The organism is Chryseobacterium sp. UF-81, from assembly GCF_058245105.1.
Genome location: NZ_JBSIBX010000015.1, coordinates 1 through 57671 on the forward strand (window position 1 = coordinate 1; position 57671 = coordinate 57671).

The following is a 57671-nucleotide window of genomic DNA, read 5'->3' on the forward strand; positions in this document are numbered from 1 at the left end:
TTAGTAGCGGGAACCGGACTCGAACCGATGACCTTCGGGTTATGAGCCCGACGAGCTACCTACTGCTCCATCCCGCGATATTGTGAGTGCAAAGATACGGCAATTTTTTGAAAATCCTAATTTTTCTTTTAAATAAAGGACTTTTATGAAAACTATTTTATTATTTGTATCTTTGTTTTATGGCAAAAATACTGAAAATTTACCCTGATAACCCTCAGGAAAATCTTGTGAATGAGGTTATTAAAACCTTACAAAACGGCGGGCTTATTATCTATCCTTCTGACACGATCTATGCTCTGGGATGTAATATTTTTGATATAAAAGCCATGGAAAAGCTGGCCCAGCTTAAAAAAGTTAAGCTGGAAAAGTCACAGTTTTCCATTATTTGTAATGATCTGAGCCATCTTTCAGATTTTACAAGACCTATTGACACTTCAGTATTTAGATTTCTGAAAAGCCACCTTCCCGGACCATTTACTTTTATCCTGGATGCCAACAAGAGCCTTCCTTTGGCCTATAAAAATCATAAAACCATTGGTATCCGTGTTCCCGATCATCCGATTCCGCAGCTTATTGTGGAAAAATTAGGCCACCCAATAGCTTCAACCTCCATCAAGGATGATGACGAGATCATTGAATATTCTACAGATCCTGAACTGATCGCAGAAAAGTATGATCATCTGGTGGATATTGTAATCGATTCCGGATATGGTGATAATATAGCTTCTACCATCGTGGATCTTACTTCGGGAGAACCGGAAATCATCCGTCAGGGAAAGGGAATTATTTAATCAGAAGCAGTCAACCGATCATTTGGATTATGAGTTTGAACGGTAAATACGCACTGGGAATTCTTTTTACCTTTGTGCTTCTTGCTGCAGTAATGCTTTATGCATTTCCGCTTATTTACTTAATTACAGGTACAAAAGGAATTACATCCGTTAATTTTTTTTATACAAGGATTGTTCTTTGGATGGTTCTTTTTTTTGTTTTTCTATATAATTTTCTTGTAGAAAAAAATCCTTTCCTGCTACAGAAAGAAAAGAAATATCCCGTATCATTCTATACCCGGTCAGTAATCCGTTTATATTTTACCTGTCTTATAGGAACTTCCGTTATTGGTATAATTATCCAGCTTTTGACTCAGGAAGGCATAAGCAGCAAAATGGTTCAGATCTCTTCTGCTTTTAAAAATAATTATCTGCTCATGATCTTTATCTGTCTTACTGCCGGAGTGGTAGAAGAACTTCTTATGAGAGGATACATTCAGCCAAGAATTGAAAGGATATACAATAATCAATATTGCGGTATTTTTATTTCCGCCGTATTATTTGGAATTCTGCACAGCACTTATGGAACAATCGGACAGGTAGTCGTACCTTTCTTTATCGGAACCGTTTTTGCTATGTTTTATAAACAATATTCGAACATTAAAATTTTAATCATCTGTCATTTTATGTACGACTTTGTGTCTGTGATGATCATGAATTTAATTGATACTAAACATTTATCTGTACTCTAAACATTATGAAAATTATAACTTCTCCAGCGAAACTGATGAACGTTGAGAATTCAACTGACTTATTAAGATCAACCACACCAAAATTCATCGAAGAAGCTGCATTCATTCAGTCTTATTTGAAGCACAAATCTCCGAAATATCTTTCGGAATTAATGGAAATATCACCTAAGCTGGCCGATGAAAACTGGGAAAGAAACCAGAAATGGAAGGCAAAGCCAACGGCAAAGGAATCTGCTCCTGCCCTATTTGCTTTTACAGGAGAGGTTTACAGGGGACTGGATGCAAAAACCCTGGATAAAAATGCTGTTGATTATTTACAGAAAAATCACAGGATGCTTTCCGGATTGTACGGACTGCTGAAGCCTTCTGATAAAGTAATGCTATACCGGCTGGAAATGGGACGCCATTTTGAATTCGATCAATATAAAAATTTATATGAATTCTGGAGAGAAAAGATCACAGAACAGCTGAACTCCGAGATGAAAAAGGGTGAAATTCTTCTTCATCTGGCCAGCAATGAGTACGGGAAAGTGATTGACAGGAAAAAAATAAATCATAAGGTCATTGATTTTGATTTTTATGAATTAAAAGACGGAAAACTGAAAACTATTGTTGTTTATACCAAGCATGCAAGAGGTCTTATGGTAAGGTTCTGTGCGGAGACTAACGCCAAAACGCTGGATGATGTAAAGGCATTCAACTATGAAGGCTATCTGATCGATGAGGAAAAATCTACAGACACTAAACTGGTTTTCACAAGATAAATGACAATATCAGCATTCAAAAAATATTTTAAAACTGAATTTTCCGAACTTTATAACGATTCGGAAAGTGCTTTTTTATGCAGTGTTTTCATACAGAAAATTACAGGTCTTGACTCGTTTCACCAGAGAAGACTGGCGGATCAGGAACTCCTCATTGATGATGAGAAGCAGCTTATCCAGGCTGTTTCCGACTTAAAAACCGGGAGACCATACCAACAAATCCTTGGAGAAACAGAATTTTACGGAATGGTATTTTTCGTGGATGAAAATGTCCTTATTCCACGTCCCGAAACAGAGGAGCTGCTTGAAATGGCAATTCATACCCTTCAAAATTCAGAATTAAATGTTCAGGGTATAAAGATTCTGGATATCGGCACCGGAAGCGGTATAATTCCATTGGTTTTAAAAAAACATTTTCCCGAAGCGGAAATTTCATCGATTGATTTTTCTGAAAAAGCTTTGGAAACAGCAAAAAGAAATGCCGGATATCATCAGCTGGAAATCAACTTTATTCATGCAGATTATCTGAGCTTTGAATTAAAGGAAAGCTATGATATCATCATTTCCAATCCTCCTTATATCGGGATTGAAGAGGAAACTGAAATCGCTGATTCTGTCAAGGAATTTGAACCTAAAATGGCACTCTTTTCCCCGGTTCAGGATGCTTTGATCTTTTACCGGAAAATTGCAGAAGATTCAAAGCAATACCTAAAAGATAATGGTCTTCTTTTTTTAGAAATCAATCAGAAACTTGGTCCTGAAACACTGGAGTTATACACTGGTTCTTTTTCTGAGGCTCAACTGATCAAAGATTTATCTGGAAATGACCGCTTTATTGCCGGAAAAAAATAAAAAATTGAGTCATGGAAATTATCGCACACTCTGTCAATGAAATTAAAATAGCCGAAATTATTTCTGCTGACATCATTATTCAGTCTGCTCAGGACGGACTGGATCTTCTCGGAAATATTTATTATCAGGGGTTCGATAAGCTGATTATCTATGAGAAAAATCTCACCCCTGAATTCTTTGATCTGAAAACAAAAATAGCAGGAGATATTCTGCAAAAATTCTCTAATTACCGCATGAGCCTTGCTATTGTAGGGGATTTTGAAAAGTATCAAAGTAAAAGCATCAGGGATTTCATTCTCGAAAGCAATAAAACAAAACATATTAATTTCACTGAAACACTTGAAAATGCTCTGGAAAGGCTGGGAAGCTGACAAGTATCTTTGCAATCTGCTAAATCTGTGGGAATATTTTTAATGCAAAGTTTACCTAGTTGTTATTAAAGAAAGCAAAGATGTGATCAACAAGTTGATCTGATGAAGCGGGTGGATAAACAGGATTTATATATTCTAGCTATTTATATCTGTGCGTCAATTTTAGTTACTTCGTTTTTCTTTTTTAAAAAAGCAGACCGCATCTTCAACTGCCTTATCAATAGGCTGATACCTTACTTCCAGCTCTTCTGATGATTTCCGGTTGGAGTAATAATTATTGATCCTCAAAGCTTTCATATTAGGAGAACTCAGGCTGGTCTTTATCTTCAGTTTTCTCAATATGTCTCCTATTATTCCGAGTACGGCAAGCCCTGAGTTTGGTATTGGGATCATAACGGGAGCCTGTCCTGTTATGGTATTTACCTTTCCGAAAAATTCTTTGTAAGTCAGGTTTTCATTGGCCAGCAGGTATTTTTCGCCGTTTTTTCCTTTTTCAACGGCTTTTATAATTCCTTCCGCCACGTCTTCGGCATGCACAAAATTTTTTCCGCCTTTCGGGTAAAATACAAGCTTCTTTTTCCATGCCCAAAAGATAATTTTCCCTGAACTCGGCTTGCGGTCGTAGGCCCCGATCATAAAAGTAGGATTCACAATAATCACTTTTGTTTTCTTGTCCTGCTGTAAGAGGTAATTTTCTGCTTCCAATTTGCTTTGGGCATAATAGGAACGGGTAAAAGGATAGCGCTGCGGGGCCTGTTCATTTCCCAGGGCAGCAGAATTTCCATAGCCTAAAGTATTCGCCGTACTTATGAACAGGAATTTTCCTGCTCCTGCTTCTACAGCCTGAGCAAACAGATGAACCACAGCATTATAATTTATTTTTTTATAATCTTCATAATGCAGCAGTTCCTGACTGGTTTCTGCCGCAATATGGATAACGGCATCCACATCCTGCAGATGCTCTGAAATATCTGAGAACAAACCTCCTTCTATAATCCTGAGATTTTCATTTTCTTCGCCCATCCAGCTGCTTTTTTTACGCACCAGAGCAGTAACAGAATAATCATATTGTAATAATTTAATAATGGTATGGGTACCCAGAAGCCCTGTGGCTCCGGTTACAAAAACTTTCTTCATGCTTCTATTTCTTTTTTAATGGCACTGGTCATCAGAGGCAGTTTAATCCATATCGGCAGGATCTTCATGATCACCCAGCTGATGGGATTGACCATAATAACGGAATCTTTTCTGAAAAGTTGCCTGATGCAGTAAGCTGCTACCTTATTAGGATCCAGAAGGGTAAGTTTTCCTAAAATACCCTGTTTTTCAATTCTTTTACAGACATCAATGTTCGTTTTCATCGCTCCGGGATTCACAACGCTTACAAAAACATTGGTGTCTTTCAGCTCTTCATAGAGTCCTCTGGAAAACGAATGGATAAAGGTTTTGGAAGCAGGATATACCGTTTTAAACCCGATCGGTGAAAACGCAGCCATGCTGGATACATTCAGAATATAAGCTTTGGGCTGTCTTAACAGATTGGGCAGCAGCTGGTGAGTGATGAGTGAGGTTGCCGCTACGTTTACCTGTAAAATGGTATTGATATAAGACGGCGAAGCATCTACAAATTTTTTCGTACCTCCAAGCCCTGCATTATTAATCAGAATATGAATATCGAAAGACTCATTCAGCCATTCGGTAAGCTTCATGACATTTTCATTCACGGAAAGGTCTACTTCATAATAATGAGCTTTGATCTTATAGGTTTCTTCCAACCGCCGGGACAGCTCTTTTAATTGCTGACCGGGAAGGCTTACCAAAATGACATTGATATTCTTACTGGCCAGATTTTCTGCAAACGCTTTTCCCAGTCCCTGGCTTGCTCCCGTTACTACAGCATATGATTCTTTGGTGTCCATAAAACAATTTTATGCTGCAAAGCTATCGTGAAAAGTATCTTTGAATGTTCAGGGTTATCTGAGTGAACCTATTTTATAAAATAAAATCCAAACTTATAATCTATTAAAATACAATCAGTTAAATAAAAAAGAACGTTAACATTTATAAACCCGAACCATTTTTATACTCGGAAGGCGTCTGGTCGGTCAGTTTTTTAAAGGTGGTGTTGAAAGATGTTTTGGAATTGAATCCGGATTCGTAGGCGATCCCTAAAATTGACAGTTTGCTCTGAGGGTCTTTAAGAAGTTTCTTGGCATACTCAATTCTGTATTCATTTACATACTGGAAAAAGTTCTTTTTAAATCCGGTATTGATCACATAAGAGAGATGGTGTGTAGAGATAGACAGAAGTTCGGAAAGGCGGATCAGGTTGAGCTCGCTGTCCAGATAGGGCTTTTGTTTATCCATGATTTCTTCCAGCTGATTTTTGATCTTCATCAGTTCTTCATCGGAGATCAGCTTTTTCTTTACTTCTTCTGTCAGGGGATCTTCATCAATAGAAATCAGTTCATCACGCTGCTTTTCTTCCAGGGGATAAATTTCTTTCTGCTTTAAAGAATAATATCCTACAAAATAAATAACCAGCAGAAAAGCTCCGTTAATAAAAAAATTCAGGGCCGTGGAGTCATAGGATAAATTATAAACTATGTAAGCAATGTTGATAATGAAAATAATGACAGTAATGTATTCCAGCCAGTTCAGGTTGATGCCTTCTGTATTCGCAGAAAACTGCTGGATCCTTTTTTTGTGCTTCCGGATGGTAAAATATGAAAGGCCGGTGTAGAATAAGGCCTGGAAAAGAATTAAGCCTATAAAAACAAAATTAAAAACAGTATGATCATCAAATCCGCCAAAACGCTGTAACAGAATATTGATCCAAAAAATAACAGGCAGAATAAGGTATTTCAGGTCTGAAATTTTAAATTTAAATGCAGGATTGGTATAAAATAACACACTGAAATAGAACATAACGGGTGTCAGAAACTGGATCATCTGAACGGAAATAATGGAATGAACTTCTACCGGAGCATCGTTCACCAAGGTAAGAACCTCATCCAGCCAGAAACTCGACCATAAAAAAAGAAATATCCCAAACCAGAAGTTGGCCTTTCTGTTTACCAGCAACGGATTGGACAGTTTCAGTAAAGAAAGCAGGACCAATGAACCATAGATTAATACAACGATGAAACGGTTTAACTCTGATGTGTTCATTGGTCCTGATATTTTGATTAAAGGTAAATCTTTTATCCTATTCTTTTCCTGACGAATATTTCATAGCCCAGATAGATCAGCGGAAGTGACATGGCTCCTAAATAAAGAATATTACTCATAGCTTGTTGAGGATGCAGTGTAATAGAATAGACAAGTCCAAAGAATGCCCCCCCTAAATGAGCGGCATGCCCTAGATTATCCCATTGTTTAGGATTCAGCATCATATAAACAGAATATCCAAAATACAATGTTCCAAACAGCCATCCTGGTAAAAAGTTAACGCTAATCTCATTAGGAGCCATTGCAATAGAAGCAAAAATGACACCCGAAACAGCCCCTGATGCTCCGATAGCAGAGTACCATGGCTGTTTTTTATAAATCATAAGACTGAATAAATTTCCAAGGATCATTGATCCAAAATAAATAATCACAAAGCCTATATTTCCAAAAAACGACGTCACAACTCCCTGGAAGAAGTATAAAGAAAGCATATTAAAAAATAAATGCATAAAATCGGCATGCAAGAATGCTGAACTGATAAGTCTTATATATTCTTTACGGTTGGCAATTGCCCCTACATTAAATTTATATTTCTCGAATAAAGCCGTGTTATTGAACCCAAAGTAACTGATAATACAGGTTACGGCCATAATCACTAAAACAATTGTACTCATAATTTAAATTCTTAATTTTCTGGTTCACCGTTCTCAAACAGATCCCCGATGACAGTCCGGTCATCATCCACAATACCGTCTCCTGTTTCCGGCTCTTCATATACTTCCGGTTCTTCTTCTGCAGGTTCAGGAATACTGATATTGATTGTTTTTACTTTAAATTTTGTAAACTGGTTTCCAATTGCCTTTATTCCTTTTACAGCAATGAACTCATCAATAGGTATGGTTTCCGGGTCCCGGTCTTTGCCTTTATCTTTAGCAAAAATGATTTCTGCTGAAGCGCCGTCTGCTACAATAACATTTTCAATAAATGATTTCGGGTGTTCAGAAGGCATGAAGGTCTGTATATTGGCTGTATTTTCCAGCAGGAATCTTTTGATAAAATACATTTCCTTTTCTCCGTCGTAGTAAATGCAGGTCACCGGCTGTTGCGGCTTCCATTTTTCCAGCACCAGATATTCATCATCAAAACGGTTCCCCAGATCGAAAGAAACCAGCTTCACCTCGCCATTGGTATTGATCGTCAGAATTTTGTCGTCCCCTTTGAAATTCCCCAAAAGAGTTCCTCTACCATCCGCATTGAGTCTTCTTACCGTATCATCGAACCAGATTTTTCTGGGAGCCAGTGTCGAAACACCTTCTTCCTTCAAATCCACTTTTTTCACAGAATATTTGGTTACCAGATTTCCTTTGGAATCTCTTCCTTTGATGGCAAGTTCAGAGAAATCGATTTCCATTTTATTCTTCCTGATCCTCGGATTCGGTTTTAAAAGGACGGTTACTGTTTCCGCTTCTCCATTAGGGTTCGCTGAAAAATACAGGGTTTCGGAACCTTTTTTATCAGAAGCCAGCGGATAGTCTGTATTTCGGGTCACCGCCGTTACAGAAAAACGTTTCATATAGTATGGCCCGTCTCTGCCTTCACGGTAGATCATATTATAGACAGTTCTTTTATCGTTCTTCTTCCATATGGCAACATGCAGGATATCTTTTCCGACGAATGTTTTGGCGTCCACCTTTACAACCTTCATGGTGCCGTCTTTTCTGAATATGATGATATCATCAATATCCGAACAGTCAAACAGATACTGGTCTTTTTTGAGTGATGTACCAATAAATCCTTCTTCAAAATTGGCATAGAATTTTTCATTGGCCACGGCTACTTTTGTGGCATCAATAGTGTCAAAAATTCTAAGCTCCGTTTTTCTCTGCTTGTCTTTTCCGTATTTTTTCTGAATATTCAAATAATACTCAATAGCATAAGCAATCAGGTTGGCAAGGTGATGTTTTACCTGTTCTATCTTGCCCTCCAGAGCAGCTATATTTTCTTTAAATTTATCTAAATCGAATCTTGAAATCCTCTTGATCCTGATCTCGGTCAGTTTTAAAATATCCTCTTCTGTTACCGCTCTTAAAAGATGCTTGGTGTGAGGTTTTAATCCGGCATCAATAGTTTTAATTACCTCTTCCCAGGTTTTTACTTCTTCAATATCATGATAAATTCTATTCTCGATAAAGATCCTTTCCAGTGAGGAGAAATGCCAGCTTTCCTGAAGCTCATGAAGCTCAATTTCAAGTTCTTTCTTAAGCAATGAAACCGTGTGCTCCGTATTCATTTTCAGAATATCGGAAACATTCATGAACATAGGTTTATCACCTACGATCACACACGCATTCGGAGAGATGGTTACCTGGCAGTCTGTAAATGCATAGAGCGCATCTATGGTTTTGTCCGGCGAAACATCATTATGAAGATGAACAAGGATCTCTACCGTATCAGAGGTATTATCTTCAATCTTTTTGATCTTGATCTTTCCTTTTTCATTGGCCTTCAGAATAGAATCGATCAGGTCACTTGTCGTCTTAGAGAAAGGAAGCTCGGAAATCACCAGTGTATGCTTATCCGTCTGGGTAATCCTGGCTCTGGCCCTTACCTTACCGCCTCTGTGTCCGTCATTGTATTCGGAAACATCAAGATAACCGGCGGTCATAAAGTCAGGAAACAGTTCAAATTTCTTTCCTTTTAAGTGAGCAACAGAAGCATTGATAAGCTCATTGAAATTATGAGGAAGAATTTTCGTAGAAAGCCCTACACCAATCCCTTCTACTCCCTGTGCGAGCAGCAGTGGGAATTTTACAGGAAGATCAATAGGTTCATTATTTCTGCCGTCGTAGGATTTTGCCCATTCCGTAGTTTTAGGGTTAAAGACCACTTCCAGTGCGAAAGGGGTCAGCCTGGCCTCGATATATCTCGCCGCCGCCGCTGAATCTCCGGTATAGATATTCCCCCAGTTTCCCTGGGTATCTATCAGAAGTTCCTTCTGGCCAATCTGTACCATGGCATCCGTAATGGAAGCATCCCCGTGAGGATGGTATTTCATGGTATTTCCTACGATATTGGCTACTTTATTGTAACGGCCGTCCTCCAGTTCCCGCATAGAGTGCATGATTCTTCTCTGAACGGGCTTTAGCCCATCATAGACGGAAGGAATCGCTCTATCCAGAATTACATAGGAAGCATAGTCCAGAAACCAGTCTTTATAAAGTCCTGAGACTTTTTTCAAGCTCTCACCTTCGTGCGAGTTTTCTTCTGTCGTCATCTGTTTTTAATCGTTTTTCTCTTTATTAATTTTTACTACTTTATTCAGAGAGAGTTTTAAATCGTTTACTTCTTTTCCACTCAAATAAGATATTTCATATTTAAGGATGGTAGAACCACTGCTCTTACTTGAGATGGTAACATATAGTCTTTTGACAAAAAAAATACTGACGATCTCATACTTTATCAGTTTATATTTTGGAAATTCATCATGAAGAGGTCTGTCCAAAAAAGGAATGATATTTCTGTTTTTAAAATTCAGTGCTTCTCCATCACTGTCATATTCAAATATTTGTCTGCCGTTCAGGTGAAAAATCACCATTAGTATGACTGGAACAATAAGAAGAATATAACTTTCTTTTCCTACAGCATGAAACCTGTATTCATTCAACAAAAATGCTGCAATTCCAAATATGACCATCATTAACAATAATGTATGTACAAAATTGTAAACCGAAGCTTTATTACGGTTGCTGAGTCTCATTTGTGATATTTGTGTTTATTGGTTAAATTTTTTTTAGCCTGCTACTTCATCCAGGGTTTCTTTTTTATCAATATCCGGATCTTCCACCACAAGATTTTCAAGGATAAACACCTGCCTGTCCGGTGTATTTTTACCCATATAAAATTCAAGCAGCTGATCTATTGTCTGATCTTTGCCTATTACTACAGGCTCCAGACGGATATCTTTCCCGATAAAATGTTTGAACTCGTCGGGTGAAATCTCTCCAAGTCCTTTAAATCGGGTGATTTCAGGGTTTTTCCCAAGTTCGTTCAAAGCTTTTATTCTTTCCGTTTCGGTGTAGCAGTATCTTGTCTCTTTTTTATTTCTCACCCTGAATAATGGGGTCTGAAGAATATAAAGATGGCCATTTTTGATCAGATCAGGGAAAAACTGAAGGAAGAATGTAATCATCAACAGACGGATGTGCATACCATCCACATCGGCATCGGTAGAGATAATCACCTGATTGTATCGTAGATCTTCAAGGCTTTCTTCAATATTCAAAGCGGCCTGGAGAAGGTTAAATTCTTCATTTTCGTATACCACCTTTTTAGTCAGCCCGAAGCAGTTCAAAGGTTTCCCTTTCAGCGAGAATACGGCCTGGGTCTCAACGTCTCTTGATTTGGTGATAGATCCGGATGCGGAATCTCCCTCGGTAATGAAGATCTGGGTCTCCCCTTTTCTTTCATTCTTCTGGTCGTTATAATGTTGTCTGCAGTCCCGGAGTTTCTTATTGTGAAGGGATACTTTCTTGGCTCTTTCTCTTGCCAGTTTCTGGATTCCCGAAAGTTCCTTTCTTTCTCTTTCCGAAATAAGGATCTTTCTTTGGATCGCTTCGGCAATTTCAGGGTTTCTATGCAGAAAATTATCGAGTTTGCTCTTCAGAAAATCAATGATAAACGTTCTTACAGTAGGTCCGTTTGGTCCCATATCACTGGATCCCAGCTTTGTTTTGGTCTGGGATTCGAATACAGGTTCTTCTACATTGATAGAAATGGCTGCAATGATAGATTTCCTGATGTCTGAAGCATCAAAGTTTTTATTGAAAAACTCCCGGATCGTCTTTACATAAGCTTCACGGAAGGCATTAAGGTGCGTTCCTCCCTGGGTGGTATTCTGCCCGTTCACGAAAGAAAAATAGGTTTCTGTCTGTGATTTGTCGGAATGTGTAATGGCGAGCTCTATATCAGTATCTTTCAGGTGAATGATGGAGTACAGAATTTCGTTTTCCATTTCCTCTTCCAAAAGATCTTTAAGTCCGTTTTCAGAATAATAAGTTTCTCCGTTGAAAATAATTTTCAGACCGGGATTCAGGTACGCATAGTTGCGCAGCATTTTCTCTATATATTCTTTCCTGTATTTGAAATGAAGGAAGATTTCCCCATCAGGAATGAAGGATATTTCCGTTCCGTTTCGGTCTGAAGTATCTTTTTCCTCATGGTTTTCGGTAATCAGTCCCCTGGAAAATTCCGCCATCTTCATTTTTCCTTCACGGAAAGACCTTACACGGAAATATTCTGAAAGGGCATTAACAGCTTTTGTACCAACCCCATTCAATCCTACGGATTTCTTGAAGGCTTTACTGTCGTACTTACCTCCCGTATTCATTTTGGATACGGCATCTACTACTTTTCCCAGTGGAATTCCACGGCCAAAGTCACGGATGCTGACTTTACCGTCATCCACTTTTATTTCAATTCTTTTCCCTGCTTTCATTCTGAACTCATCAATAGAGTTGTCCAGAATTTCTTTAAGCAGAATGTAAATACCGTCGTCCGCAGAGGAGCCGTCTCCGAGCTTCCCGATGTACATTCCGGGGCGCAGACGGATGTGTTCCTGCCAGTCGAGGGTTCTGATATTATCTTCGGAGTAGATTGGATTTATTTCTTGTGACATATATGATTTCAGCAAACATACAAAAGTACGAAATTGTACAAAATTATCCGAATTTTTCGATTCGTTTTTTTTCAATATCCAACCTTAAATATTGTATTATTATTAATCAAATCATATATTTACCGTATTATTCAATATACAGTGAAAAAAATTATACTTTTTCATCTATTCTCTTTTATATTGTTATCCTCATTATTTTTTGCCCAGATCCCCGGAATGGTCAATTATAATGATGGGGATGGCCTGAATAATTCGTATACCTACTCAATAAGCCAGGATAAAACCGGATTAATATGGATAGGAAGCGATAACGGACTGTTCCGGTTCGACGGAAAGGAGTTTAAACATTTCAACAATAAGCAGGGCTTAAAAAATATTGAAGCTCTGTCCTGTATTCCTTTATCCAACGGAGAAATTTTTATAGCCCCTTTTCTGAATGATTTTGCCTACCTGAAAAACGGCAGGATCATCAATTCAGATTCTAACAGAGAATTGCAAAAAATGCAGTTTACCGTTAATCCCGGTTATTATGTTGACAATGAATCTCTTTACCTGTTTTCCGCTTACAATCCGGATTATATCTATCGGTACCGGAATGAAAAGGTGAGCAGGATTCCTTTAGCAATCAAGAGCAGCCTGGCAGATCCTTGTTATGCTTTCGGCCTGAACACTGTTGATCAGATGCTGTATCTGTTCCATGAAGAAAAGAAGGAAAATATTCAGGCTTATCATATCATCACAAAAAAGAAAACATCCTGCAATATTTCTATTAAGAAAAACACGGCTATATTAAGAAAAGGTGACATCTTTGTTTTCAGAAACAAAAGAACGGTAGAAGTTTATCAGCTTTACAACAAATTTTATTTCAAAAAACTTAAAAGCTATACCGCACAGGAAAATATCCACCGGCTCGTCATCGATAATAACTACCGTCTCTGGTTATGTCCTGAAGAAGGGGGAGCTCTTTATTTTAAACAGCCTTTATCTGATGACAGCAGGCTTTCCGATCCTGTCAGAATAATGGAAAACTACATCCTCAATGATATTTTTGTGGATAAAGACAACAATACATGGTTTTCTACCCGGAATAATGGCATATTTTTCATTGCTGACCAGTTCTTTAAAAATTATGTCCGTTTTCCGATCAAAAATAATTCATCAAACATAAAAGCCATTGCCAAAAGCAGCCATGGTGTTTTCCTTGGTTATAATGAAGCTAAAAGCGGCATCTATCACAAAGGGCAGATAACAGATCTTGTTTTTGAAAAAAATATTAAAATAGAGCACAAATCTATTTTTTCTGAAGGAAACACAGTAATATTCGGGCTTACAAGAAGTCTTTTTCAGTATGATATCATGACGAAAAAAAAATATTTTTTAAAGGATTACCTCTTAAAAAATATTGTGCCCTATGCTCCCGGATCTATCATATTATGCACATCAGACGGGCTTATTGCTTACAACTACAAAACAGGCACTTATACTGAAATACTCAGTAAAGAAAGGATGTACAACGCTCTTCCTTATGCCAGGGACAGCTTGTTTGCCGGGAACTTTAAGGATCTTTATAAAGTGAATACTGTTTCTAAAAAGAAAAAACTGTTTCTGAAGGGATACTATTTTACAGACCTTAAAAAGTCCGGGGACAATCTGTATATCGGGGCTAGCAATGTGAGCGGGATCATTCTTTTTGACAACTCTAAAATTCTCAGGAAAATTTCGGAAAAAAATGGGCTGATTACAGGTCAGATCAAAAAAATTGAGATAGAAAATAAAAATATATTCTGGGCAAGTACAAATTATGGGCTCAGCAGGATCGAGCTTAAGGGATCTGACATCAAAATCAATAATTTCACGCAGACAGACGGCCTGCCATCAAATTCAGTATCCGGATGTGTCATTTCCGGTGATACCATCTATGTAGCCACCTCAAAAGGATTGGGAATTCTTTCTATTAAAAATCTGATGAGCCAGAAGAAGTTCATCAACAAAAAGGTAATCATCAATTCAGTTGACATCGGTGGTAATGAAATTTTTAACATCAGACAGATGTTAACGGGCCAGACTCCGGACAATGACGTTACCTTCAATGTAAGTTTTCCGGATTTCGCTTCCCAGGGAAAGATAAGTTACCGGTACAAAATCGAGGGACTCAGTAATGACTGGCAAACGGGCACTTCCCAGAAAATTATTTTTTCTTCTCTTCCTCCGGGCAACTATACGTTTAAGATTTTCGGGATCGGCTATAATGGAAAACAGTCTTATAGCTCTACGGATATTCCATTTGAGATTCTTCCCAAATTCTGGCAGACGTGGTGGTTCAGGCTGATGATGATCAGCCTGGGGGTTGCTCTCCTGTTTATCTTTATCAACCTTTATTTTCAGAAAAAAAGGAATAAAAAGCTGGAAATGTTATATTATGAAAAAAAGATCGCCGAGCTTGAGCTGCAGGCAATCAAGGCACAGATCAATCCCCATTTCATTTATAACTGCCTCAATTCCATCCAGTTTCTTCTGTATAAAAAAGATTATAAAGAAACAGAGAATTATCTTGAAATATTTGCCCAGATGATCCGGAAAACGCTGCATTATTCTGAGAAAACATTCATGTCTATCAAAGATGAAGCAGATTATCTTTCGTTATATCTGAATATGGAAAAACTCAGGTTAAAAGATCTGTTCGACTATAAAATCAGCTTATCTGAAAATATTAACGAAAACTGGGTGCTCCCTTCCCTGCTGATCCAGCCTTTTGTGGAAAATGCCATAAAACACGGAATTGCAGGTTTAAAGGACAGAAAAGGAAACATACAGGTATCTTTTGAGCATACCGGAACATCAATATGTGTCGTCATAGAAGATAATGGTACAGGCATTAACAGCAAAAGGAAGACAAGCCCTGATTCTTTCGGGGTAAGATTATCCCAGAAAAGAATTGAAACATTCAGGCAGCTTTTTGAGACTCATATCATACTGGAAATTCATGATCTTTCTGAAAAAGAACAAAGACCGGGAACGCAGATTAAACTTTATATAAAACCTTATGAAAACCAAAATACAGGCATGCATCATTGATGATGAACAGGACGGAAGAGATTATATTGCTCTTCTGCTGGAGAATGAATTCCCCGAAATCAACACGGCATTTCAGGCATCAAGCGTAGAGGAAGCTTATATTTATCTTACTAAACATTCACCGGATATTCTTTTTCTGGATGTTCAGCTGAAAGACGGTACTGCCTTTGACCTGCTTTCAAAGTTCAGGGAAATAGATTCCCGGATCATTTTCATTACCGCATTTGAAAATTTTGCCATTCAGGCTATTAAAAACGGTGCGGCAGATTATTTACTTAAACCCATTAAAAAAATAGATTTTATCATTGCTGTCAATAAGGTGCTGGAAACGATTAAAAAAAGTAAAAGTGTTCCGGGCCTCTCTTCCAGCGAGAACAAGATCAGCCTTCCTACCCTTCAGGGTTTCAAATTAACCAACATCAGCGATATCATACGCTGTGAGGCAGATTCCAGCTATACAACCTTTTATCTTGTGGATAAAACAAAGATCATTGTTTCCAAAACGCTGCATGAATTTGAAGAACATCTTACAAAATATAATTTTTTCAGGATTCATCATAAGCATCTGATCAACCTTTTTCACCTTAAAGAATACATAAAAGGTAAAGGCGGGCAGGTAGTGATGGCGGACCATTCTGTACTGGATGTTTCTGTGCGTAAAAAGAATGATTTCCTAAACAAGATTGAAAATTTAGAATAAAAACCAAAGCCGGAACTATATTCTGTTTTGTTATCTGCCTTCCAGTTTTTCAATCATTTTTTTCAGCATTACAGGAACGATCAACTGGTGGAAGGGACGTACAGGAATGAAATACAGCATTCCCATCCGGTTGTGGTATTTCACGGTAGTTGAAATTGTTAAAGAGTTATTTTCAGTACCGCGCTGTGTATCATCATAAAAAAGAGAAACCCTGAAATCAAGGTGCCTGTCATTCTCACCCATAATAATTTCGTGATCCGTTTTATTGAGTATTTTGAAAATTCCTATCTGATCTCCCACTTCAAAATTAAAATCATCCGTTGATAATGGCTTACTGCTGCCCGTTCCGGTTTTCAGTCCGAACATTTTAACAATGCTGTTTCTGAAAGCAAACATTTTCTTTCCCCATTGAGGAGTGCTGGTGAAAAAAGTCCTCCCGATTTCTAACATGGTGATATTTTGTTTTCCATCTAATTCTCCTTTAAAACTGTCTGTATAGTCAAACAGTTTTTTTTCTCCTGATAAAACAGATCTTCGGGGAAATTCAGTTTTTTCGATCTTCATGGCAGTGGCTTTATATATCAGTCTTTATTCTAACAAATATAAGTGGTTTCCCGAAGAAAATAGGTGAGGAATATCAGTTTTCAGGGTAATAAAAACCTGATTATTGTTTTCAGTAGAATGAGAAAAACCAACACTTATCCGGAATTTAATAACACTTACTAGAAAAATACCCACACTTACCAACTCACGCTTATGGGAGTTGATAAAGCGCTTAATTTTATCCAAAATAAAACTATCAGACGAGACTGAATATCCTATCTGACAGTTACAAAAACGAACCAACCATAAAAACTATACGATATGAAACTCAGAAACATTGTCATTGTAGGAATGTCTGCAGGACTTTTCCTTTTATCAGGCTGCCGGGACAACAATGAACCGCTGGAAGAAATAACAGCAGAGAAAACTACTGCTTTAAGCAAATTCGAACCGTCCAATCTTCCTCCTGCTCCACCGGAAATCAGAGAAGAGTTTGCCCAGGACGGCATTGATATCGATAAAGTGCGGGTCGACTATTTCTCCGACGGCCAGCCGGTTGATATGATTGCTGACCTGGAAGATAAATTCCCTGTTGCTTCTCTTGTGAAGAATCCGCTCGATCAATCCGCCGTGATTACTGTAAGAACTTTTTCAACCGAGGAAAAATATCTGCAGTATGGGGATCAGAACGGCCTGAAATTCCGCGAGACCAAAGCTTTTAATGAATCCATACAGAAATATGCTGAGATTAATGGCCTTGTCCAGGTGGCTGAAGCCGGGGAACAGCTACCGGACAGCTATTATACATTTGAAAAGCAGCAGTACCAGACTTTCTTTGGCGCATCCGGTCCGGGATGGCTGCGGGTTTATGATGACATTATCCCATATGGTTCCAATAAATATGTCATGTCTCCGGTCACTCCTACTCTGGGATTCTGGTTTTTTGACAATTGGAATAATAAGATAGGATGTTATAAAAGACAGCACATTTATATGGTGGAGCATCTTTACGACAAAAAGTTTTTCAGAAAGCATTTAGTCTCTCTCTCAGGATGGGGAGGATCTACAGTTATGTTTTGGGGCATCCTGGGTTATGTTAACAATAAAGTAGAATCGATGATACTCTTTTAACAATGCAAAATAAGCAGAAGACCGTTTCACCCGAAACGGTCTTTTTTGTATCCTCATGTTTCATGATTGCAAAAAATAAATTAAATTCGGATCAGCAAAATTGATCTTCATGATACAACTTCCATTATCCAAGCTTTCAGATGTAGGAACCACCATTTTCAGCCAGATGACGCAGCTAGCCAATGAAAATGAGGCTATTAACCTTTCCCAGGGATTTCCTGATTTCATGCCGGATGCTGAACTGCTGGATCATGTCAATCATTTTATCCAAAAAGGATTCAACCAATATGCTCCTCTGGGAGGGATGATGCCTCTTAAAGAAGAGATCGCCAGAAAAATAGAAAACAGCCATAAGGCGGTTTACCACCCTGATTCTGAGATTACGGTCACTGCCGGCGGAACCCAGGCTATTTTTACAGCCATTGCCACTTTTGTTAAAAAAGAGGATGAAGTAATCATTTTTGAGCCTGCTTACGACTGTTATGAGCCTACAGTAGAGCTTTTTGGAGGAGTTGTAAAGCGTTTTGAGATGAAAGCCCCGGATTATGAAATCGACTGGACTACAGTAAGGAATCTGGTAAGTGATAAAACCAAAATGATCATCCTTAATAATCCTAATAATCCTTCCGGGAAGGTTTTAAAGGAAAATGATCTGCAGGAATTGATCAAAATTGTAAAAGACACTTCAATCCTTATCCTGAGTGATGAGGTATACGAAAATATTGTTTTTGACGGAAAGCAGCATCTGAGCATCTGCCAATACCCCGAGCTTAAAGAGAGAAGTCTGCTTGTTGCTTCGTTTGGGAAGCTTTTCCATGTCACAGGCTGGAAAACAGGCTACTGTGCCGCTCCAAAAAACCTTACCGATGAATTCAGAAAAGTGCACCAGTTCAATGTTTTCTGTGTCAATACGCCTATCCAGCTTGCTCTTGCCGAATACATGAAAAATGATGAGCATTACCTTCATCTGAATACCTTTTTTCAGGAAAAGAGAGATTTTCTAAGAAAAGGCCTTGCAGGTACATCCTTCGGAATCCTTGACTGTGAGGGAACTTATTTCCAGGCTCTTACGTATGACAAGATATCCGATAAAAATGATTTTGATTTCGCTTCGGAGCTGACGATCAATCATAAAGTGGCCAGTGTTCCTTTTTCGTCATTCTATAAAAATAAAAGGAATGACCATGTGATCCGCTTATGTTTTGCAAAAAAGCAGGAAACGTTAGAAAAAGCTATAGAAAACCTTTCCAGGCTTTAGATTTTATATAAGCGGAGACAGCAGCCTGGCCAGATGCTCAAAAAACACTTTGGTTTTTGGTCTTTTCCTCCATGATTCAAGAGAAACCTCCTCGCAGTCGTTCATATCTTCATGAAATAGTTCCTGAAGCTTTTCATTGATCTTTTCATTAAAAACCAGTGCATTGACCTCGAAATTCAGTTCCTGGCTTCTTACATCCATATTGGCGGTTCCGACACATGAAAAATTATCATCGATAATCATCGTTTTAGCGTGGATAAAGCCCTTTTTGTAAAAGAAAATCCTCACATTATTTTCGAGGAGCTCTTCATAGTAAGAATATGCTGCAGCATTCACAACCATGGAATCGCCGGATTTAGGAACCATGAGCCTTACATCGACTCCGGAAAGGCCAGCCTGTTTAATGGCATTCAGTACGGTTTCTACCGGGATAAAGTATGGGGTAACAATATATATTCTTTTTCTGGCAGAAAGTACAGCAGATGCTGTACTCAGCATAATGGAAGGCTTGGTATCCGGACCGCTGGCCGCTGTCTGAATAAGCGAATTTCCTTCCTCTTTGTCCTTATAATCAAAATAAAGCTTAGAGATTTCAGGAATTTTTTCTGTTGCGAAGGTCCAGTTACTGAGGAATAAAAACTGAAAGTAGAAAGCAGCCTCGCCTTTTATATAAAGATGAACATCCCTCCAATATTGTATGGGATTAGGATTAATATATTTATCAGAAACATTGATCCCGCCTGTAAAAACCTCTGTGCCATCTACAATAATGATCTTCCTGTGATCTCTGTAATTGACCCGGTTAGCCAGCAGCCTGAACGTAATCTTATTAACAGGAGATACCTGAATGCCTCCTTCTTTTAATCTTTTCAAAAGCTTACGCCCTATTTTCCCGCTCCCCATATCATCATAGAGGAAACGGACAATTACACCTTCTTTTGCCTTTTTGATCAGCAGGTCCGCAAGCCGGTTCCCTATTCTGTCATTATCATAGATATAATATTCCAGATGGATATGATGGACGGCTTTTTCAATAACTTCAAAAACTTTTTCAAATTTACCTTCACCATTGATCAGTATTTCTGCATGATTTCCCGGTGAAAGCGGAGAATAGGAAGCATTATAAAGAAAATTGACTGTCGTTAAAAACTGCTCTATTTCTTCTGTATGATTTTTTAATGTTTTATAATGTGTTTTCCGGATATAAGCACTTACTTCCTGATAGACCTGTTCGTTCCGTGCAATTTTAAAACTATAGAACTTATTTTTCCGGTAATTGACTCCAAATACAAAATAAATGATAATCCCTATAACCGGAAAAAAGATGATCAGCATAAGATAAGCCAGGGTTTTGCCCGTATTCTTGGTATCCATAATGATTTTACCGGCCAGAAAAATAATCCCGATAAGATAAAGAACTTCGAGTCCTACAAGAATATACGGGAATTGATCGAAAAACTCTTTTATCATACTTTGAACTTTGCAGATATTAAAGATAGGCAAAAAGATAAAAGAAACGGGATCGTTAATCTGTGTTTTTTGTTTACAAAAAAACCAGCTCATTTTCAGATCTGGTTTACTTTTTTAATTTAAAAACTATTTTGTATTAATATTTTATAAAAACATTCCGCCGGAAGCTTCTATTCTCTGTCCATTGATCCAGCCTGCATCTTCGGTACACAAGAATGCCACGACCCCTCCGATATCATCAGGAAGTCCGGCTCTACCTAATGCCGTAATATTTGAAATCATTGAATTCACATTCTGGTCGTCTCTTGTTCTTCCCCCTCCAAAATCTGTTTCAATCGCTCCCGGTGCTATAACATTTGCTTTGATCTTACGGGGTCCAAGTTCTTTTGCCATATATTTCGTCAGCATTTCCACTCCGGCTTTCATGGAACCGTAAACAGAAGATCCCGGCAGAGCAAATCTTGCCAGCCCTGATGAAATATTAATAATTCCTCCCCCGTCATTGATGAAAGGAAGCAGTTTCTGGGTCAGAAAGAAAACTCCTTTAAAATGAACATTGACAATATCGTCAAGCTGTTCTTCCGTAGTTTCAGTGATCGGAGAATATAAAGCTGTTCCCGCATTATTGATCAGGAAATCGATGTTTGGGCTGCCTGTTTCAGTTTTCAGATGATCTGTTATATTTTTTACAAATGCATCAAAGCTTTTTACATCTCTTGTATCCAGCTGGTAAGCAGCAGCGTTCTGGCCCATTGCTTTTATTTCGTTGATCACAGCATCGGCTTCTTCACTGCTGTTCTTATAAGTAATAATAACATCTAATCCTTTTTGGGCGATCTTAAGGGCAGCATTTTTTCCCAGCCCGCGGCTTCCACCTGTGATCAATGCGATTTTTGTTTTTGTATTCATCTTTATATTGTTTGATTGATTATTTAATGATACAAAGTTGGAAAATTCTGCACAAGAAACATTTGCCTGAATCAATCTGAAATTTGCAAAATTCAAATCACGAGCGGAATTCCATCGGGGTAAATGAAGTCTTTCTTTTGAAAAAATTGGAAAAATGGGCTATTTCTTCAAAACCCAACGCATAGGAAATCTCAGAAACGTTCCATTTGGTTTGCCTTAAAAGGATTTTAGCTTCCTGAATCATACGGTCGGCAATCAATTCGGTGGTTGTCTTTCCGGTTCTTTCTTTTAATTTTTTATTTAAATAATTCACATGAACCGCTAATCTGTCAGCATAGTCTTTTGCCGTTTTCAGCTGTAATCTCTGGTCTGCAGATTCTATCGGGAACTGTCTTTCCAAAAGCTCTATAAATAATGAAACCACACGTAATGAGGCATCATTTGAAGCGGAAAGTTTTGCGGCTGGCTGCAGCTTCTGTCCGTAATGGATCAATTCCAGCACATAGTTCCTGATTAAATCGTATTTGAAAATATAGTCGGAGGCGATTTCCGTTTTTATCTTCGCAAACAGAATTTGTATTTCGTCCGCCAGCTCATCATCAATCTCAAACAACGGAATATTTCCCGGCTGAAAAATCGGCAGGTCTTCCAATGAAAACCGGGATTGCGCTTTGATGAAGAAATCCTCTGTAAATACACAGAAGCTTCCCGACTGGTCAGGGTCTTCCGGTACCCAGTGATACGGGACTTTTGGGGTAGCAAATAATAAAGCGTTCTTTTTGATGGCTATAATTTTGTCCGCATATTCTGCCCTGTTCCGTCCTCTGATGAGGCTTATTTTGTAATATTTTCTCCTGTTGTAAGGCATTTCTGAAGTGGTCTTCACCCTTTCAATAGTCTGCCTGATATCGAATACGTTAAAATGCCCGATATCTTTGTGAAGTCCTTTCGGAAAAATACTTTCAAGATCTTTTCCCAGCTTGGCGGCCATCTCTTTATAGAAATCTTCAAGGGATGAATGCGTGATCTTTTCCATAACCGACTGTTTGTAAAATTCAAATATACAAACTTAGCGGGATTTGAAAATGAAAAAATATTTTACTTTTTTCTTCATGAAGTGATATACATATACCTATTTTTCTTATCTTAGTTTTCAAACTAACTCACTAAAAATCAAAACAATGAAAAATCAAGATTTACAGAAAGGAAAAAAACTGAACAAAAAGCAGTTAAGAAGTATTACCGGCGGATTAATGGACTGTATTGATCCTATGACCGGAGCCTGCAGTAAAATATCAATAGGCTGTGCACAGCTGCAATGCAGACCTGGAATTGAGCCTTAATCAACAAATTAAAAAGAACCACTCTGCATAAGGGTGGTTTTTTACTATTAACAGAAAATGAAAAAACGCTTCAGAAATGATCTCCGAAGCGTTTTCAATTATAACTAACTTTAATATATTCTTATACGTTGAATCTAAAGTGCATGATGTCACCATCCTGAACGATATATTCTTTACCTTCAACAGAAAGTTTTCCGGCTTCTTTAATTTTTACTTCTGAACCATAAGTGATATAATCATTATACTTGATTACTTCTGCACGGATGAAGCCTTTTTCGAAGTCAGTGTGGATTACTCCGGCAGCCTGTGGAGCTGTCCATCCCTGTCCTATTGTCCATGCTCTTACTTCTTTCACACCTGCGGTAAAATAAGTCTGAAGTTTCAATAAATCGTAAGCTTTTCTGATCAGACGGTTGACTCCCGGTTCTTCAAGCCCTAATTCTTCAAGGAAAATCTCTCTTTCTTCAAATGTTTCCAGTTCGTTGATATCTGCCTCAATCTGTGCTGCCAGAACAACAGTCTCAGCTCCCTCGTTTTTAGCCATCGCATCGATCTTTTCTATCCATTCGTTACCGTTTTTGATAGAATTTTCGTCTACGTTACAAACATATAATACAGGCTTTTTGGTCAAAAGCTGGATATCGTCGATAATGGGCTGTGTTAAATCATTAACCGGAAACTCTCTTGCATTTTTCCCGTCCTCGATGAACTTTTCCAGGTTCTGAAGCGTTTCATATACCAGGATATCATCTTTTTTTCCGGATTTGATGAATTTTTTAGCCTTTTCAACAGCTTTTCCTACTGTTTCAAGATCTTTAAGCTGTAATTCGATATCGATAATTTCTTTATCTCTCATCGGGTCTACAGAACCTTCAACGTGGATAATGTTACCGTTATCAAAACATCTTAAAACATGGATAATGGCTTCACACTCGCGGATATTGGCAAGAAACTGGTTTCCCAGTCCTTCTCCTTTGCTGGCTCCTTTTACAAGCCCTGCAATGTCAACAATTTCAACTACAGCCGGCAATACTCTCTCCGGATTAACTATTTTTTCAAGTTCAAAAAGTCTCTGATCCGGTACAGATACCGTACCGAGATTCGGCTCTATCGTACAGAAAGGATAGTTTGCAGATTGAGCTTTAGCATTGCTTAAGCAGTTAAAGAGAGTTGATTTGCCTACATTCGGAAGGCCTACAATTCCACATTTCATATTGTAAAATTCAAAGTTTAATATTCAATAAGTTCAGGCTGGAAGTCTGATGTTTAAATCCATATTCCGACCACTTAACTTTCAGCCTGCAAAGATAGTGAATTTAAAAGGAGTTTCATAATAAAAAAATCTGCCGGGTTTCAGGCAGATTTTTCAATAATTTTAGTCCATCAATTGGTTTTTTATGGATTGTTTCCTGTGGCTTCCTGGGCCAAAGGCACATCATTCGGTGTTTCCTGCAATGTTTTATCTAAAGTAAATAAAGACTCATCCGTAGCACGGTCACCGCCTGCAATTTTCAATTTATCAATCAGGTTGGCAGCCAATGTTTCTTCTTCTATCTGCTCCTGTACAAACCATTGCATAAAATTCCATGTAGCCCAATCTTTTTCTTCCAACGCAAGATCTACAATTCTGTAAATTGCTGTAGTATTGTCAACTTCATGTTTAAAGACTCCGTCAAAACAGGCTGTTAAAGATTCCGGATCGGCAGGCGGAGCCGGAATGGCATCTACTTTCGGTTTCCCTCCCCTGTTCAGCACATATTCCATAAACTTGATAGAATGATTTCTTTCTTCCTGCGCATGTCTGTAGAGGAAATTGGCAATTCCCTGATATCCTTTATCATCTGCCCAGATCCCGTAAGACAGAAAAACGTGTGATGCATGAATTTCTTTGTTCATCTGATCACTCAATGCTTTTTCAATGGTCGGGGAAAGTCTGTTGGTATTCATAATAATATATTTTTGGTAATTATCATCTAATAATGCAAAAATGGTTCCGATAGGGTTATATTTTAGAGTTATTAATTTAAATCCTGTTTACAATCGCCTGAATGACATTAATTTAAACAAATAATTTATAGTTATTCTAAAATAATTATTAATAAAAAACTACCGGCTTCAGAATTAAGAAAAAAAACAGGCTCATTTTAAATACAATTTTTTAAATAATAAGAGCCCATGTTTATATACCGATACATAATTAAATAATCATAAAATTTGATTTTAATTCTCTGTTTATCGCATATCTTTGCTTATAAGTCAACAATAACAACTCAAAGCACTGTATCGATGAAAAAGCTCTACATAGTAAGAACCAATCTCAAAAACAAGTATAACTTTCATCGGATAAGGAAAAGATTTATTACGTTTCTGTTTTTAATAAGTGCTACCCTTATATTCCCGCAAACACAAAAAGAAATTGAAATTTATAAAAGTAAATTCTTTCTGTATCCCAATATTGGTACAGACAGTGCACTGATTTACACCAACAAAGTCTTTGCTTCAAAAAAAGACATAGATTTAGCATTTTCTTATACGGCAAAAAGACATTTACTGACTATAACAGGTAAAAATAATAATGATGATGAGTATATTTCAAAAATAAATTTCTATTTAAAAAAAGTTCCGGAAATACAGCAAAACTATACTGATCTGTCTAATATCTATAATATTCTGGGAATTACCGCTAAAGCAAATGAACAATATGACAAAGCGCTAAAAGAATTTCTAAAGGCTGATTATTTTGCCCGGAAAAATAATGATATAAAGCAAGCTATAAAAATTAAAGGAAATATTGCCAGCATAAAGCTTGAACTGAAGCAAACCGATGAAGGTATTGCAGATCTGCAAGAAGTTCTTTCCCTGATGGATAAGAATAAAAATTTATATCCAAAAGAGAATTTCGAAATAATATATAACAATAATATTTCCAACCTGGGACATTTGTATTCGGATAAATTTATCTCGGATCATACAAAAAACAAAATTTATTTCGATCGTGCATTAACAGAGTTCAACAGGGTTTTAAAAACATCGAAAAACAAAATATTAATTGCAGAGACTTATCTAAGATTGGGAACATTGTATGTGTATAAAAATAACAGACTTAAGAGTTCGGACTACTATCACGAAAGCTTGAGGATTTTTGACAGCCTGCAACTCAGAAATAAAGCTTTGAATGTCCGGTACAATATTGCTGTTAATGATTATGAATTAAATAAAATCCAGAATTCTAAAAAGCAATTTATAAGACTTTCCAAATTATATGAAAAGGATTCCATAATAAATTCGGATTATATTTTTGTCCAGGATTATTTATCCAAGATTTATCTGAATGAGAAAAATATAGATTCTGCAACCTATTATTCTGATCTTTTTGTCAGTTTATATGAAAGAAACTCTGAAAAAGAGAAACAAAATATAACTCAGCTTTATAAGAATCTCAACAAAAAAGATCTGGAAGCTGAAATAGACAAAATAAAAAAACAAAATAGCGGAACATTAACTACCTGGCTGTTAGTAACTTTTATTTTAGGTTTTATTATTATCGGTGTCATTTCTTATTCTGTTTTTCAGTTCAGAAAAAAGAAAAATCTGGAAAGGCAATTGGATGATCTGGTACAAAAAGTAAAAGCAGATAAAGACCAACCAACCCTTAATGATAAAGAGAAAAATCTTTATACAATAAGTAATGAAAAAGAAGCTGAGATTATTGAAAAACTGCTCTTACTGGAAAAAAAGGAACATTATTTAAAACCTGAATTCAGCCAGGCTTATGTCGCAAAAAAACTGGGTACAAATACGGCTTATCTGTCTCAGGCCATTAATAATTACATGAAGAAAACTTTCAGTGAATATTCTAATGAACTGCGAATACATTATATTTTGAAAGAATTATCCGAAAATAAAAAAATAAGAGGATACACTACTCAGGCATTAGCTGAAATGATAGGCTATAAGAATGGGAATTCTTTCGCAAGATCTTTTAAAGAAAAAACGGGAGTTACCCCGTTTCAGTATATTGATAAATTAAATCAGGAAGAGTAAACTTTAATGACCATATTATACATTAGATAGAACTTTCCGGTCTTATATTTTGTCTACAGTAAACAGCTCCATCTGTAGTATCACAATTATTGGCAATCCATTCAACACAGGTTTCATAATTGTTTAAAGGAGCACCTCCCATACAGTCCCAAGGGCTGTCACTGGCAGTTCCTGAATTATTGCGGGGAGGTTTAGTATCTCCAGCAAATATATTTACTAATTCCTTTCTGGACAGAACCGTACCCTTAAATTTCATTTTTAAATTCATAATCTATATTTTTTGTAAGACAAATTTATTGATATAAAACCGGTTAATACTACCGATTCTGACACTTTGCATCAAAAACCGCTCATTAAGACACAATTTATTAATAATCAATAAATTAAACACGAATAAGGATAGCATATTTTATAAAATATATGGCTATATTTTATAAAATATAGCCTCTTCTTGTTTTTTTTCACATTAATAAAGATAAAATTTGTCAGATATTCCTTGCAAGAAATAGTAAAGACAAAATCTTAATGGTCTATAAATAATTGAGAATTACTATTAACTAAAAAAATCATTAAAATGAAAAATTTAAAAAATGTAAAAGGTCTGAAAGTACTTACACGCAATGATCAAAAATCAATTAGCGGAGGATTACATCGAGCTATAGCCTGTAAATGGGATTATGAATGTGAAAACGGTTGTTATTCATATCAAGGATGTGGGGAACAATGTGCAGTATGTAATGGGCCTATAAATAATGGTCCTGATTACAATCCTCAATAACAATTTTGAGATAATATCTTAAAAAACAGAGAAAATAAAATTTCTCCGTCTTTAATTCTTAACAAAAAAACGGCGGAATCCGAAAAGCTAACAGAGTAGGAAAATACTAAAGTTAATACAATGAAAAATCTAAAAAATATAACAAGTCTGAAAGCACTTACCCGCAATGACCAAAAATCAATTAACGGAGGATTATTTCAGCTGCCAAAATGTTTTCCTGAAGCAAGCTGTCAATATGGATGTTCTTCAACTTCCGGATGTAGTGTTGGCGATTGCTCAAGTTGTAAAAAGTCTTTTAATGACATTTAAAACCCTTTAATATATGATGTAAAGTAAAAGTAAAATTAGAAAGGCAGAGAAACTTTTGTTTCTCTGTTCTTTATTAAACGAAAAAATTTGGGTTTAAACCGTAGTATATAAAATTAGTATATAAATAATAAAATCATTAAAAATGAAAAATTTAAAAAATTTAACAGGTGTTAAAATACTTGCAAAAAATGACCAAAAGTCAATCAGTGGCGGTTACAATAATGGAGTTAAAGGAGCTGCATGTTATTCTGAAGGAGTTGTTTGTCCCGAAACCGATCCAACTCCATGTTGCAGTGGCAATTGCTTAACAAATGCCGGTAATGTTAGATATTGTGGGTAACTACAACTGTAATTAGAAAACCCCACAGTTCTTTAAAACTACAGACAATATCAAAAGCGGAATCCGAAAAGCTGACAGAGTAGGGAAATACCAAAAGTTATTACAATGAAAAATATAAATAAACTTAGCAGAAATCAATTGAAAACTATTAATGGTGGTTTCGCATGTATAATGGGTGATTATTGCCCTGGAACTTCCATATGCTGCAAGTCCATGGGAATATGCAGATCACCACAGCAAATTTGCCTGTAGTATAAATTGATACATCAGTAAAATATAAAAACATAAAAAAATTATACCAATGAAAAATTTAAAAAAATTAAGAAATGTTCAGGTGCTAAACAAAGAAAGCCAACTGAAAGTAACCGGAGGTTGGAATTGCCAGCCGCAAGATAATAGTTATTGCAATACAACGTGTATAGGCAATGGTTTTTTTAGTGTTAAATACTGCCAGTGCATATGTGATGACCTTACTCCGTAACAAAGTAAACAGAAAAATAATAATGTAGCCAATTCCAAAAATCCGGAATTGGTTATTTTCCATCAAGAAAAGAGGATATGATAAAATTAGCAGAAAAATATATACACGATAATAATTATTTTCCAAACCATGAGGAATTTAATGATTATTATCTTTCCCATCCGGACTACCCGAGTTTATATGCAGTAACAGATACTCTGACCTTTTTCGGGATTGAAAATATCGCTGCAAGAGTTCCGATAGATCAATTTGAGCATCTCCCGGATAAATTCCTGACCCTCTTCAATACCGGAAAAACAAATGAGTTTATATATATAACTTCTAAAAACGATGCTTCGGTCTCTTACCTTACCGAAGAAAATAAAGAAACAACAATTACCAAAAACCAGTTTCTTTCTAACTGGAAAGAAATTACTGTAGCTGTTGATGAGAATGAAAATCCGGTTGACAATAGAGTTGCAGGACAAAACAAATTACAGTGGAGTCTTGTCCTTTTTATAGGTTTAGCATTAATTATTTTTTCAAACATTTTCATGGGTTGGCTTTGGGATACTTTGGCATATTCTGTTCTGTCGCTTATTGGCCTGGGATTAAGCATTCTTATTCTCCAGGAAAATTTTGGACTAAGCAATGAAATTACTTCAAAAATATGTGGCGCAACCCAAACGGATAAAGGAGCATGCCAAAGCGTTCTATCATCAGAAGGGGCTAAAATATATAACAGTTATACACTTTCCGATGCCTGCTTCATATTATTCGGAACATTGGTCGTGTTAAACATTTTTAGCAGTGGTAATACATTATATTTTCAGATCATCAGTATTTTCTTTATTCCAGTTATTCTTTACTCCATATGGTATCAAAAGATCCGAGTAAAAAAATGGTGTCCGCTATGTTTGGGAATATCCATTATTTTAACAGGCATCATTATCATTTCACTTGTAAATTATGATCTAAGTAATATTAAAGAAGTATTTATTTCTGTTGTACACTTTATGATATCATTCGGATTAATGGCTGTAGTCTGGATGAATCTGAAACCTATAATCAATGGATATTTTGAGCTAAAAAAAACAGACATAATTCATAAAAGATTCAAACGCAATACAAATGTCTTTAAGGCATTATCAGGTACTACACAAAAATTCTCCCTGAAAACATTACAGCTATTACAAAAAATAGAATTAGGCAACCCCGAAGCAAAGACAGAACTGAGACTGTTTTTAAGTCCGTCCTGCGGACACTGTCATAAAGCTTTTGAAGACAGTTATAACTTATTGCTGACATTTTCTGATAAATTCAAATTATCCATATATTTTAATGTAAATATTGAAAATAGCCGGAACTCTTATTCAAAAATCTGCGAAATCATTGCACAAACGTATCTTTTGGAGGGCGGAGAAAGGGCCATAGAATTACTGAAAGACTGGCATATAAATAAATTGCCTTTAGATAGTTTTGAAAAGAAACATATTGCTGAGATCTCCGAACAGGCAAAAGCAATGATTCTGTCACATTTCAATTGGTGTAAAGAGAATGAATTAAATTATACTCCTGTAAAAATTTTCCAGGAAACATTAATGCCGAATGAATACAGTATAAATGATTTAAAGTATTTTATAAATGAATTGAATGAAAAAAATCTGCATCATTCAATTGCAGATTAGCCTGAGCGGCATAAGAAATGCAAGAGGATAATGGCTTGGAACCTGAAAGAAGAGGCTAGAAATTAAAATTAATCACTTCCCTCTTCCATTCTAGTTCCTTACCCAATTCAGGTTATTTTATCTTTTTAGCCATATAATCACTTTCATTTCCAAGCCTGTCTACCGCTTTTATGGCCACTGCATTCAGTTTTCTGCCGCCTTTCGATTTTGGTATATCTCTGGAAAGAGTATCCAATGTAAGGATTTCTGTTTCCCAAACTCCGTTGTATTGGGTGAAAAGCACCCACTGGAAGACATTTCCGATATTTTTGGCACTCCAGTTCGTTTGTACAAAACTTCCGTTGTCAGTTATGAATAAAGTCGGAGTCTGTAATGGAACTGCTTTTATCCATGGTGTTTTCGGAACTAATGCTTTTTCGCTGTAAGGTCCGTTTTTCAGTGTAGGAAGCATGCCTGCATTTTTTGTTAATCCGGCAATGCTCCAATGTATTTCTCCGGCATCGTTCTTTAGAATCTGTCGTGAGATTTCAATCTGGTTCTTAATTTCTGCAGGGCGGTCTGATACTTTGATCTCAACGGTATTAAGGCCCGGCCAAAGATGGCGGTTCATTGTATTTTCGGATTTCCACCAGTTTAATAATGCTTCAAAGCCCTGACCTTTGGCATCGATCGGCCAATACAGCTGCGGAGAGAAATAATCCACCCAGCCTTTATTCAGCCATAATTTGGCATCAGCATATAGTTCGTCATATTGAGAAGAACCTACAATTCCCGCAGGATATCCGGGTTTCCAGATTCCAAACGGACTGATCCCGAATCTTACATAATCTTTCTCTGCATGAATTTCCTTGTAAATCCTCTCAACAAATTTATTGACATTGTCTCTTCTCCAGTCTGCCCTGGATAAGGTTCCGCCGTTTCTCTGGTATTCATTCCACGATGCATTATCTGGAAAGTCTGCACCCCTGTTGTAGGTGGCGTAAGGATAGAAATAATCATCAAAATGTATAGCATCGATATCATATCTTTTCACAATATCTTTTACAACATTGGAAACATGTCCTTGCGTTTTGGGATTGGCAGGGTCGAACCAGTACATTCCGTTCTTTAGTCTTACCACAATATCGGAAAGCTTGCTTGCCATAGACAGGCTGTTTACAGCACCTCCGTTTGAGTGATGGGCACGGTAAGGGTTCAACCATACATGAAGTTCCAGACCTCTTTTATGGGCTTCTTCAATCCAGAACTGAAGGGGATCATAATTCGGATATGGAGCTGTTCCGGTCTGTCCGGTCAGAAAGTATGACCATGGCTCTATATTACTGGTATACAAAGCATCTGCAGAAGGCCTGATCTGGAAGATTGCTGCATTGAAGTTGTTGTCTTTCAGCATATCAAGCATGCTTATAGCTTCTGCTTTCTGCTGGTCGACCGTTAAATTATTCCTTGAAGGCCAGTTGATATTGGCTACACTTGCGATCCATGCTCCCCGGAATTCTCTTTTAACCTCCGGAAGGACGGTTCTGAAGTTCTCATCAGCCGGAGGTGCTGTTACAGGTTTTACTACCGTAACCGGAGGCTTTGTGGTATTGTTGTTAGGCTTTGCTGTATTTTTTGTTGGTGCTTCTTTTATTGTATTGTTCTGGACGGAGCAGCTGGCATATGACGCAAAAACTCCGGCTAAAACAGTAAGCTTTATGATATTCATTCTCATCGTTTGCAAACTACTTTAAATTTATTTCTTCTAAGAGATTATTATGCCAAAATAAACATTTTAGGACATAGTGTAATAAAAAAGCCCCGAAAAATTCGAGGCTTTTCTAGTATATATAAGAATTTCTTATGCTTTCGCTGATCTGTCCATTCTTTTTCTTTCTTCTTCAGAAAGGATTTTCTTTCTCATTCTGATGAAGTTTGGAGTCACCTCGATTGCTTCATCACCCTGGATGTATTCCATACATTCTTCCAGTGAGAACAGGATTTTCGGTGCAACACCAGTATCTTTATCTTTTCCGGAGGCTCTCATGTTGTTCAGCTGTTTTGCTTCTACAATGTTTACAACCAAATCTCCCGGCTTGTTCTGTTCACCGATGATCATACCTGCGTAGATTTCCTCACCCGGATCCACAAAGAACTTACCTCTGTCCTGTAATTTAGCGATAGAATATTCTGTAGCAGGACCTTGAGTTTTGCTGATCAATACTCCATTGTTTCTTCCAGGAATAGATCCTTTGAAAGGCTTGTATTCTGTGAAACGGTGTGCCATAATAGCTTCACCTGCAGTAGCCGTCAACATCTGAGAACGCAATCCGATCAATCCTCTTGAAGGAATCTCGAATTCCATATGCTGCATTTCTCCTTTAGTTTCCATAATATGAAGGTCACCTTTTCTCTGAGTAGCCAAGTCGATTACTCTTGAAGCAAATTCTTCAGGAACATCAACTACCAAAGATTCGTAAGGCTCACATTTTTCACCGTCAATTTCTCTCAGGATAACCTGTGGCTGACCAATTGTCATTTCGTAACCTTCTCTTCTCATTGTTTCAATTAAAACTGACAAGTGAAGAATACCTCTACCGAAAACAAGGAATGTATTGGCATCATCAGTCTGCTGAACTCTTAATGCCAGGTTTTTCTCTAATTCTTTTGTTAATCTTTCTTTCAGGTGATTTGATGTCACAAATTTACCGTCTTTACCGAAGAAAGGTGAATTGTTGATAGAGAACGTCATGTTCAATGTAGGCTCATCAATGGCAGTTCTTGGCAATGGCTCAGGATTTTCAAGATCTACGAATGAATCACCGATCTGGAAAGCATCAAATCCTACAACAGCACAAATATCCCCTGCTTTTACTTCTGAAACTTTTTTCTTTCCTAAACCTTCGAAAACGTATAATTCTTTTACTTTTCCTTTCAAAATTTTACCGTCTGCCTGAGCAAGACCGATCCACTGAGATTCTTTGATCTCTCCTCTGATCACTTTTCCAATTGCAATTCTTCCTAGGAAAGAAGAAAAGTCAAGAGAAACAATCTGCATCTGCAACGTTCCTTCTTCTACTTTAGGCTCAGGAACATATTGAAGGATACCATCCAATAATGGAAGAATATCTTCAGTCTGCTCTAATGAAGTGTTGAACCAACCTTGCTTGGAAGAACCATAGAATGTTGGGAAGTCAAGCTGCTCTTCAGTAGCCTCAAGGTTGAAGAATAAGTCAAATACCTGGTCATGAACTTCTTCAGGACGACAGTTTGGCTTATCTACTTTATTGATTACTACCAATGGTCTAAGTCCTAATTCCAACGCTTTCTGAAGTACGAACCTCGTCTGAGGCATTGGACCTTCAAAGGCATCAACCAAAAGGATTACCCCATCTGCCATTTTTAACACTCTTTCTACCTCACCACCGAAATCGGCGTGACCAGGAGTATCAATTACGTTAATTTTTGTGTCTTTATAGGTAACAGAAATATTTTTGGATAAGATCGTAATGCCTCTTTCTCTTTCAAGGTCATTGTTATCCATTATTAATTCTCCACTTTCCTGATTTTCTCTGAAAATGTTTGTAGCATGAATAATCTTGTCAACCAAAGTCGTCTTCCCGTGGTCAACGTGTGCGATAATCGCAATATTTCTAATGTTTTGCATGAATGATTTTTACGGGTGCAAAAATAGTGATTTCTAATGAATAATGAGCAAGAATATAAATTAATTAACAAATTCATAATGAGAAATTTAAGCAAATTCTTTCAAAAAGTCAGTTAAAATAATATACGTCAAGTTCTGTCGCAGGCTGCATTTATCTTTGCTTCAGTAGTTTCCTGCAGGAAGCAAAATTTATTAACATCAAAAAACAAAAAATGGCAACAATTGAATTAAATGACCAGTTTACCAATGAATGGACAGTTTTTGAAGAAGCTGTACATAAGTACTATAATGACGATAACGACCCGAATACTCCACTTCCTGAGATTACCGTGAATGATTGCGATGGGATTATCTACAAAAAAATTGATGATAAGTATTACAGAAGAGTATTAGTTGATGACACGGTAAATGTAAAGTGGTTTGGAGCTAAGGGTGACGGTGAAACAGATGACACGGAAGCAATAAAAAAAGCTATTCACTCTTCTCATTCGGTAAGACTCGACCCTGGTCAATATCTCATCAATTCTACGATCGATATTCCAATGGAATTTTCAGGGCTTAGCATTTCAGGAAGCGGAAGTGATATATGGGATAAAAACAGTACTATCCTTACAACGAAAGCTTCAAATACGCTTTTTAAAGGAGCATTAGGAGTAAATACTTTCAAAATTTCAAATATTATTTTTGATGGAAAACATGATGCTAATGCTACTACATCAGGAACTATTGCAATGGATTTTACTGAAGGTGGGGGATTAATTTTGGACAGAGTGGTGGTAAAAAATTTCTCTGAATATGGTTTGTATTCTAGAAGAGGTTTATTAAGAATCGAAAACTGCTATTTCCGGGATAATAAAATTGGTGCTCAAATATATTCGGACAGCAGTATCTCCAATTCGGAATTCGCTGCAGGAGATATTCCTTTAAGACTCGTTGCCGGAGGTAACAGATTAGTCAATGTATGGTGTAATTCCGGTAAAGTCTCATGCCTGGATATTGAACCTCTGGATACTAATACGGGTCATCAAAATACCTCTATCACTAATTTATATATTGGTGAGGTGGATAGTCCAACCGAAGCGTATGCTATTCGGATCAGGGGTAACGATATTAAAAGAGTACAACAGGTTCAAATCAGCAATTCATTCTTCGTTCATGCTACCGGTGACTCAATAAATGGACTCGTATATGCAGACAAAGCTGATGAAATTATTTTGAATGGTATCAATGTTTTAGGTAAAGGCCTGTATTCAACGGCAAATGATTATACCAGTCATTTTATTAAAGGCATTAATTCCAATAGAATTACAATTACCTCAAGTGTAATTAATGGTATCAATAAAAATGTTATATACCAAGGGAGCAATTGCTATGATTGGGAAATATTTAACAATATCTTTAATAACTGTGGCGATCATATTGCCGTTAATGATGAAGGAGCAAACATTTACGTAGCTGAAACACTGGGAAGAACCTCAGTGATCGGCAACAAGTTTTTAGTGGCAAGCGGAAGCTCCGTTCCATACGCGGCATACGTTTCCAGTATTGACAGCCTAAATTGGGATAGCAACTTCATTTCATATCCTAACGCCATCATTGTAAAGGACTCTACTTATACCGGTTCGCCTGAAAACAATTTCTCCGGTTCCTTTTATAGAAATGGAAATGACTTTAAAACCATAAACAAAGCAGCTTTGACAGCCAGTTATTTCGATCATGGATTTGTACGTCCGAACAAAAACTTAAAACATGCACAATTCTTTTACGATAACAATCTCAGAAAGCCAATTTGGTATGATGGCCTGGATTCTACGTGGAAAGATAGCACAGGAACAGTAGTGTAAATCAAAATAATAAAATATCCCGGAGTTTATCATATAAAAAGAGCTGCTTTCCTGGAAAGCAGCTCTTCATTTTCTGTATTAACAAATTATTTTTTTAGCCTTTACATTGCAGCAATTTCAATATCTTTGTTAATCATCCATTCAGCAGAATTCGCTTTTGAAGTATCAAATTTAAGTCTTCCTTAATCTTAATGAATAATAAGCAAGAATATAAATTAATTAACAAATTTATAATGAGGAAGTTCTCCATTCAGCCTTATTAAAGCTTTAAAATTGAAGTTTTTATAATCAATTAAATTTGAAGCTCAAGAATATGCTATTAAGTTTTAAAGATTAATTTTAATAATATCTTTTCAAAAAATAAACACATATAGCCTGAACCAAAACTATAAGGGCAAATTTCAGCAAAAAAAACTTTTTTGAAACCTTATGCCTGAAAATAAGCATACCTAAAATTGCCCCTATAGTCCCTCCTATAAAAGTTGCTCCTAAAAGTGTACTTTCCGGAATTCTCCTTTTATGTTTGATGGAAAGTCTTTTGTCCCAGCCAAAAATAATGAAGGTAATAAAATTAATTATCAACAGAATGTATATCATAATCATAGGGCAAAAGTAGTGAATTGGACGGTGGATTACAGTGACATCAATCACCATAAAAAAAGCTGCCTTCCTAAGAAAGCAGCTCTGGTATTTTGTATCTAAGAAATTATTTTTTAGCTTTTACATCAACAGCGATTTCGATGTCTTTGCTGATCATCCATTCTGCAGGATCTGCTTCTGAAGTACCGAATTTGATTCCCCAATCTGCTCTGTTTACTGTAAATTTAGCCTGAACAGAAGCTGAACCTTCAGTAACATCTACTTTAGCAGGGAACGTTACGTTCATTGTTTTTCCTGATAATGTAAGGTTTCCGCTTACTGTTTTGTTTGCTCCTGCAACAGCATCTTTAGGTGCTTCTTTAAGATCTGTAACACTTGTAATTTTGAAATCTGAAGTAGGGTTCTTTGCTGTATCAAAGAAATCAGGGTTTTTCAAGTGAGCTTCAAGGTCTGCAGGTTTTTTATCTTTTTCTGTTACTGAAGCCGGATCTACTTTGATAGAATTCATATCGATCACAAAGTTCCCAGCAGTCAGTTGACCTCCTTCAACGCTTAAATCTCCTGATTTTACGTTAAGTGTTCCCCAACGAGGAGCCATACCTCCTTTGTGGAAAGCTTTCCAGTTTACCACAGAAGTAGCAACATCAACTGCTAAAACTTCACCTTTGCTCTCTGCTACTTTCTGCTCTGTCGCAGTTGCTGCAGTATCTGCTGATTTTTCTTTTGTACACGATACTGCAAGTAATCCTATTCCTACCAATGCAATTACACTAAGTTTTTTCATATTGTTTATTTGTTTAAAAAATTTAATTAAATCTTAAATTTAAAGTTTCAAAAATAGAAAAACCATATCAATTATCATCTTAACATACATCAAGAAATAAGAATTTCTGCTGTTTATGAACTCTTATAAAAAATGAAACAGCTGAAAAAGGCAGATCCAAAATATTTCACTCCATCGTAAAATTGCCTATTTTAGCTGTTTAAAATTTAGAATGAACCTTACAAGCTATATAAAACAGACACTCGATATATCCGAAAAAAGCATCAACAATACCCTTCAGTTATTAGCAGAAGACTGCACGATTCCGTTTATTTCACGCTACAGAAAGGACAAAACAGGAAACCTGGACGAAGTTCAGATTGAACAGATCTCAAAGATCAGCAAACAGTTTGACGACATTGTAAAGCGAAAAGAAAGTATTTTAAAATCAATTGAAGAGCAGAATGCCCTGACAGCCGAACTGAAACAGAGAATTGAAGAAAGTTTCGATATTCCGGAGCTGGAAGATTTGTATTTACCCTTCAAAAAACGCAGAAAAACAAAAGCTGATACTGCCAAAGAGAAAGGATTGGAGCCTTTAGCCAAAATTATTATGAGCCAGAAAAGCAACGATCTGCAGTTTCTTGCCTCAAAATACCTGAACAGTGAAGTTCCATCGGAAGAAGAAGCACTTCAGGGCGCAAGGGATATTATGGCGGAATGGATCAACGAAAATATGTATGTCCGTAAAAATCTTCGCCGCCTGTTCCAGCGTAAGGCAGTGATCACCTCCAAAGCCATAAAGACTAAAAAAGACGAAGAAGACGCACAGAAATTCTCACAGTATTTTGAATGGGAGGAAAATCTTAACAGAACCCCTTCTCACAGGCTTTTGGCAATGCTCAGAGCTGAATCTGAAGGTTTTGTAAAACTGAATATAGGCATTGATAAGGAAGAGGCTATTGATTTTATAGAAAAAGCCATCATCAAATCCAATAATGAAAGCTCAGAGCAAATTGCTCTGGCTATAAAAGACAGCTATAAAAGACTTTTAGAGCCTGCTATTTCCAACGAAGCTTTGCAGGAAGCCAAAGAAAAGGCAGATAAAAAAGCGATTGAAATATTTTCTGAAAACCTGAGCCAGCTTCTTCTCGCGCCACCTTTAGGCGAAAAAAGAATTTTAGCCATTGATCCGGGGTATAAAAGCGGCTGTAAAGTGGTCTGCATTGATGAAAAGGGGGATCTTCTCCATAATGAAACCCTCTACCCTCACGCACCACAGAATGAAAGCGGAATGGCCATGAAAAAGATCCGTTCCATGGTAAATGCCTACAATATCGAGGCGATCTCCATCGGAAACGGTACGGCAAGCCGTGAAACTGAGTTTTTCATTAAGAAAATTGCGTTTGATAAACCGTTACAGGTTTTTGTGGTTTCGGAAGCAGGAGCATCGGTATATTCTGCAAGTAAAATTGCAAGGGATGAGTTTCCGTCGTATGATGTAACAGTGCGTGGAGCAGTTTCCATCGGGAGAAGGCTGGCCGACCCACTGGCGGAACTGGTGAAAATTGATGCCAAATCCATCGGCGTGGGACAATACCAGCATGATGTAGACCAGACTCAATTGAAAAACGAACTTGATCTGACAGTTATGAAGTGTGTAAATTCTGTGGGAATCAACCTGAATACAGCAAGTAAATCATTACTTAGCTACGTTTCAGGAATCGGGGAGAAAATGGCGGAGAACATCGTTAATTACCGAACGGAGAACGGTGCTTTTGAGGACAGAAAACAGCTTAAAAAAGTTCCGAGGCTTGGAGAAAAAGCTTACCAGCAGGCTGCAGCTTTTGTTAGAATTACCAATGCCAAAAATCCACTCGACAATTCAGCCGTACATCCTGAAGCTTACGGAATTGTAGAAAAAATGGCCAAAGATCTCGGCATCAAAACCAATGAACTGATTGCCAGCAAAGAAAAGACAGCTTTGATAAAACCCGAAAATTATGTCACAGAAGAAATCGGAATTTTAGGAATCAAAGATATTTTGAAAGAGCTTGAAAAACCCGGATTAGATCCCAGAAAAGCGGCTAAAGTATTTGAATTTGATCCTAATGTAAAAAGTATCCGGGATTTAAAAGCCGGAATGATTCTCCCCGGAATTGTCAATAATATTACAGCTTTCGGATGTTTTGTAGATATGGGGATCAAGGAAAGCGGGCTTGTTCATATTTCCCAGCTCAAGGACGGATTTGTTTCTGATGTAAATGAAGTGGTAAAACTCCATCAGCATGTACGCGTAAGAGTGACAGAAGTGGACGAAGCGAGAAAAAGAGTACAGCTGAGCATGATTTTATAACCATCCCTCACTCTATTCAAAAGTACAAATCAAGAAAATAACAATACATTTTGAGCTATAAAAATTTAATATTCGACCTGGACGGAACATTTTGGGATCCCAGAGCCACAATCATCAAAGTATGGAATGAAGTTCTGATGAGCCGTGAGCTGATAAAAGAAGAGATGAAACCTGAATATATGAACCAATACCTGGGTTTACTGGCAGATGACATTTTAAAAGATATCATTCCCGGAATTTCTGATCAGAAAATTAATGAAGTGCTTTCTGAAGTTGTGCAACGTGAAAGTAAGGTTCTTCGGCTTCATGGCGGTATTTTGTATGACGGAGTTTCAGAAACTCTGAAAGTTTTAGCAAAAAGTCACAAACTTTTTATCGTCAGCAACTGTCAGGACGGATATATTGAAGCATTTTTAGACTATTACCGGTTTAATGATCTATTTACAGATACTGAAAGCTATGGCCGGACTAAAAAGCCTAAATCAGAAAATATCCGGCTGATCATGGAAAGGAATCATTTAAGCTCTGAAAACTCAGTGTATATTGGTGACACACAGACCGATTATGATTCTGCAAAGCTTAATGATCTACCCTTTATTTTCTGTGAATATGGCTTTGGAAAGTTGAGCACCAATCATTACAAGCCTTCTGTTTCCAAGTTTTCGGATTTGGAGCTCTATGTTTAATCTATTCTCAAAAAGCAAAGGCTGCACAGGAATCTGTACAGCCTTATATTTTTCAAGACATTTAAAACATCAAAAATTAGTTAATAAGTTTCCCATCTGTCTGAAATCCGACATCTTAAGTCTGTTATCTCTACTTATATCCTTTTGAATCTCTCATCGGTTCTTTGGCTTCCGGCCATTTCACCGTTTCTCCTTTATCATCCTGAGGCAATACTCTTCTTTCCCTGCTTGTAAATTCAGGGTCTTCTGATGCCATATAAGCCAATGCAGCCGTTAAAACCACATTATTTTTCACCTCATCAAAAACGATCTTGTCGTAAGTATCTTTTGTAGTGTGCCATGTATAACCGAAATATCCCCAGTTCAAGGAACCTAAGGAAAATCCCGGTACTCCGGCTGCCACGAATGATGCATGGTCAGAGCCTCCTCCGCCAGGCATTCCCGGGAAATCGGTTTTAATGTGATCTCTCACGGTTTTCGGAACTCCGGTTAACCATTTCCCGATATAGCTGTAAGAATCCACAAATCCCTGCCCGCTGATATTGACTACACGTCCGGTTCCGTTATCCTGGTTGAATACTGCCTGTGTTCCCTTTATAATCTGGGGATTATCTGCTACGAAGCCTCTCGAACCGTTCAGTCCCTGCTCTTCACTCCCCCAAAGCCCGACAACGATGGTCCTTTTATTGTTAGGATAATATTTTTTCAGTATTCTCATAGCCTCAAGCATGGTAAGGGTACCTGTTCCGTTATCAGTTGCTCCCTGAGCGCCGTCCCAGGAATCAAGGTGAGCAGAAAGGATGACATATTCCTCAGGTTTTTCCTTTCCTTTGATGATCCCTATTGTATTAAAATTTTTCGCATCAGGAAGAATCTTGGACTGGGCTTCTACCTTAATTTTAGGTCTGGCCCCTTTTTCTGCCATTCTGTAAAGCATCCCGTAATCTTCTACATCGATGTCTATCATTGGAATCTTCGACGTTTTCGCTCCGAAAATCCGGTTCGCTCCCATGATACCTGTCCAATTGGAAATAGCGATTCCTGCTGCCCCTGCTTTTTCCAAAGCTTCAGGAAGCGTATTATTGTCATACCCGATATTTTTTACATAATCGCGGAAGTCTTTTCCCGTCTGCTCTTTTTCTGCTTTCAGTTTTTCATACAGTTCCGGAGTGGCAAATTCTTTGATCTGTTCGTCTGAACGCCCGATCTTCTGGTATTGCGCCATAAGTACTATTTTTCCCTTTGCAGAAGGAAGCCATGCATCGAATTCAGCTTTGGAAGAGACTTTTGGAAGCACCACCACCTCAGCTTCTATTGCTTTTTTGGTGGCCGGACTCCACGCAAGCTATGTTGCAGCCAATGACTTTACACGCGGATACACCATATCCACATGGGTAATGCCACGCTGCCATCCTTTCCATGTTCCGAATTGCTGAAGGCTGGATTCTATTCCCCAGGAACGGAGTTTTGCCGCAGACCATTCATTGGCAGCCAGCATTTCAGGAGTCCCTACAAGACGCGGTCCTATACCGTCCAGAAGCTCATACGCCATATTTTCCAGCTGGGAATTGTTGTTGATTTCATCCACAAAGCTTTTCACAACAGGATCAAGCTTTTCTTTCGGATCTACCTTCACCTGAGCCCATGAGAACTGGGCGGCCAGCATAACCGCCGGCACAGCAAAAAATTTATTTATCTTCATAACCTATATTGAATGCATAAAGATAGCAGAATTTGCCAGAATACAGAAAAAAATGCAGGAATAAAAGGATAATTACGGATTTTCCGGGCTGGCCATTTTGATCAAAACCAGAATTTCGGTCAGTTGAATCAAAGGCAAAAAAAACCGGCTCAGTGAGCCGGTTTGGGACGAATTATTTTTTAGCTTCTTCTACAGAAACTTTTCTGAATTCTTTGAACAGTTTGCTAAGTTCTAAAGCTGATTTACGAGCTCTTGTACCTGCAGCTTTGTTTCCTTTTTCTGCTTGTTGGTTAGCCTCAGTTGCGAACGCTTCGAATTCAGCGTTGATTTTTTCAATTAGTTCTTTCATTATTTTTAAAATTTAGGGTGCAAATATAGGTTTTATGGTAATTCCAGCCTAACTCAGGCATAAAAAGTTTAGCTTAAAATGCATTTTTTTTCTGCTTTTCTTCTATCAATCTGATTTTCTTTGCATTTATAGTAAAAAATAATGGCTTTTATTAAGCGTATTAGCACTTTTAGCCATTATCTGAATATTTTTCCGGCCTTTTATCCGGCCTATTTATTCTTATTCCAAAGTTACAGAACCCTGAAGATGTTCGTTTGCACTGAACCGCAAAAAATACATAGTCTAAATAACTGTTCCCGATAAATTAATAAAAACTGTATCCCTTTTGAATAGGATAATCTTCTAATTTTGAATAAAAAAGATTCATGAATATAATTTCAAAATTTACAGTGGGTTCTGAGGAGGGAATTTCTGATCTTATAACCATTATCGATTCTTCGGTTTACAGCTTGCACAAAGAACTTATTCCTGAAGAAGATATCAAAAAATATATCGCCAACAATATTGATCCCAGAAAAATGATCAATGATCTGAATGACCTTTCCAACCAGCTTATCATAACCTATGCAGATGATCGGCCTGTTGGTTACAGCATTCTTAAAAGCGGTTCCGGCCATCCTGACCTGCCGGAAGGGAAAAAGGCTACAGAGATCAGCTTTGTGATTCTTTCGCAATCTGATTCACCTGAAATCCGACAGTCACTCTGGAAAAAATGCAGGTCTGCAGCCGGTTTCACAGATATACTATGGATCAATATGATGGTTCATGATCCGCTCTTAGAGTTTCTAAAAGAATCAGGTTTTACCATTATTGCTGATGCTACAGCAGGACCTTTTCAGCTTCCGTCACATCTATTAAAACTGGAGATCAGATAATTTCCGGGCTTTATGCCATTTAAAAGACAAAGCTTTACTTAATGATAACCTGTTTAAAATAACATTACTTTTCGTATCTTTGATTTTTATAATTTTATATCATGAGTGATCAGCTGGAAACTATTGAAGATTATTACAGACGCGTCCGGAACAATCAGATAAAAATGTTTGATTCTGATGATTTTGAAACAGGAAAGTCGCATTTCAATATTTCTATGAGAAGATACTGCAGTTTTAAAAGTCCGTATAACCGCCGTGATTATTATAAGATAAGCTTTATTCTGGGAAAGGGCACATTTCAATATGGATCGCATAAACTGTATATTGACCGTCCTGCCCTCTTTTTTCCTTCGCCTAATATTCCATATTCATGGGAGTGCGACGGGGATCTTCAGGAAGGATATTTCTGCCTGTTCAATCAGGAATTTTTTACCGGGAATACTGAATTCAACCTGTTTAAGAAGACCTCGCTGTTTAAAGAATGGAGCAAGCCTATTGTTTTTTTAACGGATGAACAGACCCAGCTGGCCACCCTTTATTTTGAGCAGATGTATAAGCTGAACAATTCAGCATACCCTTTCCGGTGCAGCAGTATCAAAAGCCACCTCGCCTCTGTGATGCACCTGGCCCTGGAGAACCGGGTGGAAGATATCAATCCCAGTGAACTTCCGGCTAATATCCGTTTATACCGCCTGTTTGACGAGCTGCTTAACAAACAGTTCCCACTGGATTCTCCGGCGTATCCGCTGGCTCTGAAAACCGCTTCCGACTTTGCAGACCAGCTTAATGTACACGTTAATCATTTGAATTCGTCGGTAAAATCTGTCACCCACCTTACCACCACTCAAATTATTAAAGAAAGAGTATTTGAAGAGTCCAAAAACCTTTTAAAATACACTAACTGGGATATTGCGGAAATAGGTTATACCCTGGGATTTGAACAGCCTTCCCATTTTAATAATTTCTTTAAAAAACATGCAGAGGTTTCGCCCCTAAAATTTAAAAACACATTTTAAATCTTTGATTTTTGTAATTTTTACTTTGTCTTTTAAAATTGAATTTCTGTATTCCCGGCTTATTTTTGCCTAGTAAAATAACGAATGAATATGTTGTTGAAAGAAGCATCTGAAAAAAGAATCAGATTAATAACCATTATGGCTTTTGTGTCGATCCCGCTTTCCGGGTTTGTCACTGATATTTATTTACCATCATTCCCATCGATGGCAAAGGAGATGCAGGTCTCTGAAAAGGACATCCAGATCACTTTAACGTCTTACTTGCTGAGCTACGGAATCTCACAGCTTTTTGTCGGGGGAATCCTGGACAGTATCGGGCGCTACCGGCCAAAGCTGATTTCACTGCTTTTACTGATCATCAGCAGTATTCTGATCACAATGACCGACAGTATTCTGCTGATCTGTCTGCTCCGTATTTTACAGGGGGCAGCCGTTTCCGTATTGGTTGTTGCTACCCGGGCTATTTTTGTGGATCTCTATGATTCTGAAAAAGTAAAGCATTATCTGAGCTATTTCACGATCGTCTGGTCATGCGGACCTATCCTGGCTCCTTTCCTGGGTGGCTATCTTGAAAAACTGTTTAACTGGCACGCCAATTTTTATTTCCTTGCTTTCTATGCGGGAATCCTACTTTTGTTTGAATGGTTTTTCAGTGGTGAAAGCTTACCGGAGAAAAAGAAACTTAATCTTTCTGAAAATATCAGCCTGTATAAAATGATGCTGAAAAACAGAATCTTTATGCTGGGAATTTTTATTCTTGGACTGAGCTACTCTATCGTAATGCTTTTCAATATTACGGGGCCTTTTATCATTGAAAATACATTTCATTTTACCCCTGTGGTTATCGGGTATTGTACCCTGATTTTAGGATTTTCATGGATGATCGGAGGCTTTATAGGAAAACGGAGGCTTAAACTTGATTTTAAGGAACGGATCCTACAGCCTATTATTTTTCAGCTGATCCTGATTACCGGACTGATTGTGACCAGCTTTTATGCGGAGAACCTGTTTATTATGGTTCCTTTTGCATTCTTTATTCATATCTGTTCAGGAATTTTGTTTACGTCATTTTTTACGACCAGTATGCTTTATTTCCCTAAAAATGCAGGAACAGCGGGTGGACTGATGGGAGGACTGGTTTATGTGATAACGTCTATCACAAGTTTTATCATTTCGGTCAGTGGAACCGTCACGGAGCAGGACGGCCTTGCATGGCGTTATCTGGCGATTGCCATTATACTTTTAGGAATTATCCTGATCATGCACCAAGCCGTTAAAAAAGAACAAGCAGAGAATTGATCTCTGCTTTTGGTTTAAAATGGGCATTAAAAATCCGTTTCCAGAATTCTAAGCATAAACAATCCAATACTATAAAATAAAGGAGCAGGTGATTGCCTCTTTTTTACTTTTTAATAAATGCAACAGCATCTACTTCTATCAGCATACCATCTAATGCCAGCCTGGGGACGGGAATTAAAGTACTTGCCGGAAATTGGTTATGTTCCCATACTTTATGCATTTCCTCTGTCCATATTTTAAGCTTCTCCTGATCATGATCAACAATTAAAATCGTAATTTTAAGAAAAAGACTTTTGGGATTTTTGTGGACGATAGCAGCAACATGAGTTTGTTTCTTTGGCTTATAGTGATTTGTATTTTGTGAGAAAGCCAAAAATCCTACACAGACAGTGGATAAATTTAATACTAACCTTTTCATGATATCTATTATTTGTTCTAAAATATTGAAGCAAATATAGCTTTCAACATTTTCAGAAAAATAGACATATGTTGACGTTTTTAGCTTTTATTGACTGTACATTTATCGGTTTTTATTGGAAATGATAAGATATGACCTACGAGTAGTACCCATTGATACACTCAATAGTGAAAATATCAGCTAAAGTAAAAACATGAATACAATTAATGTTTCTTATCCTGCTTATTAAATATTATAGATTCTCATAAGTTTGCTCTATTAAAAAAGATACTGCTTTTTTAATTTTATCTCGGCCATCATCAGTATTAAGATCTATACCACAAAACACGCTGCCATTTACGGAAGCATACATATTCAGGTAATAAAGTCCTGAAACTAAAATGGCTGCTATTGCACGGAAATCCTGTGAACGCTCTCCAAAGTGGGGATCGATAATAAATTTAAAAAGAGTTTCCCCGTTTTCTTCCTGCATATTGGTCAGCTTTGTAAGGGATTTCCGGTATTCAGACAAACGCCACAATAATAGTTTCTGTAGCTCTTTGTTGTTGCCTACATAATCAAATTGCTGGAGTAACATTGCCTCGGTAAATGCTTTTCCGCCATCTTTTGGATCGGGCGTCATTGTTTCGGTGGTCACATTACTCCAATAATCCTGAGACCGGATATATTCATCCATCAGACCATCCATTCCTCCAAAATAGGTATAGATCATTTTTTTATCTACTCCGGCTGTAGCTGCAATATCATTTATCTTTAATGCCGCATATCCTTTCGTTTTCAATATCTTTCCAACGGCATCCAAAAATTTCTTTCTGCTTCGCTCCTTGTTCCGGACACTGCCTGCTGCTGATTTTCTTTCCATAGCTAAAGATTCGATTATACAAGTTTAAGAAAATTTTAATTATTTTAGACACCGAGTAGTGTCTTATTTTGTATATTTGCGCAAACTAAACCATTCGATATATATTTTAACACTATTTAGGTTGAAAAACTAAAAAAAATTCAGGTCTCAATATGGTGTATTTTAAAGCAGAACAACTTTCAGATGCAGGGAAATCAGATTCCGAAGGCTGTATAAAATGCTGATTTAAACCATTCACTGACCAGGATCCAGTTTTTATTCCCTCAGTTTAAAAATGCTTCAGAGATAATGGAAATGAAATGATGAAGACCGTTATTAGAACACAACTGATAATGAGGCATAAAAATTACGATTTCGATCTAAACAACTAAGGTAAAAACACTAAATGTGGACAGCATCATTAAATTTCTAATGATGCTGTTTTTTATATGAAATTGTCAATATTTAATTTACAATCAATTGAACCACAAAAAAACATTTACTGTGTCAGTTGTTACAACTCATTGTGATGGTAATTAAATTTTTTACTACTGTAACAAAGGAGTCAACAGAAAAATTTACAACTAAGAATAAAAAAAGTGACCATTCTTAAATGATCACTTTTAAATTATCTTAAGCCTGCCGAAGGTGCCAACTTAATGGAAAGTATATTTTATATAAATAATTTGGTGTTAATTTTTTATCAGGCACCATCAAAATACAGGCTTAGATTACCTCATCACCGAATATTCTTTCTTATTTGAAAGGACATCCAGCATAACTTTTGCGATTCTGACTCTCTCATCTTCCGAAAGATTAGATCCTGACGGCAGGCATAAGCTATTTCCGAAAAGATTTTCTGCCACTTTGCCTCCGTAATATGGTGCATCTTGAAATATAGGCTGCAGATGCATTGGTTTCCAGATAGGACGGGACTCAATGTCTTCTTTCAGAAATGCAAGGCGTAAATCTTCGTGGTTTTTTGATGTTTTTGTTTTTGAATCATCAACTGTAATAACAGACAACCAGTGATTGCTATAAAAATCGGAGTCAGGTTCTGAAAATATTTTTACGCCTTCTATATTTTCACAGAGTTCTGAATAAAAGCTGTGCATTTTTCTGCGGCCTTCTACCCTCTCATCCAGCACTTCCATTTGTCCTCTTCCGATTCCTGCACTGATATTACTCATTCTGTAATTGTATCCAATCTGGGAATGCTGATAATGCGGGGCATTATCTCTTGCCTGTGTAGAAAGGAACACCGCTTTATCTTTATCTTCCTGGGAATGGCATACTAATGCGCCGCCTCCGGAAGTGGTAATAATTTTGTTCCCGTTGAATGACAAGATACCGAAACGACCGAAAGTTCCACAGGCCTTTCCTTTATATCTGGAACCCAGTGATTCGGCGGCATCTTCAATTAAAGGAATGTCATATTCTGCAGCAATAGATAAAATTTCATCCATTTTTGCAGGCATTCCGTAAAGGTTAACGACAATAATTGCTTTGGGCTTTTTGCCTTTTGAAATTCTGTCTTCTATCGCTTCCTGTAAAGCCACCGGACACATATTCCATGTATCTTTTTCAGAATCTATAAAAACGGGCACTGCTCCCAGATAAACAATAGGATTAGCCGAGGCGGAAAATGTCATAGACTGACAGATAACTTCGTCTCCATGAGTGACATCGCACTCAATTAATGCCAGGTGTAAAGCTGCAGTACCTGCAGAAAGTGCAGCTACTTTTACATCTTCATTTAAGAATAATTCCAAATCTTGTTCAAAACCATCAACATTCGGGCCCAAAGGTGCTACCCAATTTGAGGCGATTGCTTCTTTAATGTATTTTAATTCGTTTCCACCCAAATGGGGAGAGGACAACCATACTTTTGATTTCATATTTTACTATTCTAAATTTTACTAAATATTTAAACTTCTACTTTTTATTATTTTACCCGGATTCCCTACTACTGTAGCGCCATCCGGTACATCGCTAATAATGACAGCTCCGGCACCAATGGTGCACCATCTGCCAATTTCTATTCCCTGTATCACACTGGCCCCGATTCCGATATGCGTGCCTTCTCCTACATATACATTTCCGGCCAGGGCAACATTGGGTGATATATGGACAAAATCTTCAATTATACAATCGTGATCAATAGAAGCATTGGTATTGATGATACAATGCTTCCCTATCTTTACTGCTGCATTTATAGTAACACCGGGCATAACGATAGTTCCTTCTTCGATTTTTAATCTTTTAGATAGTATTGCCTTGGGATGAAGCAGGGTAACATAATTGAAATGCTCGCCCCGATTAACCACTCTTTTCCGCAGCCTGTTATTGCCTATAGAAATAAGTACTTCGATATCATAGGGCGGAGCTTTATGAATAACAGTGTAATTCAACACTCTCTCCTTCGACGGATTTTCGTCGATATAAGCTTCAATATTATAGCCGCATTCTTCAGCGATTTCAGCCACTACTTTGCCATGACCACTTGCTCCGTATAAATACATATTCTGTCTACATTTAATTTAAATTAATTATTTCCTGTAAAGGCCTCAACCGTGGCCTGATCAGCCTGGTTTATACCTTCCTTTTTTATTACTTTTTTTAAAGTAAGGAACATCACTTTGCAATCTGTTGCAAATGATACATTATCTATGTACCAAACATCTAATTCAAATTTCATCGTCCAGGAAATGGCATTTCTCCCATTCACCTGCGCCCAGCCTGTAATGCCAGGGCGTATATTGTGTCTTCGTCTCTGAGATTCATTATATAAAGAAAGGTATTGCGGCAACAAAGGTCTGGGACCGATAATCGCCATGTCTCCTTTCAATACATTAATTAATTGCGGAAGCTCATCCAGGGAAGTCTGACGTATAAAACTTCCAACCCCTGTTAAGCGTTCCGAATCGGGCAGATAATTACCCTGTCCGTCTTTTTTATCATTCATGGTCTTAAACTTGATGATATTGAATATCTTCTCATTTAATCCCGGCCGTGCCTGCAGAAAGAAGGGTTTTCCCTGATTTGCGAAGTACAGCAAAACCGTGACAATAATGAAAACAGGTGATAACAAAATCAGCCCTATTAACGCAATCAGAAAATCTATAACCCGTTTAAAAAAAAATTTATACACGATAATCTCTTTCTTTAATTAGTTTTTTGTATTCATTCAATAAAGCATTCCAAATAACAGATTGCTCGTAACGAGATTCTATCATTGGACGGGCATTCATTTTCAATTTCTGATAATAATCGGTGTCCGACTTCATTCTTTCCATTGCTTCACCAAGCTTTTCACTGTTTTTCACCGGAACTATTACTCCGTTCTGGTCTTCTATAATAATTTCGTTGCACCCGTTAATGTCGGAAACAATGCTTGGTAATCCCATTGCTCCTGCCTGCATCACCACATTTGGAAATCCTTCCCGATAGCTTGGAAAGGCCAATGCATCGGAAATAGCAAAATAAGGACGTACATCTTTCTGAAAACCTACAGATATGATATCAGGATTATTTTCAATTTCCTGTAATGTATCCGGATACAAAGGATCCAGCTCCTGTTCCAGAGGGCCAACCAGTAATAATTTGGAATGGCGCTGTGGGTTTTCTTTTTTATTTATATGAGAAAAGGCTTTTATCAATTCATTAATTCCTTTATCTCCTACCAAACGCCCGACAAAGACAAAAACAAAATGTTCATCTTCTATATTCAATTCTTTTTTTAAAAGCTCTTTCTGTGCTTCAGTAACCTGTCCGGGTGAAAAATGTTCCAGATCGATACCGTTCACATTACCATTTGCTATAACTTTTAGTGACTTTGAGGTAATTTTATAATTAATTAAATCTTTTTTTACTCCTTCACCTTCGGGATAAATATGGGTAGCCGCTGAACATAACAGCTTATCCATACTGATGAGAAGCCTCTGTATCATCCCTTTTCTGGTCGGGAAAATAAGCCCGGTAAAGGTGTGTATACGGATCGGCACTCCTGCCATTTTTCCTGACAGCATGGTCAAAAGTCCTGCTTTTGGGGTTATGGAATGTACAATGACCGGCTTTTCTCTTTTTAAAACTTTATATAATTTATAGAGAGAGGTCAGGTCTTTTAAAGGACTGATCCCTCTTTCCATATTTACTTCAATCGTTTTTATACCTTCTCTCTGCTTTACTTCATCAAGCAGCTGACCTTCAGAAGATATGCCTACAATATCATAAAAATCGCTTAAGAACTTCAATTGCCCTTTTAATAAAACATTCAAAGACAATGGTATTGTTGATGTCCGAATTATTTTCATATTAGTATAAGGATTGAATATCTTTTATTAATCTGTTCCTGCTGTCTGTCACCAGACTCATGGATTTTTCCAGCTGTGATTTTATTTCATCATATTCTGAAATGGCTTTATCAAATTTGTTAATCAGCCAATCCGACTCTACATCCTGAATCTGAACCACATACTCATCCAAATTAAAATCTCCCATGATCCCCAGAGCTTTGTTACCTCCATATCCTATAGCAATGGAAGGAACCAGAGATGTCAATGAAAATATAATGGAATGAAAACGTGTCCCTATGAAGAAGTAAAAGTTGGAGTAAACCGCTTTCAGTATATCACAGGATAAATTCTCGTTAATCCAGATAATATCAGGATCCTGAACTTTCTCCAGCAAGTCTTTTATGGCATTGCGGTCGTCTTCATGGGAATTGGCCCCTAATGACTGATTACATAAAGCGATCTTATACCCTTTACCCAACAGATGCTTTATAAGATCTACGACTGAGTCGATGTATTTTTTGTACAGCCCTTCCGGATTTGATAATCCGGGAAAACGCCAGGGACGGATGGTAATACCTACAATTTTATCTTCTGGTGTTAAAGTATATTTCTGTAAGATCTTCAGGGCCTCTTCCTGGCTTCCTTTTTCTAAGAAGAACCCAAGATCCATTTCTACCGGAATATTTTTTTCCAATAACTGGCCTAAACTTTTCGAAGAAACATTCTCGCGTGCATAAACCAAATCCAGCTGATTAAATACTGTACGCACTTGCTGTTTAACCGTTAATCCTATGAACGGACCATATGAATTGGGTAAAAACACAACTTTCTTTCCCAATGCCTTAGCCAATCTGACATAGAATAAGAAATACCACATTAAATACGGTGCGGTCTTTTCGCCATAGGCATGGATAAAGCCTCCACCTTTTACAAAAATGGTTTTTGCCTCATGAAACTGCTTAACGGTTTGATAGGTTTTATGATCAAAGGATTTCTTAACTTTCTCGAGGTCATTACATATTTTAATTAAATGTCTTGTATTTTTAAAATCTAATCCGGCATTTTTGATCTGTTTTAAAAGCTCGAACTTAGATTCTTTGATATGCTGATCGGAATTATGCTGTCCCCTTCTTGGATGTTTTAAAATATTTTCTAATAATTTAAAGCCATGATCTTCAGACTGCTTAGACAATAATATTCTTTCTTCTTCATTATCACCGGAATCTAGTATATATACTTCATCATAAAGCCCGGTATCTTTGGCCAGCCTCCAGCTTTCCCAAACCAAAGCCTGATCTCCTTTATTTAAATCTGTTACTCCTGGTACTATTATAGCATTATTCATTCTAAATCAATTTTCCTTGTTTAATCCTGTGTGTGTTTTGCTTTACTTTATGGTTGATGTATACATTCAGAGCTATTCCGAAAGGAACTGCGATGAGAGTATATAACTTATTGGGGGAACCTTTAAAAAAATTCCATTTTTTGGCAAAAAGGCACGAGGATATATAGTGTACTGAGTTTTTTAGCACTACTTTTTTATTTATCCCATACTTCATTTTCATTTTTCTGTATTCAATAAATGAATTGGGGCTGTCTTTATATCTTTTGTACAGTCCGTTGGACAATCCGTCCTGCTGGTATTCTATAATACAGTAAACTTCATTTGAGAGAAGAAATTTATAATCCTGGTCAATCAGTGTGAAAATCCAGCTGACCTCATGAAAAATTTCATTTTCGAAATAAGGGTATGGCAGATACTTTTTATAAATTTCAGTATCAAAAATATATTTCTTGTCTCCTTTTATTTTATAGTGATCAACTAATTCGGAATAGGTAGATTCTTTTATATCCGGTAAATTTTCTCCTGCTACGGAACCGTCTTCATAGGCATCCAGACCAATAATTCCTGCAGAATTGCTTTTTTTATTGGCTTTCCAGAATTTTAATATTTTCTCAACACCGTCGCAAGGCAGATAATCATCAGAATCTATACAGGTAAATAACTCAGTATTTATATAATCAAGGGCTAATATCTGGGCTGCCAGCTTCCCTTTATTCTTCTGATAATAATACTGTATTTCGATCCTGTTTTCTTCTATCCATTTTTCAACCTGGGCGGAAGTATTGTCGCTGGAACCATCATCTACAATGATCCACTTGAAATCCTGATTGCTTTGACTGCACAAAGAATCATAAAGCCTGAGCAGCGTTTTCTCTCTATTAAAGGTTGGCGTAAAAACAGTTATTGACTTCATGATTTACCCAATTTTTTAAAGATTTTATCAAACTCTTCTACCTGGTTTCTTTTACCATAGTTATTGACGATCAATGATTTTCCATTACCAGCAATAAACCTGTAAAGCGCTCTGTCATGATAGAGTTTATAGATATATTCATAATAATCATCCACGCTATTATGAGTGGCAATATATCCTGTAAAATTGTGCAGGATATAATCTGTAACCCCTCCTACCGGATTGGCAATAACAGGTATTTCAAATGCCAGAGCTTCCATGATTACACGAGGTAATCCTTCTGTATCGGACGGATGTATTAAAATATCACTGTTCCTGAAAATACTGTACGGATCTTTTTGATTGAGCAGGATCTCTACATGAGCATCAAGTTTATATTGACTGATCTCATGACGGATTTTATTTAAAAAATTCTCTGAAACGGGTGTGTCATAGACGGCTCCCATTAAGATTATTTTAAAATTAATGTTATTGTCTTTCAATCTCCTGGCTAAAGAAATTGATAAATCCTGTCCTTTTGCCGGTAAAAAACCACCACAATGTAAAATCACCATAGGGTCGTTATCCTTCCGTTCCGGTCTTTCCGTTCTGTATTGATCAACTTTAGCTAAATCAATAGCATTCGGCACCACAAAAATTTTCTCTAAGGGAGCCAAACCACCTGTATAAATAGCCTGTCTGGTGGATTGGGAAACCCCGATAAAATAATCGGAATTGTACTTAAACATCAGCTTTTTCATAAAGCCTATAGAGTTGTAAGCAAACCAGCCCCGTGCAAAATAAGCTATCTTATAGTCTTTCCCTTTTTTTAAGATGGAATTGGTTTTAATATTATTTACAATAACCACATCCGGCTTAAAGGTGTTCTGAAATTTCCTGAATTCTTTTTTCAGCCTGATCCAGTCTAATAAAAACAAAGTGATATTCATCCCTATCTTAAGAGGGTTTCTGGTACTGAAAATGGCTATAGGTTTATCATTCTTTTTTAAGATTTTTATTGGAATTTTATTGGCTTTTACATCTTCAGTAAATTCATTGCAACTGCCCCAGAAATCTACGATAACGGAATTATGCCCCTCTTCATTTAGTCGTTTCGCCAATTCAATCGTACTCTTACGGGCACCACCATGAATTTGAACGGCTTCAAGGAAAATTATGTTCATTTTTTATATCACTTTCATTATATAGTTAGATAAAATTCGGGTTATTAGTTTTTTAGCTGAGTTTTAACTTTAACAAAAACAACTACAGTATTTTAAAAGCCATAAAGCCTAAAATATTGTCATTATTCTCAATAATAAAAATGATTTTTTTTCAGATCTGTGTGTTCAGATAATCAATAGAATTGCAGTAAAATTATCTTTAAAATAATACATTTATGTTAATTATTTGTTATAATAATTACATTATTAATGAATTTTTCACTACATAAAACAAATATACAAAAAATTAATATATCACAAATATTTGAATCAAAGTTTATATTTTATTAACTTTTAATAAAACGGTAAGTCATTGAACAAAAATCAAATACATTAAATTTTATTTAAAAAATTATCAATTATTTCATATTCCAGGTTAACCTGCGCCTTATTCCAGTTTAAACCTGTATCATAAAAGCCCAAACACTGGTCATAAACATAAGGCTGGAATCCATAACTGATCTCCACAATCAACGGCTGATCCTTAGAATCGAATATAAAATCATAAGCAACACATACCATATTTAACTGTCTGGCAGCCTTAAAAGCAATATCTACCGCTTCCAGATTAAATTTTCCCGGTGCAAATTCCAGCATACCACTTCCGGAAGCCCTGAAGTCGTTATCTCTTGTATTTCTTTTGAGATAATAACATTTATCCCCGATAACAATAAGCCTGATATCATAGGAAAGACCAGGAATAAACTCCTGGAAATAGACATAATTTCTCTGTTTTGGAAAGACTTTGTACTGTTTGTCTACAAAAACACCTTTAAAGCCCCATTTCAAAACTCTAAGAAAATTATGAGTGGTTTTCTGTCTCCAGAACCTTTCAATGGTATCTGTAAAAACCGTCCAGGAATCAAACGCATCAAAGCCGCGTCCAAATGCCTGGTTTACAATTTTTCTGGCCTGATTTTTTGTTCTTACGAGTTTTACGTTAATAGACCCGGCGCCTCCTTTCAGCTTAAAGACTTTTGGAAATGATGTTTTTTCAATATATTCTTCAGCCTCTTTTTTATGATAGAAAACATCTGCTTTTACCAGAGGCACATCCAATGCTTCCAGGAGATATTTCTGTGCTACTTTATCATCAAAATGCCAAAATGAATCTTCATTAGGAAATGTTTTTATCCCGATCTGGCTGATGGATCTGAACAGGGTTCTTGCATGCAGCATATCTTCAAAATAATTCTGGTTGAAATGCCACATGAAATGGGTTGCCTTATGTTCTTTTATCTGCGTGATAATATCATTATCAAAAGCGTTCAGTATAACATAAGGTATATTTTTTTCTTGTAAGTATTCGATCCAGCGATCCGAAAAACTTCCTTTACGGTGATGTACTGCTACCTTCATTTCTTTGTTGTAAAAAATTTATAAAATAATCCTCCTCCCATTACACATCTTGCTAAAGACAGGTTAATAGCGGCCCCCAGTACCGAGTAGTAATGAATCAGCGGGTAGGCTAAGATGAACCCCAAAAGGGAAGCAAACAGCGTATTCTTCATAACCAGCTTATCCTGACGGTGCACAATAAAATAATTGAGCCCGAAAATGTTATACAGCGTATATCCGAACAGCCCTATTGCCAGCACTAATAATATCCAAAAGGCATTGTCATAGTTTATGTTTAAATACCAGAAGATTAATTTATTAAAAGCCAATACTCCCATTATCATGACGCTAATAGTGACCAGCATCATATTTTTGTACCATTGGAATGCATCTTTCTTGCGGTTTAAAAAAGGGAAAAACACACGGGAAAGGATTTCTATTAAGGTAACAATCAGATTCACTACGGTTAAGATAGCCTGATAGATCCCTACCAACTGAGGCGTTCCCAAAATTCCCAACAGGAAAGTACTGGTATTGTTGTACAGGTTAGGAACAAACTGGTTGATGAATATCGGTGAGTTGGTCTTTATGGTTTTAATAATGAGTTTATAAGGCAGAAAAATAAATTTCAGCTTATATTTCTTTACCAGTAAATACTGCCCTACCAAACCTGCTCCTATATATCCGGCGCTTTGCAGTAAAGGGTAAATCCAGAAGTCGCTTTCCTTCTTAATCAGAATAAAAACGCATAAGGTAAAGAAAAGCTTAATCCCTAAATTCAGATAAGTGATATAACGCATTTTCTCAATGCCCTGGAAAAACCATTCAGGAAAGAGGACATACCCTAGTAAAAGTAAGCTTGTGTAAAAGTAAATTTCTTTATTTTCGTAAAATGGCGGATACAAGCATACTGCTATTGCAATGATAATCCATGAAAGCAGCAGAAAAAGAGTTTTAATCGTCAGGACCTTACTGTAAATAATATTCAGCTTTTTAGGGCTGTCTCTATAAATAGCCACATCACGGGTCGCTGTAATCCTGAAACTAAAATCAGTAAGGGCCGTAAAATAAGCAATAAGCGATGCTGAAAAGACTATCACTCCATATTTTTCAAACCCTATTACTCTTAAAATATAAGGCAGGGTGACCAATGGCAACAGCATTCCTATTAACTGCAGGGCAGATAATGAAACAAAGTTTTCCAACAGTGCTTTTTTGTCTTTGGTGTTAAAAATCTTTTTTAGTCTGTTGATCATTATTTCAGGGTAATCGTTTCGTCGTTATTTTTTAATTTCTGATCATAACTGCTTTTGCTCTTGGAAGCCGCTGTACCCAGTTTACCAAAATCCATGTTTACACTGACCTGGTGTGGAGCCCCTTTAAATGATCTGAATTTTGCTGTTGCATTATTTTGTGAAGAAAAATTACTGACGCTTATATTCCCGTTTAACTGAGGAAAGCCTGTATTGGGTTTGTCTCTGGTCATCGCCATTCCAAAACCAATTTTAGATCCGTTATCCTTAAAATTGTTTATTGCCACTGAGATTGCCTTCTGCTTTTTACCAACCATATTTCCCGGAGAAATGATGATTCCGTAATTCCCGTTATTTTCGGTCTCTATGTTATTCAGCCTGACATTTTTCACCTCGTAGGAATTGCTGTCCGGCTCAATATCTATTCCGGCCTGAGGATTGGTTCCGGAGGTATTGGCAATGTAAGCGTTTTCCACCAGCATATTAATGACTCCTCCTATGGTTAGTCCGTTTCTGCGGTTATCTTTT

At 37.1% G+C, this 57671-nt stretch carries 53 protein-coding genes, 1 tRNA gene and 1 pseudogene (1 of these 55 running past the window's edge); 22 read left to right on the forward strand and 33 right to left on the reverse strand.

Annotated features, from left to right (window positions below; genetic code table 11):
• Positions 1-4: 4 nt before the first annotated feature.
• A tRNA-Met gene (locus tag AC4IFE_RS17900) sits at positions 5-77 on the reverse strand.
• A 102-nt stretch (positions 78-179) separates the two neighbouring features.
• Between AC4IFE_RS17900 and AC4IFE_RS17905 the strand changes: the two genes are divergently transcribed.
• Genes AC4IFE_RS17905 through AC4IFE_RS17925 form a run of 5 tightly spaced genes read left to right on the forward strand, consistent with a single transcriptional unit; the run spans position 180 to position 3509 of the window.
• Positions 180-791, forward strand: coding sequence for an L-threonylcarbamoyladenylate synthase (locus AC4IFE_RS17905; RefSeq protein ID WP_111958294.1), 612 nt, complete (start codon positions 180-182; stop codon positions 789-791).
• Between the two features lie 29 nt (positions 792-820).
• A complete protein-coding gene (locus tag AC4IFE_RS17910; protein WP_490758496.1) occupies positions 821-1522 on the forward strand; it encodes a CPBP family intramembrane glutamic endopeptidase in 702 nt (233 codons plus the stop codon).
• Between the two features lie 5 nt (positions 1523-1527).
• On the forward strand, positions 1528-2286 hold the full coding sequence (gene yaaA, locus AC4IFE_RS17915; RefSeq protein ID WP_490758497.1) for a peroxide stress protein YaaA: 759 nt from the start codon (positions 1528-1530) through the stop codon (positions 2284-2286).
• Positions 2287-3138, forward strand: a complete 852-nt coding sequence (gene prmC / locus AC4IFE_RS17920) for a peptide chain release factor N(5)-glutamine methyltransferase (RefSeq protein ID WP_490758498.1) — start codon at positions 2287-2289, stop codon at positions 3136-3138.
• Between the two features lie 11 nt (positions 3139-3149).
• Positions 3150-3509: a DUF4180 domain-containing protein gene (locus tag AC4IFE_RS17925; protein WP_490758499.1), complete on the forward strand. Its 360-nt coding sequence runs from the start codon at positions 3150-3152 to the stop codon at positions 3507-3509.
• 162 nt (positions 3510-3671) lie between these two features.
• Here the strand turns inward: AC4IFE_RS17925 and AC4IFE_RS17930 are convergent, their stop codons facing one another.
• The 7 genes from AC4IFE_RS17930 to AC4IFE_RS17960 all read right to left on the reverse strand — a co-directional run bounded on the left by AC4IFE_RS17930 (position 3672) and on the right by AC4IFE_RS17960 (position 12354).
• A complete protein-coding gene (locus AC4IFE_RS17930) occupies positions 3672-4646 on the reverse strand; it encodes an NAD-dependent epimerase/dehydratase family protein (RefSeq protein WP_490758500.1) in 975 nt (324 codons plus the stop codon).
• Positions 4643-5428 (reverse strand): SDR family NAD(P)-dependent oxidoreductase, encoded by a 786-nt coding sequence (locus AC4IFE_RS17935; RefSeq protein ID WP_490758501.1) that lies wholly within the window; start codon positions 5426-5428, stop codon positions 4643-4645. The genes AC4IFE_RS17930 and AC4IFE_RS17935 overlap by 4 nt, the downstream gene beginning before the upstream one ends.
• Positions 5429-5570: 142 nt before the next feature.
• A complete protein-coding gene (locus AC4IFE_RS17940; protein ID WP_490758502.1) occupies positions 5571-6680 on the reverse strand; it encodes a helix-turn-helix domain-containing protein in 1110 nt (369 codons plus the stop codon).
• Between the two features lie 32 nt (positions 6681-6712).
• Positions 6713-7354: a rhomboid family intramembrane serine protease gene (locus tag AC4IFE_RS17945; RefSeq protein WP_073332409.1), complete on the reverse strand. Its 642-nt coding sequence runs from the start codon at positions 7352-7354 to the stop codon at positions 6713-6715.
• 11 nt (positions 7355-7365) lie between these two features.
• The gene (locus AC4IFE_RS17950) at positions 7366-9954 is read right to left on the reverse strand and encodes a DNA gyrase/topoisomerase IV subunit A (RefSeq protein WP_490758503.1); all 2589 of its coding nucleotides are present in this window, start codon (positions 9952-9954) and stop codon (positions 7366-7368) included.
• A gap of 6 nt (positions 9955-9960) precedes the next feature.
• Positions 9961-10377 (reverse strand): hypothetical protein, encoded by a 417-nt coding sequence (locus AC4IFE_RS17955; RefSeq protein WP_490758504.1) that lies wholly within the window; start codon positions 10375-10377, stop codon positions 9961-9963.
• 93 nt (positions 10378-10470) lie between these two features.
• Positions 10471-12354 carry a DNA topoisomerase IV subunit B gene (locus AC4IFE_RS17960; RefSeq protein ID WP_490758505.1) on the reverse strand — a complete coding sequence of 628 codons (1884 nt, stop codon included), beginning with the start codon at positions 12352-12354 and terminating at the stop codon, positions 10471-10473.
• Between the two features lie 141 nt (positions 12355-12495).
• On the opposite strand from AC4IFE_RS17960, the gene AC4IFE_RS17965 reads away from it, so the two are divergent.
• Positions 12496-15429 carry a sensor histidine kinase gene (locus AC4IFE_RS17965; RefSeq protein ID WP_490758506.1) on the forward strand — a complete coding sequence of 978 codons (2934 nt, stop codon included), beginning with the start codon at positions 12496-12498 and terminating at the stop codon, positions 15427-15429.
• Entirely contained in the window at positions 15398-16129 is a 732-nt protein-coding gene (locus tag AC4IFE_RS17970; protein ID WP_490758507.1) for a LytR/AlgR family response regulator transcription factor, read from the forward strand. Before AC4IFE_RS17965 ends, AC4IFE_RS17970 begins: the two co-directional genes overlap by 32 nt.
• Before the next feature lie 30 nt (positions 16130-16159).
• Here AC4IFE_RS17970 and AC4IFE_RS17975 read toward each other — a convergent pair whose 3' ends face one another.
• Positions 16160-16693, reverse strand: a complete 534-nt coding sequence (locus AC4IFE_RS17975; protein WP_490758508.1) for a DUF2867 domain-containing protein — start codon at positions 16691-16693, stop codon at positions 16160-16162.
• A gap of 300 nt (positions 16694-16993) precedes the next feature.
• On the opposite strand from AC4IFE_RS17975, the gene AC4IFE_RS17980 reads away from it, so the two are divergent.
• Entirely contained in the window at positions 16994-17803 is an 810-nt protein-coding gene (locus AC4IFE_RS17980; protein ID WP_490758509.1) for a hypothetical protein, read from the forward strand.
• Positions 17804-17912: 109 nt separating this feature from the next.
• On the forward strand, positions 17913-19061 hold the full coding sequence (locus tag AC4IFE_RS17985; protein ID WP_490758510.1) for a methionine aminotransferase: 1149 nt from the start codon (positions 17913-17915) through the stop codon (positions 19059-19061).
• A gap of 3 nt (positions 19062-19064) precedes the next feature.
• Here the strand turns inward: AC4IFE_RS17985 and cls are convergent, their stop codons facing one another.
• From cls to AC4IFE_RS18000, 3 genes are all read right to left on the reverse strand, one after another.
• Positions 19065-20531 carry a cardiolipin synthase gene (cls, locus tag AC4IFE_RS17990; protein ID WP_490758511.1) on the reverse strand — a complete coding sequence of 489 codons (1467 nt, stop codon included), beginning with the start codon at positions 20529-20531 and terminating at the stop codon, positions 19065-19067.
• A gap of 144 nt (positions 20532-20675) precedes the next feature.
• Positions 20676-21440, reverse strand: coding sequence for an SDR family NAD(P)-dependent oxidoreductase (locus AC4IFE_RS17995; protein ID WP_490758512.1), 765 nt, complete (start codon positions 21438-21440; stop codon positions 20676-20678).
• A 97-nt stretch (positions 21441-21537) separates the two neighbouring features.
• On the reverse strand, positions 21538-22476 hold the full coding sequence (locus AC4IFE_RS18000; protein ID WP_490758513.1) for a helix-turn-helix domain-containing protein: 939 nt from the start codon (positions 22474-22476) through the stop codon (positions 21538-21540).
• Positions 22477-22621: 145 nt separating this feature from the next.
• Here AC4IFE_RS18000 and AC4IFE_RS18005 point away from each other — a divergent pair, with 145 nt between their 5' ends.
• Positions 22622-22783, forward strand: a complete 162-nt coding sequence (locus tag AC4IFE_RS18005) for a hypothetical protein (RefSeq protein WP_336378572.1) — start codon at positions 22622-22624, stop codon at positions 22781-22783.
• A 121-nt stretch (positions 22784-22904) separates the two neighbouring features.
• Here the strand turns inward: AC4IFE_RS18005 and ychF are convergent, their stop codons facing one another.
• Both ychF and AC4IFE_RS18015 read right to left on the reverse strand, forming a co-directional pair.
• Positions 22905-23996: a redox-regulated ATPase YchF gene (ychF, locus tag AC4IFE_RS18010; protein ID WP_111958334.1), complete on the reverse strand. Its 1092-nt coding sequence runs from the start codon at positions 23994-23996 to the stop codon at positions 22905-22907.
• 182 nt (positions 23997-24178) lie between these two features.
• Positions 24179-24730 (reverse strand): ferritin, encoded by a 552-nt coding sequence (locus AC4IFE_RS18015; protein WP_111958336.1) that lies wholly within the window; start codon positions 24728-24730, stop codon positions 24179-24181.
• Between the two features lie 339 nt (positions 24731-25069).
• Between AC4IFE_RS18015 and AC4IFE_RS18020 the strand changes: the two genes are divergently transcribed.
• Complete coding sequence (locus AC4IFE_RS18020; RefSeq protein WP_490758514.1) at positions 25070-26827, forward strand: helix-turn-helix domain-containing protein; 1758 nt, start codon at positions 25070-25072, stop codon at positions 26825-26827.
• A gap of 22 nt (positions 26828-26849) precedes the next feature.
• Here the strand turns inward: AC4IFE_RS18020 and AC4IFE_RS18025 are convergent, their stop codons facing one another.
• Positions 26850-27095 carry a hypothetical protein gene (locus tag AC4IFE_RS18025; protein WP_490758515.1) on the reverse strand — a complete coding sequence of 82 codons (246 nt, stop codon included), beginning with the start codon at positions 27093-27095 and terminating at the stop codon, positions 26850-26852.
• Positions 27096-27401: 306 nt separating this feature from the next.
• Here AC4IFE_RS18025 and AC4IFE_RS18030 point away from each other — a divergent pair, with 306 nt between their 5' ends.
• From AC4IFE_RS18030 to AC4IFE_RS18050, 5 genes are all read left to right on the forward strand, one after another.
• Positions 27402-27605, forward strand: coding sequence for a hypothetical protein (locus tag AC4IFE_RS18030; RefSeq protein WP_490758516.1), 204 nt, complete (start codon positions 27402-27404; stop codon positions 27603-27605).
• A gap of 166 nt (positions 27606-27771) precedes the next feature.
• On the forward strand, positions 27772-27924 hold the full coding sequence (locus tag AC4IFE_RS18035) for a hypothetical protein (protein WP_490758517.1): 153 nt from the start codon (positions 27772-27774) through the stop codon (positions 27922-27924).
• A gap of 132 nt (positions 27925-28056) precedes the next feature.
• A complete protein-coding gene (locus AC4IFE_RS18040; protein ID WP_490758518.1) occupies positions 28057-28254 on the forward strand; it encodes a hypothetical protein in 198 nt (65 codons plus the stop codon).
• A 105-nt stretch (positions 28255-28359) separates the two neighbouring features.
• A complete protein-coding gene (locus AC4IFE_RS18045; RefSeq protein WP_490758519.1) occupies positions 28360-28506 on the forward strand; it encodes a bacteriocin-like protein in 147 nt (48 codons plus the stop codon).
• A 306-nt stretch (positions 28507-28812) separates the two neighbouring features.
• A complete protein-coding gene (locus AC4IFE_RS18050; RefSeq protein WP_490758520.1) occupies positions 28813-30402 on the forward strand; it encodes a vitamin K epoxide reductase family protein in 1590 nt (529 codons plus the stop codon).
• Positions 30403-30514: 112 nt separating this feature from the next.
• Here AC4IFE_RS18050 and AC4IFE_RS18055 read toward each other — a convergent pair whose 3' ends face one another.
• Both AC4IFE_RS18055 and typA read right to left on the reverse strand, forming a co-directional pair.
• On the reverse strand, positions 30515-32116 hold the full coding sequence (locus AC4IFE_RS18055; RefSeq protein WP_490758521.1) for a glycoside hydrolase family 10-like protein: 1602 nt from the start codon (positions 32114-32116) through the stop codon (positions 30515-30517).
• Positions 32117-32242: 126 nt separating this feature from the next.
• A complete protein-coding gene (gene typA, locus AC4IFE_RS18060) occupies positions 32243-34048 on the reverse strand; it encodes a translational GTPase TypA (protein WP_490758522.1) in 1806 nt (601 codons plus the stop codon).
• A gap of 212 nt (positions 34049-34260) precedes the next feature.
• Here typA and AC4IFE_RS18065 point away from each other — a divergent pair, with 212 nt between their 5' ends.
• Entirely contained in the window at positions 34261-35892 is a 1632-nt protein-coding gene (locus AC4IFE_RS18065; protein WP_490758523.1) for a glycosyl hydrolase family 28-related protein, read from the forward strand.
• A gap of 339 nt (positions 35893-36231) precedes the next feature.
• Here the strand turns inward: AC4IFE_RS18065 and AC4IFE_RS18070 are convergent, their stop codons facing one another.
• Both AC4IFE_RS18070 and AC4IFE_RS18075 read right to left on the reverse strand, forming a co-directional pair.
• Positions 36232-36546: a DUF1294 domain-containing protein gene (locus AC4IFE_RS18070; protein ID WP_490758524.1), complete on the reverse strand. Its 315-nt coding sequence runs from the start codon at positions 36544-36546 to the stop codon at positions 36232-36234.
• Between the two features lie 52 nt (positions 36547-36598).
• Positions 36599-37276, reverse strand: a complete 678-nt coding sequence (locus AC4IFE_RS18075) for a YceI family protein (RefSeq protein WP_490758525.1) — start codon at positions 37274-37276, stop codon at positions 36599-36601.
• Between the two features lie 211 nt (positions 37277-37487).
• Between AC4IFE_RS18075 and AC4IFE_RS18080 the strand changes: the two genes are divergently transcribed.
• Positions 37488-39611 carry a Tex family protein gene (locus tag AC4IFE_RS18080; RefSeq protein ID WP_490758526.1) on the forward strand — a complete coding sequence of 708 codons (2124 nt, stop codon included), beginning with the start codon at positions 37488-37490 and terminating at the stop codon, positions 39609-39611.
• Positions 39612-39661: 50 nt separating this feature from the next.
• The gene (locus tag AC4IFE_RS18085; RefSeq protein WP_490758527.1) at positions 39662-40297 is read left to right on the forward strand and encodes an HAD family hydrolase; all 636 of its coding nucleotides are present in this window, start codon (positions 39662-39664) and stop codon (positions 40295-40297) included.
• A 130-nt stretch (positions 40298-40427) separates the two neighbouring features.
• Here AC4IFE_RS18085 and AC4IFE_RS18090 read toward each other — a convergent pair.
• Together AC4IFE_RS18090 and AC4IFE_RS18095 are read right to left on the reverse strand one after the other, a co-directional pair.
• Positions 40428-41999, reverse strand: a pseudogene (locus AC4IFE_RS18090) (M20/M25/M40 family metallo-hydrolase).
• 172 nt (positions 42000-42171) lie between these two features.
• On the reverse strand, positions 42172-42348 hold the full coding sequence (locus tag AC4IFE_RS18095; RefSeq protein ID WP_040994607.1) for a histone H1: 177 nt from the start codon (positions 42346-42348) through the stop codon (positions 42172-42174).
• 365 nt (positions 42349-42713) lie between these two features.
• Between AC4IFE_RS18095 and AC4IFE_RS18100 the strand changes: the two genes are divergently transcribed.
• The 3 genes from AC4IFE_RS18100 (at position 42714) to AC4IFE_RS18110 (ending at position 45538) form a co-directional block, all read left to right on the forward strand.
• Positions 42714-43223, forward strand: a complete 510-nt coding sequence (locus AC4IFE_RS18100; protein ID WP_490758528.1) for a hypothetical protein — start codon at positions 42714-42716, stop codon at positions 43221-43223.
• Between the two features lie 101 nt (positions 43224-43324).
• Entirely contained in the window at positions 43325-44239 is a 915-nt protein-coding gene (locus tag AC4IFE_RS18105; RefSeq protein ID WP_490758529.1) for a helix-turn-helix domain-containing protein, read from the forward strand.
• 93 nt (positions 44240-44332) lie between these two features.
• A complete protein-coding gene (locus AC4IFE_RS18110) occupies positions 44333-45538 on the forward strand; it encodes an MFS transporter (protein ID WP_490758604.1) in 1206 nt (401 codons plus the stop codon).
• A 103-nt stretch (positions 45539-45641) separates the two neighbouring features.
• On the opposite strand, the gene AC4IFE_RS18115 is transcribed toward AC4IFE_RS18110, so the two are convergent.
• The 12 genes from AC4IFE_RS18115 to AC4IFE_RS18170 form a co-directional block, all read right to left on the reverse strand.
• Positions 45642-45956 carry a RidA family protein gene (locus AC4IFE_RS18115; protein ID WP_490758530.1) on the reverse strand — a complete coding sequence of 105 codons (315 nt, stop codon included), beginning with the start codon at positions 45954-45956 and terminating at the stop codon, positions 45642-45644.
• 232 nt (positions 45957-46188) lie between these two features.
• The gene (locus AC4IFE_RS18120; protein WP_490758531.1) at positions 46189-46818 is read right to left on the reverse strand and encodes a TetR/AcrR family transcriptional regulator; all 630 of its coding nucleotides are present in this window, start codon (positions 46816-46818) and stop codon (positions 46189-46191) included.
• Positions 46819-47528: 710 nt separating this feature from the next.
• The gene (locus AC4IFE_RS18125) at positions 47529-48695 is read right to left on the reverse strand and encodes an aminotransferase class I/II-fold pyridoxal phosphate-dependent enzyme (protein ID WP_490758532.1); all 1167 of its coding nucleotides are present in this window, start codon (positions 48693-48695) and stop codon (positions 47529-47531) included.
• 21 nt (positions 48696-48716) lie between these two features.
• The gene (locus tag AC4IFE_RS18130; RefSeq protein ID WP_490758533.1) at positions 48717-49319 is read right to left on the reverse strand and encodes an acetyltransferase; all 603 of its coding nucleotides are present in this window, start codon (positions 49317-49319) and stop codon (positions 48717-48719) included.
• Positions 49320-49342: 23 nt separating this feature from the next.
• Entirely contained in the window at positions 49343-49948 is a 606-nt protein-coding gene (locus AC4IFE_RS18135) for a sugar transferase (RefSeq protein WP_490758534.1), read from the reverse strand.
• Positions 49941-51110: a glycosyltransferase family 4 protein gene (locus tag AC4IFE_RS18140; RefSeq protein WP_490758535.1), complete on the reverse strand. Its 1170-nt coding sequence runs from the start codon at positions 51108-51110 to the stop codon at positions 49941-49943. Before AC4IFE_RS18140 ends, AC4IFE_RS18135 begins: the two co-directional genes overlap by 8 nt.
• A 1-nt stretch (position 51111) precedes the next feature.
• On the reverse strand, positions 51112-52437 hold the full coding sequence (locus AC4IFE_RS18145; protein WP_490758536.1) for a polysaccharide pyruvyl transferase family protein: 1326 nt from the start codon (positions 52435-52437) through the stop codon (positions 51112-51114).
• Between the two features lies 1 nt (position 52438).
• Entirely contained in the window at positions 52439-53350 is a 912-nt protein-coding gene (locus AC4IFE_RS18150; RefSeq protein WP_490758537.1) for a glycosyltransferase family 2 protein, read from the reverse strand.
• On the reverse strand, positions 53347-54513 hold the full coding sequence (locus AC4IFE_RS18155; protein WP_490758538.1) for a glycosyltransferase family 4 protein: 1167 nt from the start codon (positions 54511-54513) through the stop codon (positions 53347-53349). The genes AC4IFE_RS18150 and AC4IFE_RS18155 overlap by 4 nt, the downstream gene beginning before the upstream one ends.
• A 372-nt stretch (positions 54514-54885) precedes the next feature.
• Positions 54886-55911, reverse strand: a complete 1026-nt coding sequence (locus tag AC4IFE_RS18160) for an ATP-grasp domain-containing protein (RefSeq protein WP_490758539.1) — start codon at positions 55909-55911, stop codon at positions 54886-54888.
• Positions 55908-57146 carry an oligosaccharide flippase family protein gene (locus AC4IFE_RS18165; RefSeq protein ID WP_490758540.1) on the reverse strand — a complete coding sequence of 413 codons (1239 nt, stop codon included), beginning with the start codon at positions 57144-57146 and terminating at the stop codon, positions 55908-55910. Before AC4IFE_RS18165 ends, AC4IFE_RS18160 begins: the two co-directional genes overlap by 4 nt.
• Positions 57146-57671: the end of a glycoside hydrolase family protein gene (locus AC4IFE_RS18170; RefSeq protein ID WP_490758541.1), read on the reverse strand. It continues 575 nt past the right edge of the window; 526 of the gene's 1101 nt are visible here — the last part of the coding sequence; its start codon lies off the right edge, out of view; its stop codon occupies positions 57146-57148. Before AC4IFE_RS18170 ends, AC4IFE_RS18165 begins: the two co-directional genes overlap by 1 nt.

What these genes read in the sequence shown, in the direction of transcription:
- AC4IFE_RS18065 (WP_490758523.1), top strand. Translation starts at nt 34,261, where the DNA reads ATGGCAACAATTGAATTAAATGACCAGTTTACCAATGAATGGACAGTT.
- AC4IFE_RS18030 (WP_490758516.1), top strand. Translation starts at nt 27,402, where the DNA reads ATGAAAAATTTAAAAAATGTAAAAGGTCTGAAAGTACTTACACGCAAT.
- AC4IFE_RS17985 (WP_490758510.1), top strand. Translation starts at nt 17,913, where the DNA reads ATGATACAACTTCCATTATCCAAGCTTTCAGATGTAGGAACCACCATT.
- AC4IFE_RS18150 (WP_490758537.1), bottom strand. Translation starts at nt 53,350, where the DNA reads ATGAAGTCAATAACTGTTTTTACGCCAACCTTTAATAGAGAGAAAACG.
- AC4IFE_RS18140 (WP_490758535.1), bottom strand. Translation starts at nt 51,110, where the DNA reads ATGAAAATAATTCGGACATCAACAATACCATTGTCTTTGAATGTTTTA.
- AC4IFE_RS18025 (WP_490758515.1), bottom strand. Translation starts at nt 27,095, where the DNA reads ATGAATTTAAAAATGAAATTTAAGGGTACGGTTCTGTCCAGAAAGGAA.
- AC4IFE_RS18145 (WP_490758536.1), bottom strand. Translation starts at nt 52,437, where the DNA reads ATGAATAATGCTATAATAGTACCAGGAGTAACAGATTTAAATAAAGGA.
- AC4IFE_RS18080 (WP_490758526.1), top strand. Translation starts at nt 37,488, where the DNA reads ATGAACCTTACAAGCTATATAAAACAGACACTCGATATATCCGAAAAA.
- AC4IFE_RS18115 (WP_490758530.1), bottom strand. Translation starts at nt 45,956, where the DNA reads ATGAAAAGGTTAGTATTAAATTTATCCACTGTCTGTGTAGGATTTTTG.
- prmC (WP_490758498.1), top strand. Translation starts at nt 2,287, where the DNA reads ATGACAATATCAGCATTCAAAAAATATTTTAAAACTGAATTTTCCGAA.
- AC4IFE_RS17955 (WP_490758504.1), bottom strand. Translation starts at nt 10,377, where the DNA reads ATGATGGTCATATTTGGAATTGCAGCATTTTTGTTGAATGAATACAGG.
- AC4IFE_RS18000 (WP_490758513.1), bottom strand. Translation starts at nt 22,476, where the DNA reads ATGGAAAAGATCACGCATTCATCCCTTGAAGATTTCTATAAAGAGATG.
- AC4IFE_RS18130 (WP_490758533.1), bottom strand. Translation starts at nt 49,319, where the DNA reads ATGTATTTATACGGAGCAAGTGGTCATGGCAAAGTAGTGGCTGAAATC.
- AC4IFE_RS18095 (WP_040994607.1), bottom strand. Translation starts at nt 42,348, where the DNA reads ATGAAAGAACTAATTGAAAAAATCAACGCTGAATTCGAAGCGTTCGCA.
- AC4IFE_RS18015 (WP_111958336.1), bottom strand. Translation starts at nt 24,730, where the DNA reads ATGAATACCAACAGACTTTCCCCGACCATTGAAAAAGCATTGAGTGAT.
- AC4IFE_RS18165 (WP_490758540.1), bottom strand. Translation starts at nt 57,146, where the DNA reads ATGATCAACAGACTAAAAAAGATTTTTAACACCAAAGACAAAAAAGCA.
- AC4IFE_RS18045 (WP_490758519.1), top strand. Translation starts at nt 28,360, where the DNA reads ATGAAAAATATAAATAAACTTAGCAGAAATCAATTGAAAACTATTAAT.
- AC4IFE_RS18125 (WP_490758532.1), bottom strand. Translation starts at nt 48,695, where the DNA reads ATGAAATCAAAAGTATGGTTGTCCTCTCCCCATTTGGGTGGAAACGAA.
- AC4IFE_RS18050 (WP_490758520.1), top strand. Translation starts at nt 28,813, where the DNA reads ATGATAAAATTAGCAGAAAAATATATACACGATAATAATTATTTTCCA.
- AC4IFE_RS18020 (WP_490758514.1), top strand. Translation starts at nt 25,070, where the DNA reads ATGAAAAAGCTCTACATAGTAAGAACCAATCTCAAAAACAAGTATAAC.
- AC4IFE_RS18035 (WP_490758517.1), top strand. Translation starts at nt 27,772, where the DNA reads ATGACCAAAAATCAATTAACGGAGGATTATTTCAGCTGCCAAAATGTT.
- ychF (WP_111958334.1), bottom strand. Translation starts at nt 23,996, where the DNA reads ATGAAATGTGGAATTGTAGGCCTTCCGAATGTAGGCAAATCAACTCTC.
- AC4IFE_RS17910 (WP_490758496.1), top strand. Translation starts at nt 821, where the DNA reads ATGAGTTTGAACGGTAAATACGCACTGGGAATTCTTTTTACCTTTGTG.
- AC4IFE_RS18160 (WP_490758539.1), bottom strand. Translation starts at nt 55,911, where the DNA reads ATGAAGGTAGCAGTACATCACCGTAAAGGAAGTTTTTCGGATCGCTGG.
- cls (WP_490758511.1), bottom strand. Translation starts at nt 20,531, where the DNA reads ATGATAAAAGAGTTTTTCGATCAATTCCCGTATATTCTTGTAGGACTC.
- AC4IFE_RS17930 (WP_490758500.1), bottom strand. Translation starts at nt 4,646, where the DNA reads ATGAAGAAAGTTTTTGTAACCGGAGCCACAGGGCTTCTGGGTACCCAT.
- AC4IFE_RS17995 (WP_490758512.1), bottom strand. Translation starts at nt 21,440, where the DNA reads ATGAATACAAAAACAAAAATCGCATTGATCACAGGTGGAAGCCGCGGG.
- AC4IFE_RS18155 (WP_490758538.1), bottom strand. Translation starts at nt 54,513, where the DNA reads ATGAACATAATTTTCCTTGAAGCCGTTCAAATTCATGGTGGTGCCCGT.
- yaaA (WP_490758497.1), top strand. Translation starts at nt 1,528, where the DNA reads ATGAAAATTATAACTTCTCCAGCGAAACTGATGAACGTTGAGAATTCA.
- AC4IFE_RS18100 (WP_490758528.1), top strand. Translation starts at nt 42,714, where the DNA reads ATGAATATAATTTCAAAATTTACAGTGGGTTCTGAGGAGGGAATTTCT.
- AC4IFE_RS18120 (WP_490758531.1), bottom strand. Translation starts at nt 46,818, where the DNA reads ATGGAAAGAAAATCAGCAGCAGGCAGTGTCCGGAACAAGGAGCGAAGC.
- AC4IFE_RS17905 (WP_111958294.1), top strand. Translation starts at nt 180, where the DNA reads ATGGCAAAAATACTGAAAATTTACCCTGATAACCCTCAGGAAAATCTT.
- AC4IFE_RS18105 (WP_490758529.1), top strand. Translation starts at nt 43,325, where the DNA reads ATGAGTGATCAGCTGGAAACTATTGAAGATTATTACAGACGCGTCCGG.
- AC4IFE_RS17945 (WP_073332409.1), bottom strand. Translation starts at nt 7,354, where the DNA reads ATGAGTACAATTGTTTTAGTGATTATGGCCGTAACCTGTATTATCAGT.
- AC4IFE_RS17980 (WP_490758509.1), top strand. Translation starts at nt 16,994, where the DNA reads ATGAAACTCAGAAACATTGTCATTGTAGGAATGTCTGCAGGACTTTTC.
- AC4IFE_RS17950 (WP_490758503.1), bottom strand. Translation starts at nt 9,954, where the DNA reads ATGACGACAGAAGAAAACTCGCACGAAGGTGAGAGCTTGAAAAAAGTC.
- AC4IFE_RS18070 (WP_490758524.1), bottom strand. Translation starts at nt 36,546, where the DNA reads ATGGTGATTGATGTCACTGTAATCCACCGTCCAATTCACTACTTTTGC.
- AC4IFE_RS18055 (WP_490758521.1), bottom strand. Translation starts at nt 32,116, where the DNA reads ATGAGAATGAATATCATAAAGCTTACTGTTTTAGCCGGAGTTTTTGCG.
- AC4IFE_RS17935 (WP_490758501.1), bottom strand. Translation starts at nt 5,428, where the DNA reads ATGGACACCAAAGAATCATATGCTGTAGTAACGGGAGCAAGCCAGGGA.
- AC4IFE_RS18040 (WP_490758518.1), top strand. Translation starts at nt 28,057, where the DNA reads ATGAAAAATTTAAAAAATTTAACAGGTGTTAAAATACTTGCAAAAAAT.
- AC4IFE_RS17925 (WP_490758499.1), top strand. Translation starts at nt 3,150, where the DNA reads ATGGAAATTATCGCACACTCTGTCAATGAAATTAAAATAGCCGAAATT.
- AC4IFE_RS17975 (WP_490758508.1), bottom strand. Translation starts at nt 16,693, where the DNA reads ATGAAGATCGAAAAAACTGAATTTCCCCGAAGATCTGTTTTATCAGGA.
- AC4IFE_RS17940 (WP_490758502.1), bottom strand. Translation starts at nt 6,680, where the DNA reads ATGAACACATCAGAGTTAAACCGTTTCATCGTTGTATTAATCTATGGT.
- AC4IFE_RS18005 (WP_336378572.1), top strand. Translation starts at nt 22,622, where the DNA reads ATGAAAAATCAAGATTTACAGAAAGGAAAAAAACTGAACAAAAAGCAG.
- AC4IFE_RS18075 (WP_490758525.1), bottom strand. Translation starts at nt 37,276, where the DNA reads ATGAAAAAACTTAGTGTAATTGCATTGGTAGGAATAGGATTACTTGCA.
- typA (WP_490758522.1), bottom strand. Translation starts at nt 34,048, where the DNA reads ATGCAAAACATTAGAAATATTGCGATTATCGCACACGTTGACCACGGG.
- AC4IFE_RS17960 (WP_490758505.1), bottom strand. Translation starts at nt 12,354, where the DNA reads ATGTCACAAGAAATAAATCCAATCTACTCCGAAGATAATATCAGAACC.
- AC4IFE_RS17970 (WP_490758507.1), top strand. Translation starts at nt 15,398, where the DNA reads ATGAAAACCAAAATACAGGCATGCATCATTGATGATGAACAGGACGGA.